Origin of the sequence: Bacillus sp. DC4300-2b2, assembly GCF_049895685.1 — a bacterium.
Lineage (GTDB): Bacteria > Bacillota > Bacilli > Bacillales > Bacillaceae > Bacillus > Bacillus safensis.
Genome location: NZ_JAFCSW010000003.1, coordinates 629148 through 686818, shown reverse-complemented (window position 1 = coordinate 686818; position 57671 = coordinate 629148). Strand labels below are relative to the sequence as shown.

57 protein-coding genes, 1 tRNA gene, 1 pseudogene and 3 other annotated features (1 of these 62 only partly in view) are annotated in these 57671 nt (G+C 41.7%); of the genes and pseudogenes, 53 read left to right on the top strand and 6 right to left on the bottom strand.

Annotation, left to right across the window (positions count from 1 at the left end):
• From ACP69X_RS13535 to ACP69X_RS13515, 5 genes are all read left to right on the top strand, one after another.
• On the top strand, positions 1-333 hold the final stretch of the coding sequence (locus ACP69X_RS13535) for a GerMN domain-containing protein (RefSeq protein WP_426052744.1). 729 nt of this gene lie to the left of the window's left edge; only the last 333 of its 1062 coding nucleotides appear in the window; its start codon lies beyond the left edge, outside the window; it ends in the stop codon at positions 331-333.
• A gap of 149 nt (positions 334-482) precedes the next feature.
• The gene (gene rph / locus ACP69X_RS13530) at positions 483-1211 is read left to right on the top strand and encodes a ribonuclease PH (protein ID WP_024427165.1); all 729 of its coding nucleotides are present in this window, start codon (positions 483-485) and stop codon (positions 1209-1211) included.
• A gap of 10 nt (positions 1212-1221) precedes the next feature.
• Positions 1222-1824, top strand: coding sequence for an XTP/dITP diphosphatase (locus ACP69X_RS13525; RefSeq protein ID WP_162860205.1), 603 nt, complete (start codon positions 1222-1224; stop codon positions 1822-1824).
• A gap of 14 nt (positions 1825-1838) precedes the next feature.
• Positions 1839-2363, top strand: a complete 525-nt coding sequence (locus ACP69X_RS13520; protein ID WP_426052743.1) for a YfcE family phosphodiesterase — start codon at positions 1839-1841, stop codon at positions 2361-2363.
• Positions 2364-2483: 120 nt separating this feature from the next.
• Positions 2484-2557: transfer RNA gene (locus ACP69X_RS13515), tRNA-Arg, on the top strand.
• 274 nt (positions 2558-2831) lie between these two features.
• Here the strand turns inward: ACP69X_RS13515 and ACP69X_RS13510 are convergent.
• On the bottom strand, positions 2832-2996 hold the full coding sequence (locus ACP69X_RS13510; protein ID WP_305960876.1) for a hypothetical protein: 165 nt from the start codon (positions 2994-2996) through the stop codon (positions 2832-2834).
• 18 nt (positions 2997-3014) lie between these two features.
• Positions 3015-3995 carry an SDR family oxidoreductase gene (locus ACP69X_RS13505; RefSeq protein ID WP_047202622.1) on the bottom strand — a complete coding sequence of 327 codons (981 nt, stop codon included), beginning with the start codon at positions 3993-3995 and terminating at the stop codon, positions 3015-3017.
• 179 nt (positions 3996-4174) lie between these two features.
• Here ACP69X_RS13505 and ACP69X_RS13500 point away from each other — a divergent pair.
• The 4 genes and pseudogenes from ACP69X_RS13500 (at position 4175) to ACP69X_RS13485 (ending at position 7257) form a co-directional block, all read left to right on the top strand.
• A pseudogene (locus ACP69X_RS13500) lies at positions 4175-4712 on the top strand (site-specific integrase).
• A 764-nt stretch (positions 4713-5476) separates the two neighbouring features.
• Positions 5477-5938: a hypothetical protein gene (locus ACP69X_RS13495; protein WP_075611730.1), complete on the top strand. Its 462-nt coding sequence runs from the start codon at positions 5477-5479 to the stop codon at positions 5936-5938.
• A 19-nt stretch (positions 5939-5957) separates the two neighbouring features.
• Positions 5958-6359 carry a DUF1878 family protein gene (locus ACP69X_RS13490; protein ID WP_073978769.1) on the top strand — a complete coding sequence of 134 codons (402 nt, stop codon included), beginning with the start codon at positions 5958-5960 and terminating at the stop codon, positions 6357-6359.
• A gap of 133 nt (positions 6360-6492) precedes the next feature.
• The gene (locus ACP69X_RS13485) at positions 6493-7257 is read left to right on the top strand and encodes a DUF4241 domain-containing protein (protein WP_426052764.1); all 765 of its coding nucleotides are present in this window, start codon (positions 6493-6495) and stop codon (positions 7255-7257) included.
• A gap of 11 nt (positions 7258-7268) precedes the next feature.
• On the opposite strand, the gene ACP69X_RS13480 is transcribed toward ACP69X_RS13485, so the two are convergent.
• A complete protein-coding gene (locus ACP69X_RS13480) occupies positions 7269-7664 on the bottom strand; it encodes a VOC family protein (RefSeq protein WP_269103209.1) in 396 nt (131 codons plus the stop codon).
• Positions 7665-7997: 333 nt separating this feature from the next.
• Between ACP69X_RS13480 and ACP69X_RS13475 the strand changes: the two genes are divergently transcribed.
• From ACP69X_RS13475 to ACP69X_RS13450, 6 genes are all read left to right on the top strand, one after another.
• A complete protein-coding gene (locus ACP69X_RS13475) occupies positions 7998-8147 on the top strand; it encodes a teichoic acid D-Ala incorporation-associated protein DltX (protein ID WP_024427820.1) in 150 nt (49 codons plus the stop codon).
• Between the two features lie 14 nt (positions 8148-8161).
• A complete protein-coding gene (gene dltA, locus ACP69X_RS13470) occupies positions 8162-9667 on the top strand; it encodes a D-alanine--poly(phosphoribitol) ligase subunit DltA (RefSeq protein WP_426052742.1) in 1506 nt (501 codons plus the stop codon).
• A complete protein-coding gene (gene dltB, locus ACP69X_RS13465) occupies positions 9664-10848 on the top strand; it encodes a D-alanyl-lipoteichoic acid biosynthesis protein DltB (RefSeq protein ID WP_073980032.1) in 1185 nt (394 codons plus the stop codon). Before dltA ends, dltB begins: the two co-directional genes overlap by 4 nt.
• A gap of 21 nt (positions 10849-10869) precedes the next feature.
• Complete coding sequence (gene dltC / locus ACP69X_RS13460; protein WP_024423191.1) at positions 10870-11106, top strand: D-alanine--poly(phosphoribitol) ligase subunit 2; 237 nt, start codon at positions 10870-10872, stop codon at positions 11104-11106.
• On the top strand, positions 11106-12272 hold the full coding sequence (gene dltD, locus ACP69X_RS13455; RefSeq protein ID WP_039180447.1) for a D-alanyl-lipoteichoic acid biosynthesis protein DltD: 1167 nt from the start codon (positions 11106-11108) through the stop codon (positions 12270-12272). Before dltC ends, dltD begins: the two co-directional genes overlap by 1 nt.
• Positions 12273-12367: 95 nt before the next feature.
• Complete coding sequence (locus ACP69X_RS13450) at positions 12368-12787, top strand: YkvA family protein (protein WP_269103211.1); 420 nt, start codon at positions 12368-12370, stop codon at positions 12785-12787.
• A gap of 34 nt (positions 12788-12821) precedes the next feature.
• Here ACP69X_RS13450 and ACP69X_RS13445 read toward each other — a convergent pair whose 3' ends face one another.
• Complete coding sequence (locus tag ACP69X_RS13445) at positions 12822-13865, bottom strand: lactonase family protein (RefSeq protein ID WP_041086492.1); 1044 nt, start codon at positions 13863-13865, stop codon at positions 12822-12824.
• Positions 13866-14298: 433 nt separating this feature from the next.
• On the opposite strand from ACP69X_RS13445, the gene ilvE reads away from it, so the two are divergent.
• The 14 genes from ilvE (at position 14299) to yihA (ending at position 32646) form a co-directional block, all read left to right on the top strand.
• Positions 14299-15213, top strand: a complete 915-nt coding sequence (ilvE, locus tag ACP69X_RS13440) for a branched-chain-amino-acid transaminase (RefSeq protein WP_024427825.1) — start codon at positions 14299-14301, stop codon at positions 15211-15213.
• A gap of 8 nt (positions 15214-15221) precedes the next feature.
• Positions 15222-15469: a binding site (T-box leader), on the top strand.
• A 122-nt stretch (positions 15470-15591) separates the two neighbouring features.
• Positions 15592-17316 (top strand): acetolactate synthase large subunit, encoded by a 1725-nt coding sequence (ilvB, locus tag ACP69X_RS13435; RefSeq protein WP_426052741.1) that lies wholly within the window; start codon positions 15592-15594, stop codon positions 17314-17316.
• Positions 17313-17831: an acetolactate synthase small subunit gene (ilvN, locus tag ACP69X_RS13430; protein WP_007501584.1), complete on the top strand. Its 519-nt coding sequence runs from the start codon at positions 17313-17315 to the stop codon at positions 17829-17831. The genes ilvB and ilvN overlap by 4 nt, the downstream gene beginning before the upstream one ends.
• A gap of 18 nt (positions 17832-17849) precedes the next feature.
• Positions 17850-18878 (top strand): ketol-acid reductoisomerase, encoded by a 1029-nt coding sequence (gene ilvC, locus ACP69X_RS13425; protein WP_024423187.1) that lies wholly within the window; start codon positions 17850-17852, stop codon positions 18876-18878.
• Complete coding sequence (locus ACP69X_RS13420) at positions 18865-20418, top strand: 2-isopropylmalate synthase (protein ID WP_039180437.1); 1554 nt, start codon at positions 18865-18867, stop codon at positions 20416-20418. The genes ilvC and ACP69X_RS13420 overlap by 14 nt, the downstream gene beginning before the upstream one ends.
• Before the next feature lie 18 nt (positions 20419-20436).
• Positions 20437-21534, top strand: a complete 1098-nt coding sequence (gene leuB, locus ACP69X_RS13415; RefSeq protein ID WP_064497856.1) for a 3-isopropylmalate dehydrogenase — start codon at positions 20437-20439, stop codon at positions 21532-21534.
• 40 nt (positions 21535-21574) lie between these two features.
• The gene (gene leuC, locus ACP69X_RS13410) at positions 21575-22990 is read left to right on the top strand and encodes a 3-isopropylmalate dehydratase large subunit (protein ID WP_039180431.1); all 1416 of its coding nucleotides are present in this window, start codon (positions 21575-21577) and stop codon (positions 22988-22990) included.
• 13 nt (positions 22991-23003) lie between these two features.
• Positions 23004-23603, top strand: a complete 600-nt coding sequence (leuD, locus tag ACP69X_RS13405) for a 3-isopropylmalate dehydratase small subunit (RefSeq protein ID WP_024423183.1) — start codon at positions 23004-23006, stop codon at positions 23601-23603.
• Between the two features lie 125 nt (positions 23604-23728).
• Positions 23729-24736 carry a DNA damage checkpoint antagonist DdcA gene (ddcA, locus tag ACP69X_RS13400; RefSeq protein WP_269103215.1) on the top strand — a complete coding sequence of 336 codons (1008 nt, stop codon included), beginning with the start codon at positions 23729-23731 and terminating at the stop codon, positions 24734-24736.
• A 240-nt stretch (positions 24737-24976) separates the two neighbouring features.
• Positions 24977-26251, top strand: a complete 1275-nt coding sequence (gene tig, locus ACP69X_RS13395; RefSeq protein ID WP_034279803.1) for a trigger factor — start codon at positions 24977-24979, stop codon at positions 26249-26251.
• Positions 26252-26502: 251 nt separating this feature from the next.
• Positions 26503-27768, top strand: a complete 1266-nt coding sequence (gene clpX, locus ACP69X_RS13390; RefSeq protein WP_338527420.1) for an ATP-dependent protease ATP-binding subunit ClpX — start codon at positions 26503-26505, stop codon at positions 27766-27768.
• Positions 27769-27904: 136 nt separating this feature from the next.
• On the top strand, positions 27905-29566 hold the full coding sequence (gene lonB, locus ACP69X_RS13385) for an ATP-dependent protease LonB (RefSeq protein WP_041086484.1): 1662 nt from the start codon (positions 27905-27907) through the stop codon (positions 29564-29566).
• 171 nt (positions 29567-29737) lie between these two features.
• A complete protein-coding gene (gene lon, locus ACP69X_RS13380) occupies positions 29738-32062 on the top strand; it encodes an endopeptidase La (protein WP_039180421.1) in 2325 nt (774 codons plus the stop codon).
• Positions 32059-32646 (top strand): ribosome biogenesis GTP-binding protein YihA/YsxC, encoded by a 588-nt coding sequence (gene yihA / locus ACP69X_RS13375; RefSeq protein ID WP_024423177.1) that lies wholly within the window; start codon positions 32059-32061, stop codon positions 32644-32646. The genes lon and yihA overlap by 4 nt, the downstream gene beginning before the upstream one ends.
• Positions 32647-32855: 209 nt before the next feature.
• Here the strand turns inward: yihA and ACP69X_RS13370 are convergent, their stop codons facing one another.
• Positions 32856-33341: a hypothetical protein gene (locus ACP69X_RS13370; protein ID WP_034279808.1), complete on the bottom strand. Its 486-nt coding sequence runs from the start codon at positions 33339-33341 to the stop codon at positions 32856-32858.
• A 242-nt stretch (positions 33342-33583) separates the two neighbouring features.
• Between ACP69X_RS13370 and hemA the strand changes: the two genes are divergently transcribed.
• The 8 genes from hemA (at position 33584) to ysxE (ending at position 42374) form a co-directional block, all read left to right on the top strand.
• Entirely contained in the window at positions 33584-34951 is a 1368-nt protein-coding gene (gene hemA, locus ACP69X_RS13365) for a glutamyl-tRNA reductase (protein ID WP_039180415.1), read from the top strand.
• Between the two features lie 7 nt (positions 34952-34958).
• Complete coding sequence (locus tag ACP69X_RS13360; protein WP_024423174.1) at positions 34959-35789, top strand: cytochrome c biogenesis protein; 831 nt, start codon at positions 34959-34961, stop codon at positions 35787-35789.
• A 37-nt stretch (positions 35790-35826) separates the two neighbouring features.
• Positions 35827-36759, top strand: coding sequence for a hydroxymethylbilane synthase (gene hemC / locus ACP69X_RS13355; RefSeq protein WP_024423173.1), 933 nt, complete (start codon positions 35827-35829; stop codon positions 36757-36759).
• A complete protein-coding gene (locus ACP69X_RS13350) occupies positions 36756-37547 on the top strand; it encodes a uroporphyrinogen-III synthase (RefSeq protein WP_041086481.1) in 792 nt (263 codons plus the stop codon). Before hemC ends, ACP69X_RS13350 begins: the two co-directional genes overlap by 4 nt.
• A complete protein-coding gene (hemB, locus tag ACP69X_RS13345; RefSeq protein WP_029706177.1) occupies positions 37547-38515 on the top strand; it encodes a porphobilinogen synthase in 969 nt (322 codons plus the stop codon). The genes ACP69X_RS13350 and hemB overlap by 1 nt, the downstream gene beginning before the upstream one ends.
• A 27-nt stretch (positions 38516-38542) precedes the next feature.
• Complete coding sequence (gene hemL, locus ACP69X_RS13340; protein ID WP_039180405.1) at positions 38543-39835, top strand: glutamate-1-semialdehyde 2,1-aminomutase; 1293 nt, start codon at positions 38543-38545, stop codon at positions 39833-39835.
• Between the two features lie 135 nt (positions 39836-39970).
• Complete coding sequence (locus ACP69X_RS13335; protein ID WP_426052740.1) at positions 39971-41305, top strand: LysM peptidoglycan-binding domain-containing protein; 1335 nt, start codon at positions 39971-39973, stop codon at positions 41303-41305.
• A gap of 37 nt (positions 41306-41342) precedes the next feature.
• Positions 41343-42374, top strand: coding sequence for a spore coat protein YsxE (gene ysxE, locus ACP69X_RS13330; RefSeq protein ID WP_075611719.1), 1032 nt, complete (start codon positions 41343-41345; stop codon positions 42372-42374).
• Between the two features lie 53 nt (positions 42375-42427).
• On the opposite strand, the gene ACP69X_RS13325 is transcribed toward ysxE, so the two are convergent.
• Complete coding sequence (locus tag ACP69X_RS13325; protein ID WP_003216497.1) at positions 42428-42616, bottom strand: hypothetical protein; 189 nt, start codon at positions 42614-42616, stop codon at positions 42428-42430.
• 168 nt (positions 42617-42784) lie between these two features.
• Positions 42785-43014: a binding site (T-box leader), on the top strand.
• 59 nt (positions 43015-43073) lie between these two features.
• Between ACP69X_RS13325 and ACP69X_RS13320 the strand changes: the two genes are divergently transcribed.
• From ACP69X_RS13320 to rpmA, 16 genes are all read left to right on the top strand, one after another.
• On the top strand, positions 43074-45716 hold the full coding sequence (locus ACP69X_RS13320) for a valine--tRNA ligase (protein ID WP_426052739.1): 2643 nt from the start codon (positions 43074-43076) through the stop codon (positions 45714-45716).
• Positions 45717-45781: 65 nt separating this feature from the next.
• Positions 45782-47086, top strand: coding sequence for a bifunctional folylpolyglutamate synthase/dihydrofolate synthase (locus ACP69X_RS13315; protein WP_423358283.1), 1305 nt, complete (start codon positions 45782-45784; stop codon positions 47084-47086).
• A 147-nt stretch (positions 47087-47233) separates the two neighbouring features.
• Positions 47234-47965, top strand: coding sequence for a prepilin peptidase (locus tag ACP69X_RS13310; protein ID WP_041086471.1), 732 nt, complete (start codon positions 47234-47236; stop codon positions 47963-47965).
• A 156-nt stretch (positions 47966-48121) separates the two neighbouring features.
• Positions 48122-49138 carry an SPOR domain-containing protein gene (locus ACP69X_RS13305; protein WP_041086874.1) on the top strand — a complete coding sequence of 339 codons (1017 nt, stop codon included), beginning with the start codon at positions 48122-48124 and terminating at the stop codon, positions 49136-49138.
• A 177-nt stretch (positions 49139-49315) separates the two neighbouring features.
• Positions 49316-49885, top strand: coding sequence for a Maf family protein (locus tag ACP69X_RS13300; protein ID WP_426052738.1), 570 nt, complete (start codon positions 49316-49318; stop codon positions 49883-49885).
• Between the two features lie 47 nt (positions 49886-49932).
• Positions 49933-50607, top strand: a complete 675-nt coding sequence (gene radC / locus ACP69X_RS13295) for a RadC family protein (protein WP_029706175.1) — start codon at positions 49933-49935, stop codon at positions 50605-50607.
• Between the two features lie 90 nt (positions 50608-50697).
• Positions 50698-51717: a rod shape-determining protein gene (locus ACP69X_RS13290; RefSeq protein WP_007501538.1), complete on the top strand. Its 1020-nt coding sequence runs from the start codon at positions 50698-50700 to the stop codon at positions 51715-51717.
• A 27-nt stretch (positions 51718-51744) separates the two neighbouring features.
• Positions 51745-52644, top strand: a complete 900-nt coding sequence (gene mreC, locus ACP69X_RS13285; RefSeq protein ID WP_041086466.1) for a rod shape-determining protein MreC — start codon at positions 51745-51747, stop codon at positions 52642-52644.
• A complete protein-coding gene (gene mreD, locus ACP69X_RS13280; protein ID WP_041086464.1) occupies positions 52641-53159 on the top strand; it encodes a rod shape-determining protein MreD in 519 nt (172 codons plus the stop codon). Before mreC ends, mreD begins: the two co-directional genes overlap by 4 nt.
• Before the next feature lie 54 nt (positions 53160-53213).
• Positions 53214-53897 (top strand): septum site-determining protein MinC, encoded by a 684-nt coding sequence (gene minC, locus ACP69X_RS13275; RefSeq protein ID WP_041086462.1) that lies wholly within the window; start codon positions 53214-53216, stop codon positions 53895-53897.
• A gap of 2 nt (positions 53898-53899) precedes the next feature.
• Complete coding sequence (gene minD, locus ACP69X_RS13270; protein WP_017358134.1) at positions 53900-54703, top strand: septum site-determining protein MinD; 804 nt, start codon at positions 53900-53902, stop codon at positions 54701-54703.
• Between the two features lie 180 nt (positions 54704-54883).
• Positions 54884-55675: a M23 family metallopeptidase gene (locus ACP69X_RS13265; protein ID WP_041086457.1), complete on the top strand. Its 792-nt coding sequence runs from the start codon at positions 54884-54886 to the stop codon at positions 55673-55675.
• Positions 55668-56537 carry a M50 family metallopeptidase gene (locus ACP69X_RS13260; protein ID WP_305960353.1) on the top strand — a complete coding sequence of 290 codons (870 nt, stop codon included), beginning with the start codon at positions 55668-55670 and terminating at the stop codon, positions 56535-56537. The genes ACP69X_RS13265 and ACP69X_RS13260 overlap by 8 nt, the downstream gene beginning before the upstream one ends.
• A 66-nt stretch (positions 56538-56603) precedes the next feature.
• Positions 56604-56676: a sequence feature (ribosomal protein L21 leader region), on the top strand.
• Positions 56677-56688: 12 nt separating this feature from the next.
• Positions 56689-56997 (top strand): 50S ribosomal protein L21, encoded by a 309-nt coding sequence (gene rplU / locus ACP69X_RS13255; RefSeq protein ID WP_003216781.1) that lies wholly within the window; start codon positions 56689-56691, stop codon positions 56995-56997.
• 14 nt (positions 56998-57011) lie between these two features.
• Positions 57012-57350: a ribosomal-processing cysteine protease Prp gene (locus ACP69X_RS13250; protein ID WP_034279847.1), complete on the top strand. Its 339-nt coding sequence runs from the start codon at positions 57012-57014 to the stop codon at positions 57348-57350.
• A gap of 12 nt (positions 57351-57362) precedes the next feature.
• A complete protein-coding gene (gene rpmA / locus ACP69X_RS13245) occupies positions 57363-57647 on the top strand; it encodes a 50S ribosomal protein L27 (RefSeq protein ID WP_003216586.1) in 285 nt (94 codons plus the stop codon).
• The last annotated feature ends 24 nt before the right edge of the window (positions 57648-57671 follow it).

Below are 57671 nucleotides of genomic sequence, written 5' to 3'. Positions count from 1 at the left end.
GCAGCAATTGATGAGCTCGTTTCCGGACCAAGCAAAAAAAGCCATCTGCTTACAGACTTTGACCAAGATGTGAAGCTGAATGATGTTCCAAAAGTAAAAGATGGACATGTGACACTTGATTTCAACGAATCTATTTTTGGCAGTGCGGATGAAAAGAAAAAGGTCATTTCACAAAAAGTTCTTGATAGCATTGTGCTCACATTAACAGAGCTGCCGGACGTCAAAAGCGTATCTGTTAAGGTCAACGGCAAGGCTGAGCTTGTGAACGAAAAAGGAGCAGAGCTCACAAAGCCGGTTTCACGACCAGAACAAGTGAATACAGGTAGTTTTTAACGTCACACATTGATATAATGGAGAAAAAGAGGCATGCATATTCGCTGCCTCTTTTTTATTCCGAGCGGTTAGAACAAGCCGAGGTTGTCAAAGTTAGTAGGAGAACCCCGCTGGCACGCGCGGAATGTATATCGTAACGGAGGTAAAACATGAGATTAGATGAAAGACAATATGACGAATTGAGAAAAATTGAAATAGAGGCAGGCTACATCACGCACCCAGAAGGCTCTGTCTTAATCTCAGCGGGAAATACGAAGGTGATTTGTAACGCATCGATCGAAGACCGCGTACCTCCTTTTTTAAGAGGAGAAGGAAAAGGCTGGATTACAGCAGAATATAGCATGCTTCCAAGAGCAACCGCACAAAGAACGATAAGAGAATCATCTAAAGGAAAAGTCACAGGACGTACGATGGAGATTCAGCGTTTAATTGGACGAGCACTCCGCGCAGTCGTTGACTTAGAAAAGCTTGGCGAACGCACGATTTGGATTGATTGTGATGTCATTCAAGCAGACGGCGGTACACGCACAGCGTCCATCACAGGTGCTTTTGTTGCCATGACACTCGCGATTCAAAAGCTGCGAGCTGAAGGAGTCATCAAAGAAAACCCGATTACTGATTATTTAGCGGCGATATCCGTCGGAATTGATTCTCAGCAAGGTCTTCTGTTAGATTTAAACTATGAAGAAGATTCTTCTGCTGAAGTAGATATGAATGTCATCATGACAGGCGCTGGCCGTTTTGTTGAACTTCAAGGCACAGGTGAAGAAGCGACATTCTCAAGAGAACAGCTAAACGGACTGCTTGATTTAGCCGAAAAGGGCATCAAAGAATTAATCGAAAAGCAAAAAGCAGTAACAGGAGAAGTCATCGAATAAAGAGAAGGGTTTGATCAGGATGAAAACAGCCATCATTGCAACGCACAATGCGGGCAAAGCGAAAGAATTCAAAGCCATTCTTGAGCCAAAAGGATTCACGGTCAAAACACTAGCAGACATTGGCTTTACTGAAGAGATTGAAGAAACAGGACAAACCTTCGAAGAAAATGCCATCATCAAAGCGGAGGCCATTCAAGCCAAAGCAGGTGAAATGGTCATTGCAGACGATTCCGGTCTGTCGATTGATTATCTGGGCGGAAAACCTGGCGTGTATTCAGCGAGATACGCAGGTGAGCATAAAGACGATGCGGAGAATGTGGAAAAAGTGCTGAGCGAACTTCAAGGTATTGAAAAAGAAGACCGTACAGCCAGATTCAGATGTGCCCTTGCTGTCAGCATACCGGGAAAAGAAACAAAGACGGTAGAAGGATCAGTAGAAGGCTTCATCGCAGAAAAGCCAATCGGCGAAAATGGCTTCGGATACGACCCAATTTTCATCGTCAAAGACAAAGACCAGACGATGGCCGAGTTATCACCAGAGGAGAAAAACAAGATCAGCCATCGAGCGGTCGCGCTTCAAAAGCTTTCATCACTGCTAGACGCAAATGAATAAGGGGGAATGAAGCCATGAAGATACTCATCATTAGTGACAGTCATGGACTCACAGACGAACTTCAAACCATTGCCAAACGGCATGCGGCTGAAGTCGACATGATGATCCACTGCGGAGATTCAGAACTCGAAGCGAACCACCCAGCACTCGAAGGATACAAAGTCGTCAAAGGAAATTGTGACTTTATGGGCGATTTTGAAGAAGAGCTCCTGCTCCCACTTGATGGAGGCGGAAAACTATTTCTCACTCACGGACATCTGCATGGCATCAAACAATCCTTACTTCAAGTCTACTACCGTGCAGAAGAGCTAGGCGCAGACCTTATCTGCTTTGGTCACTCGCACATCCCGGGCAGTGAACTGCTAAGAGGAAAACTGCTCATTAACCCTGGCAGCGTACACTTGCCAAGAGTGCGAAAAGAGCGCAGCTATGCTATACTGACACTAGATGGAAGCGAAGCAAACGTACAGTTTTTCACGGACGAAGGTCAGGTCATATCAGACCTCGAAAACACTGTCACATTGGAAGGTATTTCATAAGGGTGCAGCATTTGCCCCTTATGAAAAAACTTTCGAAAAACCGTTGACTTTAAAGAACAATAGTAATATAATAAATCTTGTCGCTGAGGTAATACACCACAGCAGACTACATAACAACATGTCCCAGTAGCTCAGCAGGATAGAGCAACGGCCTTCTAAGCCGTCGGTCGGGAGTTCGAATCTCTCCTGGGACGTACTAAGTTAAAAGCCTGAAACCCTTTATTAGCAAGGATTTCAGGCTTTTTTGTTCTTTGGAACTTAAGTTCGTAACTCGCTTCAAAATAGAGTTTTGGGAGCGGGGTGGGAGTGGATTTATTTTTAAGGATTTCCGTTCCCTGTTTTGTATCAAAGAAGCTATCAAAATGGGTGGCTGATTTTTGATCAGCTTCTTCGATGACATGGGCGTAAATTGACATAGTTATATCCATTTTTGTATGTCCTAACCGTTCCTGAATAACTGCGATTTATTTAAATGATTGGATAATTCAGTTCATAATTTGGGTAGCAATAATAAGGCGGCCTACGTCCAATTTCAGACATTGGCCATGAATGCTCCATATAAACCATGGTGACTTTTTCCATTGAATGGTTCACAAGTAATAACTCTACTTCTGGATTAAATTCATATCTCAATCCAATGACCTCCTTATATTAGGAATGTGTGGATTCCCCACCGTCAACATGCAGCACTTGACCTGTAACAAAACGTGAATCATCAGAAGCTAGATAAACAAATGTTGGTGCGAGTTCAAATGGATGGGCAACTCGTTCCATTGGGTTAAACGCTCCATATACAGCCACTTGGTCTGACGAGAAGCTTGCTGCAATGAGTGGCGTCCAGATTCGACCTGGAGCAACGGCGTTTACACGAATTCCTTGTTTTACAACATTTTTAGCCAAAGCACGTGTCCAACCAACAATTGCACCTTTTGTAGCTGTATAATCAATCATTTGTTGCTCACCTACATACGTTACGACTGAAGAAGTACCGATAATAGAACTGCCTGGTTTTAAGTAAGGTAGCGCTGCTCTGGTTGTGTAAAAATGTGAGTATATGTTGACTTTAAAGGTGTCATCGAATTGTTCGTCTGTAATGTCAAGAAGGCTAGGTTGTTGAAATTGGATACCAACGTGGTTACATAGAACATCTAGACGCCCGAAGGTTTTTACTGTTTTCTCTACAATGGTGATACATTGCCTTTTATCTCGCAAGTCTCCTGGCATCAATAAACAACGTTGCCCGAGTTCTTCGATTCTTGCTTTTGTTCTATTAGCATCCTCGTGTTCATCTAAGTATGCAATCGCAACGTCAGCACTTTCCTTTGCGAAGGCAATGGCTACTGCTGCACCAATACCACTATCCCCTCCTGTAATAAGAGCAACTTTTCCCGCTAACTTACCACTCCCTTTGTAATTTGTATTTTCAATAATTGGAAGTGGTACCATTAAACCTTCTACACCAGGATGACGAAGTTGACGTTGTTCAGGTAAATTAATTGGGATTTCTTCATACCGTGTGATTTTTCCGTAATTAGGGTACATGGGATAAGGTTGAGTTTTCATTTTCTCTAAAAACATCTGTTGCATTTGTTTTATTTGTTGTAAATTACGCTCATCAGATTCTTGTGTCATTTAATTCCCTCCAAATGTACTTATTCCCTTTTAATATCTATGTTGTTTACTGCTAATCCAAGTATTAATAATGAATAAACTTGTGAAGGAGTTATTTGAAGGGTTTTAGTAAGCTTTTATGAGTAGGTTGGAATTTCTAGATATTTGAACGCGTTCGAAAACAAGTAATATAACGTATTATGTCAACTATCACACTCTTTTCCTTAATCCTAGATCACTACATTAAAAAATATCTTAAAGAGCGGAACAAACGAAATCTGCTGCTTTTTGTGGCCGGGATCAATCTAGGCTTGAGATATCTGATCTTCTTCAATTACGTGTCAAAGACGTTAAGAAACAATATGTGTCTTTAAGGGAGAAGAAGACAGGCAAAGAAAAAAAATCAAGATAAACAAGACACTTAGGAAAGCACTAGATCAATATATTAAAGATCATGATGATCAAGAGTATGTATTTAGAAGCAGAGAGGGGCTAAACAAGCCTATCAGCCGCAGTAGTGCATACAACATTTTGAGAGAGGCAGCGGAGTATGTCGGGCTTGATAGCATAGGTACACATACATTAAGGAAAACATTTGGATACTGGCATTATAAGAAGTTCAAGGATGTGGCCTTGCTGCAAGAAATATTCAACCACTCAAGCCCAGATATTACATTGAGATATATCGGGATCACACAAGACACAATGGATAAAACAATGGACGACTTTGGCCTATAGGCTCATCTGTTCAAATAGCAGGTGGGTCTGTTTTGCGCTCTTTTTCATCAACTAACCAAAATGAGAAAATGTCCAACTCATTTTAAGGAAATGGCTGAAAAGCAAGAGCGGCAAAGGATTCAGCGATTCCCTGAGTTAGACACAATAATAGATATGGTGAATTGGTGGATAATGTGGATAAAGTGATATATTGGAAGTAGGTTAAAAGAAGAATTAAGAAGAGAAAGGAGGTCAAACATGGACGACAAAATATTTAATCATAGCAACCTAAAAGAAATGAAAAATTTTGTAATAAGAATGGTTCATCAAAGCATGTGTAATAGTTATTGAAACAAAGAGCAGATAAAATAAATCCATGAAAGTTAACGTATCAAAAATATAAGTAATAACAGACATATATCACAGCTACATCTAAAATATACTGATGTGTAACAAAAAAGTCCTTCCATTATGGAAGGACTTTTTGTTGATTTAACATGATCGATTTTAGCACCTTTCTTGTATGTTACAAGGTAAACGAAATGAAACCTGTTGTTGATCACACATAAAACCTTATGAGAGAGATAAAAAGTAGTATGAATAATAGATTATTCAATTTAACAAAAAGAGACATAAAGATTATTTTTTGTTAAATAAATAAGGATTTAAATACCAATTTTATTCAAAAATAAGAAAAAGCGTATAAAAAAATTCCTGTATTTGTTAATGTTCTTTATAGGCCAATAAACTCTTGCGGATGCATCTGCTTTTAAGGAGAATTTTAAATGAAAAAACAAATTATTGCAGGAACACTAGCATTGACTACTTTATTTTCAATTGTAGCCCCAGTTTCTACGTATGCAGCAGAGAACAAAAAAGAAAAAAATCTGGTTAAAGTTGAATTGCAGAGTACCGTTCTACAAAACGCTACAGTTCAAAACGAATTAACGAATAAAATTAATAATACTGTAGTAAATGACCCTACACTAAGTACAAAAGGTTTGAAAAAAGACGCTTTAGTCTATGCATTAAGGAATGGCGGCAAACTTCTAGGAGACCTTCTGGAAATTTTGAGTAAGAAAAATGCAGATTACGTTAAAAAGTACTCCAAACAAATTGCCGATTTTCTTGACAGTGTTACAAACAGTATTGAAGCAAGATTAATTGATTTCCTGATCTTTGAATTGGGGATACCAGCATCTTCTGCAAGAACAATTGCATGGGCAATTATGTTCATTATTGCATAATTAACAAAGGAGTGACACGATGAATTTAGAAAGAGAGATAGAACTCCTCAAGTATCAAAATTATTTACTTAAGACAATCATTGACGGAGATGACCATCCATTTTTCATGTTTGCTTTGGATCATAATTTAAGGAAAGAGCAAGTAGATGCTGTCGTTGAAATTTTGGGAATCTTCTCTAATCGTTTAAATGGAGAAGAAGAGTCTCTAGAAATCAAGAAAGCATCCACAAATGAAAAATTGAAAGCGGTTGGGATTTCTGTTGAAGAAGTGTTGAAAAATGAAGTGCCAACAAGACAAGAATTTGATCATTATAAGGAGAAAATATTTTCTTCTGATATCGAAACCAAATACTTATTAATGAGCCTTCAAAGACAGCATATTCAGCCAACTGTATGTGAGTTCTTATTGAAAAATAATTAACTGCCAGCCCCTTCGCTTGATGAAGGGGCTTTTTTACTGAAATTCTCTCCAGAATTTCAGGATTTTGTTTCATGGAACTTTTTAAGCTTCACAAACTGCCGTTTATAAAAACGGTAGCTCTCTTAAAAGGGGAATCATATCTCTTTTTTTAAATATTCTTCTTCCTCAATTAAAAAAACTAAATATAGTAGAAGGAAATCAGAAAAACAATGAAAGGAATGATCTCTTTTACAATATCAAATCAAAACACCTATTATATGAAAATGGAGAAACAACAAGCAGCCCTGAAGGTGATCAATTATTTGCTAAACAGGTAGGCCATATCGTTGCCTGTGATCCTTTTGTTTTAGAAGGTGATCAATCTTTTACGAGGAAAGTTACTCTAGGAAAATGTCCTATTCTACTTGTAGTAAAGCGATTAGAAAGTGGTGACGAACGCGCCGCCTATGCAATGATCAAGTTTACAAACGAGCAAGCAATAGAATGGGAGCTTGCGACAAGAGCAGGACAGGATATCAAACATTTGAAAGAAGATGAGTTCTTCGGCTACGGTGTGAATACGGGTATGGGCTGCTTTATGGATGCGGAATCAGCTATATATCTTCAAGCTTATGAGGATAAGCGATATAAAGAGGACAATGATTTTTATCTTTACGAGGAATTTGCAGAAGCGCTTGAGCAAAACTACAAGCACACATGGGGCTGGCTTGTCACCCATTTTCATGACAAAGTTGACATTGCTATCTTTACAACAGGCTTCGGTGACGGGATATACCCAAGCTTTTGGGGACTAGATCAAAAAAGAAAACCTGCTTGCCTTGTGACGGATTTCTTATCATGGAATGACGAGAAACCCATGAAATCATGGTTTCTTTTTATAGTTCTTTTATTTCACTAGTCAAACTAAAATCAAGGTGCCACCAATTCGACTTTCATTCTATCAGGATCTTCAAAATAAACAGCGTAATGTTTATCGCCGCCTGCGAAGGGGTGTGTATCGGTATAAAGAATTTTAACACCCATGCTTTTAAACTTTTCAGTCATATCATCTACTTGCTGCCGGGAACTGGCATGAAAAGCCAGGTGGTTTAGACCTGTCCTGCGTCTATGATAGGGTATGTCCATAAATCGTTCCTCCGTTTGTACGAAAACGATATAAGTTTCTCCCAATTTCCAACTTCGACCGCTTTCCCAGGTTTGATACGGCTCGTAGCCTAACTCCTCTAAAAACCACCCCCAAAAAATAATCGAATTCTTTAAATTCGAAACATTTAGTTCAATATGATGAATAAGTCCTTTTGACAATAGATGAGCCCTCCATTTAGAAGATTAATTATTATATGATTTAATGTAACTTAATTCAGATGAATAAGGAACTCTATTTAATGGTTTATCAGTTAATGAATAAACCTAAAGAAGAATATGCTGCTTCTCGACAGCTTTCAGCAATTTTAAGGCAAATTTAAGCTCGGATTTTATTTCAAATGTATTAAATCTTTGTTACAATAAGACAGCTTTGCTCAAAAGAGACGTTCCAAGGTTCGACATTTTTTTAGCATTTCTTAAAAATTTTATGGTTTGATATGAAACTCTTTTGATGATCCATGCGTCTCTATAAGTGTCAAAAGAAAAGAGGTTATCAATATGCTATTCAAAAAGCTATCAGAAAATAAGTCTGTAAAATGGATAGGATATACAAGCTTTTACTTACTTATTTTGCTATTATTGTTCTTTATTTACGGATTCCACACAGCAAATACGGGATCATTCATTTACAACGATTTTTAATTGGAGATTAAACTATGAAACTATTACACACGATTCATGAATACCAGCAAACGAAACCAACACAGCCAGCATTTGTTTCTCAACAGTCGTCGATCACATATGATGAGCTTTGGCATTTATCAGACCAAATGGCTGGTGCGATTGATGCGGTCGCAGCTGGCAGTGAACCTGTCATTGTCTACGGTCATATGGAGCCAGAGATGCTGATTTCTTTCTTAGGCAGTGTGAAATCAGGCAGACCTTATATTCCGGTCGACATCTCAATACCTGTCGAGCGCATCGTCTCAATCATTGAAAGCTCAAAAGCCAGTTTATTGATTTGTGCAAATGAGCAGAATGTATTAGATGTAGAAGAACACATTGAAGTGAAAAGTGCGGCATCACTTTTAGCAATTGAAAAAGAAGCACCGCCAGCCACGCAGTGGGTTCAACAAGATGATGTTTTCTACATTATTTATACGTCTGGCAGTACCGGAAAACCGAAAGGCGTTCAGGTAACCGCCAATAATTTAGAAAGCTTTACAGAGTGGATGTGCCGCGATTTCCCAATTGGTGAGGGACGCACATTCTTAAATCAAGCACCATTTTCTTTTGACTTATCAGTGATGGATATCTATCCAGCGCTTCAATCAGGCGGCACGCTTTACTGTTTAGTAAAAGATCTCGTCAACAAGCCAAAGGATATGTTTGCAGCACTTGGTCAATCTGACGTTGAAGTGTGGACATCAACACCATCCTTTGTGCAAATGTGCTTAATGGACCCTTCCTTTACAGGGGAGCTTTTACCAGAGCTGAAAGTTTTCTTGTTCTGCGGTGAGGCGCTTCCTGTAGCTGTAGCAAGTGCACTTCTGGAGCGTTTTCCAAAGGCGCAGGTCTTTAATACGTATGGTCCAACTGAAGCAACTGTTGCGATCACATCGATTGAAGTCACGCAGGCGATTCTTGATCTCCACGATTCTTTACCAGTCGGCTATGCCAAACCTGATACAGATATCGTCATTTTAGATGAAGAAGGCAAGACACTTCCTGATGGTGAAAAAGGTGAAATTGTCATCGTGGGGCCAAGTGTCACGAGAGGCTACTTAGGTGAACAAGCCTTAACAGATAAAGTGTTCTTTGAATACGAAGGACGCCCTGCTTACCGCACAGGTGACGCAGGTGTAGCGCAGGATGGATTAATTACGTGCCACGGTCGTCTCGACTATCAAATTAAGCTTCATGGATACCGGATGGAGCTTGAAGAAATTGAATATCATGTGAGCGAGACAACCTATGTCAATGCTTGTGTGATTGTGCCATTCCAGCCAAACGGTCATGTCGAGTACTTGATTGCAGCGATTGTTCCAGCAGCTCATTCATTTGAAAAAGAGTATCAGCTGACAAGCGCGATTAAGAAAGAAATGGCGGATTCACTGCCAGCGTACATGATTCCAAGAAAGTTTGTCTATCTTGAGCAGCTGTACATGACGCCAAACGGGAAGGTTGACCGTAAGAGAATCGCGAAAGAGGTTCTTCTATGATTCCGTTTAGTTCATTCTTTTTCTTCATTCTAATTGGTATTCTTCTTTTGCCGACGATCATTCTTGGTCTTCGCGGCAAAAGAATGCAGGGCTACAATATGTTTGCAACAGTTGTGGCACTCGCGCTTATTTTCTCAAAGGATGCACATGGCGCACTGCTGCTCTTCTTGTTCACGGTGTGGCAAGTCTTAATCATCCGCCTGTACCTTGCATACCGGTTAAAGGCGAATCAGGCATCCGTTTTCTATGCAGCAGTGGTGGCATCTATTTTGCCGCTTGTGCTGTCTAAGATTTTACCATTCTTTTTAACTCATCAGCCGCACCAGCCGGCGCCAATGAACTGGCTGAGCTTTTTGGGGATCTCGTACTTAACATTTAAAGGTGTTCAGTTAATTATTGAGACAAGAGACGGCTTAATTAAGAAGAAAATTCCGATTCACCGTTTGGTCTATTTCATTGTCTTTTTCCCTACGATTTCATCAGGTCCGATTGACCGTTACCGCCGATTTGAAAAGGATATGGATACGCCGCCTGAAAAGGAAGCATACAGTGATCTTCTGTATGCCGGTATTCATAAAATTTTCATTGGCTTCTTATATAAGTTCATTATTGGATATTTGATACACACGTATATTCTGATGAATATCCATCATATTAGCAGCAGTCACTTTGTTCAGCAGTTAACGTATATGTATGCTTACAGCATGTATTTGTTCTTTGACTTTGCTGGATATACAGCATTTGCTGTAGGTGTGAGTTATATTATGGGCATTAAGTCGCCAGAGAACTTTAATAAACCGTTTATCAGCCGAAATATTAAAGACTTCTGGAATCGCTGGCACATGTCCCTGTCCTTCTGGTTCAGAGACTACGTGTTTATGAGATTTGTGTTCTTTATGACCAAAAAGAAGTGGATTAAGAACCGTATGGCTGTATCAAATATCGGGTACTTTGTCCTCTTTCTATTGATGGGTGCTTGGCATGGTCTTGCCCTTCAATATATTATTTACGGACTATATCATGCAGTTGTTATGTCCGGTTACAATTTATTTGAGAAATGGAATAAAAAGCACAAGTGGTGGCCGGATAATAAGGTCACAATGGTTGTGTCGATCATTATTACATTCCATGTGATTTGTTTCGGATTTTATATTTTTTCAGGAAAACCATTTCATCATTAATGATTAAGGGAGTAGAAAATTATGGAATTTAAAAATCAAGTATACGGTATTATTGCAGAGGTTTGTCAGGACGACGTTGTGAAAGAAAATCCAGAGATTGCGATTTTTGAAGAAGGTCTTCTTGATTCATTTGGTACAGTAGAACTGCTTATGGCAATTGAAAGTCAACTCGGAATCACTGTTCCGATTACAGAATTCGATCGTGATGTGTGGGATACGCCGAATCATATTGCTGAGCAGCTGGCAGAGATGAAGTAATGAAAAAGCGTTTTTTTGGGCCGCTTATTTTAGCGGCTGTTCTATTCATTGGTGTTCTTCTTGTACCAAATGCATGGCTCTCACACCTGATCCCAAAAGACAAATTACAAAAGTCAGCCACAGAATTAGATCCAGGGATGTTTCAAGGGCTTTATTTACAAGATGAAATGCTAAAAGATCCAACTTATTTGCCGATCTATGGATCTTCTGAACTATCACGTTTTGATCCATATCACCCTTCGAATTTCTTTCATGAGAATCCTCAAGGGTTTACACCTTATCTTATTGGAAAAGGTGGATCGCAATCATTAATTCATGCGATGAACTTTGCAGCGCATATGGATGAATTAAAAGGGAAGAAGCTTGTATTTATCGTGTCCCCGCAGTGGTTTGTGAAATGGGGATCTGACGAGAATCACTTTGCCCCTAACTATTCAGCGCTTCAAGCGCTGAATCTCGCCTATAATAAAGAAATTGATCCAACTGTGAAAAAAGAGCTCATCAAAAGAATCATGAAGTTTAAAGCAGTCAAAAACGACATGGTGATCACAGAGCTTTTTAAAGCAGAGCTATCTGGAAACAAGTTCGCTTATGGCGCTATTTCTCCAATTGCGAAAATGTATTATGGTATGCTTCAAAAGAAAGACATGTACTATACGATTGGATCGGGGCATGAGCGCAAGCTTCAACCGTCTCCTTCAGTCAAAGGAAAAACATGGGCTGAGCTTGAAAAAGAAGCGAGCATTTTTGGTGCGGAAAGAGCAGGGGACAACCCGTTTTATATTAATCAAAAACTGTTTGACCGTAAACTGAAACCGATCATGAAGAAGATGAAGGATTCCCGTGAAGGTCATTCTTATGCCGAATCACCAGAATATAAAGATTTTCAAATCATGCTGGATATTTTAAAACAGGCAGGGGCAAAGCCTTTGTTTGTAACGATTCCTGTCAACGGAAAGTGGTATGATTACACTGGTTTTCCTAAAGAAGGCCGTACAGGTTATTATGAAAAAATCAATCGTCAAATTCGAGATAATGGGTATGAAGTCGCAGATTTGACTAAGCATGAGTACGATCCATACTTCTTTAAAGATACGATTCATGTGTCTTATAAAGGATGGGTTTACATCGATAAGGCAATTGAAAAGTTTTACAAAGAGCAGTAGAATGCAGCAGCTTTCTGCTGCTTTTTGTTTGTCGAATCAGCGGATATCTTGTATAACTGAGGGAAAAGGGCTATGCTGTAGATGGAGGCGATATGATGAATCGTTCTGAGAAAAAAGAACTATTAAAGCGTTCGAAGAAGCATTTTAATGATCATGCCTTTTGGGAAAAGCTAAAAAAAACGGCACAAAAAGCTGGTGTCTCTCTTGTCTATGCTGTGCTATTACTTTACTATACATTGCAAAAACCCGAAGTGCCGGTTAAAGCAAAGACCTTGATTATTGGAGCACTCGGCTATTTTATCCTTCCGCTTGATCTCATTCCGGATACATTAATTGGTGTCGGCTATACAGATGATTTAGGAGCCATTACATTTGCTTTGCTGCAAGTAGCAATGTACATTGATAATGATGTGAAAGGGAAAGCAAAAGACAGGCTGTCAAAATGGTTCGGCGAAAAAACCGATACGTCTTTAATTGATCAAAAGCTTGAGGATGGTGGTATGCCGTCTGCATAAAGAAAAAGCCTCCGTTATAGGAGGCTTTTTTCTTTTATCCTAAAAATTTCACGCAAACTGGATGAGGGACAGTGATGTCTGATTGTAAGACAGTGAGTCGTCCCGTTTCTTTATCGCGTTTGTATAACACAAGGTTGCTAGATTCTTGGTTTGAACCGACGAGGAATTCTTCTGTTGGATCAAGCACAAAATCTCTAGGCCAGTTTCCTTCAGAAGAAGCAATCTCGACTAGGCTTAATTGGCCGTTAGCGTCTGCTTTAAAAATCGCAATGCTGTCATGACCGCGATTTCCTGCATAAACAAATTGTCCGTCTGAAGAGACATGAATGGCACTGCCTTGATTGTTCTCTGTAAAATCGCTTGGAATGGTCGCGATTGTTTGGATTTCTTCAAAATGACCATCTTCAAAGTAACGAAGCACAATGACCTCTGAGCTTAGCTCTGTCATGACATATGCCACAGGTTTCGTTGGGTGGAATGTGATATGACGAGGTCCGCTGCCTGGCTTTGTTTCAAATGTATGAGCAAGCTCAAGTTTGCCGTCTTCTTTCTTATACGTATAAATTCCATCTGTTCCAAGGTCAACAGCCACAGCAAATTGTTCATCTGGCGTGAGACCCATAAAGTGAGTGTGCGGTTTTTCCTGACGATCTTCGTTAGGGCCAGTTCCTTCATGCTGCGCCTGTGAGAGCGTGCGGATCACTGAGCCATTTTCAGCATCGATCTCATACATCTCTGCTGTCCCTTTATGATAGTTTGCTGTATACGCCGTTTTCGTTTGACTGTCCACGCTGACGTGACAAGGAGAAGCTCCATCGGCAAGCTCTTGGTTGATGAAGAGAAGTCTGCCTGTTGTTGAATCAATTTGATACGCAGCAAGGCCGCCCTGTGATCCTTTTTTCACAACAGCATAAACAAACTTTTGATCCTCTGACACGGTTAAATATGTAGGATTTTCAAGCTCAGCAGCGACTTCTACTTGCTCAATCTGCTGCTTGTCCGTATTTAAAGTAAACGTATAAACGCCTTTACTGTCTCCCTTTGTATAAGTACCGATATAACCTCTGATGTTAGCCATGTATTGCCCTCCTTCTATTAGATGCTCTCATTCTATCATAAATTCATAGGAAAACGCTTTAGAAAGGCATGCCAAAAGAAAAAACGAAGTCAATGAAATCTCACAATATTCATCAAAAATCATGTGAAAAAATATCACAAAAGTTTTCTCAAAAGAAAACCGTTCATGTAAAGTAAATAAATTGAAGAAAAAATACAAAAAATTTTAAGTTTTTGCATTCCTTGTCTAGCAAAGGTGTAAGCGTATACATTTAATTTTGATTAGTCTAAATTGTCTAATAATTTTAAAAATGCTGTTGACACTGTATGGAAAGCGGCGTAAGATGAGTTCAACAAAAGCTAAACAAACACGCAGTGCAAGCGATTGACACTTCAACATAAAGTGTCTGAAAATTCAACTACTTTTTGTTTGAAAGAGAGGGTGCTCACTGAAAATGGAAGACCAAAAGGAACAGTGGATCTTTTTAAACGATGAACTCGTGAAAAAAGAGGATGCGAAAATTTCAGTTTACGATCATGGCTTTTTATATGGCGACGGTGTTTTCGAAGGGATTCGCGTGTATAACGGAAATATCTTTCGAATGAAAGAACATTTAGACCGCCTGTATGATTCCGCCAGATCCATTATGCTGAACATTCCATATTCACTTGAGGAACTCACGGAAAAAATGATTCATACAGTTGAAAGGAACGGCCTAAAGGATGCCTATATCCGCCTTGTCGTCTCAAGAGGAGCAGGTGATCTTGGATTAGACCCTAACAACTGCGGGAGAGCCAACACAGTGATCATTGTAGAGCCGCTGGCCATTTTTCCAAAGCACCTATATGAAACGGGTATTGATATTGTGACGGTTCCAACAAGACGAAATCGTCCAGATGTCCTTAGCCCAAAAGTGAAATCATTAAACTATTTGAATAACATTCTTGTCCGAATCGAAGCCCATATGGCCGGTGTAAGTGAAGCGCTGATGCTGAACGATCAAGGGTACGTGGCGGAAGGTTCTGCAGACAACGTGTTTATTTATAAAAAAGGCAAGCTTTATACACCGCCAGGTTATATCGGCGCACTCGAAGGCATCACAAGAAATGCCATCATGGAAATTGCAGAAGACTTAGGCTACGAAGTGAAAGAAGAACCTTTCACAAGACATGATGTGTATACAGCAGAAGAAGTATTTCTAACAGGAACCGCAGCCGAAGTCATCGCCGTTGTAAAAGTTGATGGCCGTACAATCGGTGAAGGGAAACCTGGGTTCCACACAAACAAACTTCTTGAACAATTCCGCAAGCGAGTAGTTGAAGAAGGAGAAAAAGTCGTTTTTGCAGATGAAAACATTCATGCAAGTTAAATAGATATCGATAAACGTTGAAGAGGACTAGTAGCTTTAGAGTCAGTATCTACAGAGAGCCGGTGCTAGCTGGAAACCGGTGTTACTTTCTAAAGTGAACTCACCTCTGAGTGTCTGCTTGAAATGATAGTAGGGCAGGCCGAGTGACATTGCTCACTCGTTACCAAAATGGACGAAAGATGTCCATGAGACGGCAGCAAGGGTTTGCCGTGAACAAGGGTGGTACCGCGAAAAACAAAGCTTTTTCGCCCCTTTGACCTAGTGAAAAGTAGTGTCATTGTGGGGTGAGAAGGCTTTTTTATATGGTCTCATATCTCTATCTTGAATGGAAAAGGGTGAAAGGACTTGACTGAAGCAAGACAAAGAGGAGGAAATCAAATGGGGATAAATGTACAAATGGAGACGGAAAAATCAAAAGCGCCACAAACGATGAACGGTGCACTCATGTTAATTGAAGCACTCAAAAGAGAAAAAGTAGAAGTCATTTTCGGCTATCCGGGCGGAGCAGTTTTGCCAATCTACGATAAAATTTACGACTCTGGTTTATTTCATGTCCTGCCAAGACATGAGCAGGGAGCGATTCACGCAGCAGAAGGATACGCAAGAGTATCTGGTAAACCAGGTGTTGTCATTGCAACATCAGGGCCTGGAGCGACAAACCTTGTGACAGGAATTGCAGATGCAATGATTGATTCACTTCCCCTAGTTGTATTCACAGGGCAGGTGGCAACGTCAGTCATTGGATCGGATGCTTTCCAAGAAGCAGATGTACTCGGCATCACAATGCCAATTACAAAGCACAGCTACCAGGTAAGAAATCCAGAGGAATTACCAGGTGTCATTAAAGAGGCATTCCATATTGCAACAACAGGCAGACCTGGTCCAGTATTGATCGATATTCCAAAAGATGTCGCAGGCATTGAAGGAACCTTTGAATATGACCAGCCAATTGATTTACCTGGTTATCAGCCAAAAGTAGAGCCGAACTATTTGCAAATTCGCAAATTGGTAGAAGCTGTCAGCAGAGCGAAGAAACCAGTTATTCTAGCAGGAGCTGGCGTTCTTCATGGCAAAGCATCTGAAGAATTAAGACAGTATGTAGAGCAGCAGCAAATCCCAGTCGCTCATACATTGCTTGGACTTGGCGGATTCCCGGCAAAGCATCCTCTTTTCCTAGGAATGGCTGGTATGCATGGCACATATGCAGCGAACATGGCTCTTCATCAATGTGACCTGCTCATTTCAATCGGAGCAAGATTTGATGACAGGGTAACAGGCAACCTCAATCATTTTGCGAAACATGCGAAGGTCGCTCATATTGACATCGACCCAGCGGAAATTGGTAAGAACATTCATACCCATATCCCGGTTGTTGGAGACAGTAAGCTCGTTCTTGAAGAGCTGATCAAGCAAGACGGGAAGCAAGGGGAATCAGACGAATGGAAAAATCAATTAGATCAGTGGAAGGAAGAATATCCACTCTGGTACGTTGAAAACGAAGCTGAAGGTTTTAAACCTCAAAAGCTGATTGAATACATTCATCAATTCACAAAAGGTGAAGCCATTGTCGCAACTGATGTCGGACAGCATCAAATGTGGGCGGCACAGTTCTATCCATTTGAAAATGCAGATAAGTGGGTCACATCTGGAGGACTTGGCACAATGGGCTTCGGATTACCAGCAGCCATCGGCGCCCAGCTTGCTGATCAAGAGGCAACCGTTGTAGCGATTTTAGGAGACGGAGGTTTCCAAATGACCCTGCAAGAACTTGCCGTTATCCGTGAGCTGAACCTTCCAGTCAAAGTGATTGTACTCAATAATCACAGCCTTGGAATGGTAAGACAATGGCAAGAAATTTTCTACGAAGAACGCTACTCACATTCTAAATTTTCAGAGCAGCCAGACTTCGTAAAATTATCTGAAGCTTATGGCATTAAAGGGATCAGAATCTCATCAGACGAAGAGGCGAAAGAAAAACTCGAAGAAGCCTTAACCTCTAGAGAGCCTGTTTTCATCGATGTCAATGTAGCGAGAGATGAAAAAGTATTCCCGATGGTAGCACCGGGGAAAGGACTTCATGAGATGGTGGGGGTGAAACCTTGAAAAGAATTATTGTGTTGACTGTATTAAATCGATCAGGCGTACTGAACAGAATCACAGGCCTCTTTACCAAAAGACACTACAACATTGAAAGCATTACGGTCGGCCATTCTGAGATTCAAGATGTATCACGCATCACGTTCGTCGTCCATGTAGACCAGGAGAAAGACATCGAACAGCTGACAAAACAGCTGAACAAACAAATCGATGTTTTGAAAGTAACAGACATTACAAACCAATCAATCGTTCAGCGAGAGCTGGCTTTGATAAAAGTCGTATCTGCACCGGCATCTAGAATGGAGATCACAGGGGTCATTGAACCTTTTAGAGCTTCTATTGTAGATGTGAGCAGAGAAAGTGTCGTCATTCAGGTGACAGGTGAGTCTTCAAAAATTGAAGCACTCATTGAATTACTTAAGCCATACGGCATTAAAGAAGTCGCCAGAACTGGCACTACGGCCTTTGCAAGAGATAATCAGCAAAAGCCGCAAACAAATAAAACAATTTCAATTGTCTAAACAAAAGGAGAGAGTCAAATGGTAAAAGTATATTATAACGGTGATATTCAAGAAAACGTATTAAATGGTCAAAAGGTAGCAATCATTGGTTACGGTTCACAAGGTCATGCACATGCATTGAACTTAAAAGAAAGCGGCGTAGATGTGATCGTCGGCGTAAGAAAAGGCGGATCTTATACAAAAGCACAAGAAGACGGCCATCAAGTATTCACAGTTAAAGAAGCAGCAGCACAAGCAGATGTCGTCATGGTACTACTTCCAGATGAGCAGCAAAAGAAAGTATATGATGAAGAAATCAAAGATCAATTAGAAGCTGGCAACTCACTTGTATTCGCACACGGATTTAACGTCCACTTCCATCAAATTGTTCCTCCAAGTGACGTAGACGTGTATCTAGTAGCTCCAAAAGGTCCAGGACATCTTGTGAGAAGAACGTATGAGCAAGGCGCTGGTGTACCTGCCCTATTTGCTATCTATCAAGATGTATCTGGCCAAGCGAAAGACAAAGCACTTGCTTATGCGAAAGCGATCGGCGGAGCAAGAGCTGGCGTTCTTGAAACAACATTTAAAGAAGAAACAGAAACGGATCTTTTCGGTGAGCAGGCAGTTCTTTGTGGAGGTCTTACTTCACTAGTGAAAGCAGGTTTCGAAACGTTAACAGAAGCTGGTTATCAGCCAGAGCTTGCATACTTCGAGTGTCTGCATGAACTGAAATTAATCGTTGACCTTATGTATGAAGAAGGATTAGAAGGCATGAGATATTCAATCTCTGATACAGCACAATGGGGTGACTTCGTATCAGGACCACGCGTTGTAGATGCAAAAGTAAAAGAATCGATGAAAGCTGTTTTGACTGATATCCAAAACGGAACTTTTGCAAAAGAATGGATCGTTGAAAACCAAGTGAATCGTCCACGTTTCAATGCAATCAATGCAAATGAAAATGAGCACCAAATTGAAATCGTTGGTAGAAAGCTTCGTGAAATGATGCCTTTCGTTAAACAAGGAAAGAAAAAGGAAGCGGTGAGCGTCGGTGCGGAAAATTAATTTTTTTGACACAACACTTCGAGATGGAGAGCAATCACCAGGAGTGAACTTAAATGCACAAGAAAAGCTAATCATTGCAAAGCAGCTTGAGCGCCTTGGGGTTAATATCATTGAAGCGGGTTTTCCCGCTTCATCCCGAGGGGATTTTTTAGGCGTACAAGAAATAGCAAGAACGATTAAAAACTGTTCTGTTGCTGGTCTTGCACGATGTGTGAAAGGTGACATTGATGCTGCATGGGAAGCATTAAAAGATGGAGTGGAGCCAAGGCTTCATGTCTTTATTGCTACTTCTGACATTCACCTGAAGCATAAACTAAAGAAAACACGTGAAGAAGTCGTAGAACAGGCTGTTGCAATGGTGAAATATGCGAAAGAACGTTTTCCAGTTGTCCAGTGGTCAGCAGAAGATGCGTGCCGTACAGATCTTGCTTTCTTGGCAGAAATTGTAGAAAAGGTCATTGACGCTGGGGCGAGTGTCATTAACTTGCCAGATACAGTTGGATACCTAGCGCCAAAAGAGTACGGGAATATCTTTAAATATATGAAGGAACACGTTCCGAATATCGACCGAGTTAACTTGTCCGCTCACTGTCACGATGATCTAGGAATGGCTGTGGCAAACTCACTTGCTGCCATTGAAAATGGAGCAGATCAAATTGAAACGGCTGTCAACGGAATTGGCGAGCGCGCTGGAAATGCCGCGTTAGAAGAAATTGCAGTAGCTCTTCATATTCGAAAAGACTTTTACCAGGTCGAATCAACGATTCAATTGAATGAAATTAAGCGTACAAGTGATGTAGTGAGCAAATACTCAGGAATGATTGTGCCACGTAATAAAGCAGTCGTTGGAAACAACGCTTTTGCACATGAATCAGGTATTCACCAAGATGGTTTCCTCAAAGAAAAAACAACCTATGAAATTATTTCTCCAGAGCTTGTCGGTGTGACAACAGATGTGCTTGTCCTTGGAAAACACTCCGGAAGACACGCGTTTAAAGACCGCATGAAAACACTAGGCTTTAAACTAACGGAAGACGAAATCAATAAATTCTTTGAGACTTTCAAGAACTTGACAGAGAAGAAGAAAGAAATTACAGATGATGATTTGATCTCTATTATATTAGAAGAAAAAGTAGCAGATCGAAAAATTGGCTACGAATTTGAAAGTCTGCAAGTGCATTATGGAACAGAACAAATGCCAACAGCAACAGTTTCTCTGAAAAACCAAGAAACACAGGCAGTCATTCAAGAAGCAGCTACAGGTGCAGGCAGTGTAGAGGCTGTGTACAACACGCTTGAGCGCTGTATGGAAGAAAGAATTCATTTGCTGGACTACCGCATTCAATCAAATGGAAAAGGCAGAGATGCACTAGCAGAAGTATATGTCACTGTTTCAATAGAAGGAAAAGAAACAGCAGGACGCGGTGTAGCGCAAGATGTGCTTGAAGCATCGGCGAAAGCTTACGTCAATGCAGTGAACAGACATTTAATCTTCAAATCAAATCTAATTGAAATTGAGAAACATCACGCGATCTCATAGGAAAGGAGGAAGGTTCTCATGAAAAAGAAAATTGCACTTTTGCCCGGCGATGGAATCGGACCGGAAGTCGTGACATCTGCAGTCGCTGTCCTTCAAGAGACAGCGGCTCAATTTCAGCACGAATTCGAATTTGAAACTGCGCTCATTGGCGGTATCGCAATAGATGAAAAAAACAACCCGCTTCCAAAGGAAACAGTAGATGTATGCAAAAGCGCTGATGCGATCTTATTAGGAGCAGTCGGCGGACCAAAGTGGGATCAAAACCCGCCAGAGCTTCGTCCGGAAAAAGGTTTGCTCGCCATTCGTAAACAGCTGGACTTATTTGCTAACATCCGCCCTGTAAAGGTGTTCGATAGCTTAAGCGAGGCATCTCCATTAAAACAGGATCACATTAACGGAGTCGATTTCGTCATCGTTCGTGAATTAACAGGCGGTCTCTATTTTGGTGAACCAAGCGAACGCTATACAGATGATGAAGGAAAAGAAGCTGCCGTTGATACGCTCCTTTATACAAAGGAAGAAATTGTCCGCGTATTAAAAGAAGCGTTCGATATGGCCTTAACGAGACGGAAAAAAGTGACGTCTGTGGATAAAGCGAATGTTCTTGCTTCTAGTAAACTATGGCGTGAAGCAGTAGAGGAAGTTGCTTCTCAATATCCAGAAGTTGAATTTGAGCATATGCTCGTCGACAATGCAGCCATGCAGCTGATTTACAAGCCCGCTCAATTTGATGTCATTGTGACTGAGAATATGTTCGGCGACATTTTAAGTGACGAAGCTTCGATGATTACTGGATCACTCGGCATGCTGCCATCTGCTAGTTTATCAAGCACAGGCCTTCATTTATATGAGCCAATTCATGGTTCAGCACCCGATATTGCGGGGCAAAACGTTGCAAACCCTCTGGCAACCATTTTATCAGCAGCAAGCTTGCTTAGAACATCCTTTGCATTAGAAGAAGAAGCGGCTGCAATAGAAGACGCTGTGGAAGCTGTTCTTGCCTCTGGCAAACGAACAAAAGATTTAGCAGCAAAAGAGGGAACATATCAAACGACTGAAGAAATCACTAATGCGGTTGTAGACGCACTCAAGCAGCGCGTGCAAACCATTGTATAAATAGAATCTTGTGGAATTAGATAGAGGGAGGAAAAGGGTTATGCCTCGAACAATCATCGAAAAAATATGGGATCAGCATATAGTCAAAAGCGGCGAGGGGAAACCAGACCTTTTATATATTGATCTGCACTTGGTGCATGAAGTGACATCACCTCAAGCATTTGAAGGATTAAGACAAAAAGGGCGCAAGGTGAGAAGACCTCAAAACACGTTTGCGACGATGGATCACAACATCCCAACTGTGAATCGATTTGTGATCAAAGATGAGATAGCTAAAAAGCAAGTGAGTGCCTTAGAGCGCAACTGTGCGGAATTTGGCGTTCGTCTTGCTGATCTCCACAGTGTTGACCAGGGAATCGTCCATGTCGTTGGACCGGAGCTTGGATTGACACTTCCGGGGAAAACAATTGTGTGTGGAGATAGTCATACATCAACTCACGGCGCATTTGGCGCACTTGCCTTTGGGATCGGTACAAGTGAGGTTGAACATGTACTTTCTACACAAACACTTTGGCAGCAGCGTCCGAAAACGCTAGAAATTAGAGTAGACGGAAAGCTGCAAAAAGGGGTAACCGCCAAAGATGTCATTTTAGCCGTCATTGGTGCACACGGCGTGAAGTTCGGTTCAGGTTATGTCATTGAATACACTGGGGAAGTATTCAGAAACATGACGATGGATGAGCGGATGACTGTTTGTAATATGTCGATTGAAGCAGGCGCGAGAGCAGGATTGATTGCACCTGATGAAGTCACCTTCGAATATTGCCGTGGCCGCAAATATGCACCGCAGGGCGAGGATTTCGAAGCAGCTATTAAAGAATGGGAAGAACTTAGAACAGATCCAGGTGCAACCTACGATAAAACCATTGTGTTAGATGGAAATAAGATTTCACCAATGGTTACGTGGGGAATTAACCCAGGAATGGTACTGCCTGTGGATGCATCAATTCCAGGACCTGAGGACTTTGCACAAGAAGATGATCAAAAAGAAGCGATTCGTGCTTACGAATACATGGGAGTCCATCCGCATCAGCGTATAGAAGATATTACGATTGAGCATGTCTTTATCGGCTCATGTACGAACTCAAGAATGACTGATTTACGCCAAGCCGCTTCTATGATTGAAGGACAAAAAGTAGCAGATCATGTCAGAGCGATTGTGGTGCCTGGCTCTCAAAGTGTCAAATTGCAAGCAGAAAAAGAAGGTCTTCATGAAATCTTCCTTGAAGCAGGATTTGAATGGAGAGAATCAGGCTGCAGTATGTGTCTTAGTATGAATAACGATGTGGTACCGGAGGGCGAACGCTGCGCGTCCACATCAAACCGTAACTTTGAAGGGCGTCAAGGGAAGGGTGCGAGAACGCATCTTGTCAGCCCGGCAATGGCTGCAATGGCTGCGATACATGGCCGATTTGTCGATGTCAGGAAGTTTAATCAAGAGAAAACAGTCGTGTAAGGAGTTGTCATAGATGGAGCCTTTAGTCACTCATAAAGGGAAAGCCGCTGTGCTTAACCGTATCAATGTAGATACAGATCAAATTATTCCGAAGCAATTTTTAAAAAGAATCGAACGAACAGGATATGGCCGCTTTGCCTTTTTCGACTGGCGTTATTTAGCCGATGGCAGCCCAAATCCAGATTTCGAACTGAATCAGCCGATCTATGAAGGAGCATCGATTTTGATCGCAGGAGAAAACTTTGGCTGCGGATCATCTAGGGAACATGCTCCTTGGGCGCTTGATGATTATGGCTTTAAAATTGTCATCGCACCATCATTCGCAGATATATTTCATCAAAACTGCTTTAAAAATGGGATGCTTCCGATTCGCCTTGATTATGATGTGTGGAAAACCTTCGCAGCGTCATATGAGAACAAAGGGTATGAGATGACGGTTGATCTTGAAAAACAGCAGATAGAAGATCACGAAGGGAATATCACCCCTTTTCAAGTCGACCCTCACTGGAGAGAAATGCTCCTAAATGGTTATGATGAAATTTCATTAACATTACTACTAGAAGATGACATTCAAGCATTTGAAGAAAAGCGCAGCAGCTGGCTGCGCGCCTAAGCAACGAGAAGCTGTCCGCCCGAGGTGTGACGGCTTCTTTTTTGCATGAAAACCTCTCGTTACTTGTGTTTACTAATCTTCGTTGGTAAACTGATAAAAAATATGCGCCCGAAAGGAACGTAAGCATGAAGCATGACAAGAAGAAAGATAATGTCATTTTGTTTCCTGGTCTGAAAGAAAGACTGATTGAAAAAGGAATGGCAGCATTAAAAGATAAACAGTATCAAGAGGCGCTTCACTTGTTTTCAGAAGCAAAATCGTATGATGACGATGAAGAATCCGATATTCACCTCGGAATGGCAATTTGTTTTCTGGAGCTGGGTGAGCTGCAGGATGCAAAGCGTGTTTGTGAAAAAATGCTGCATGAAGGATATGGCCACTATTTCACTGTACTCCAAGTGTATATGACGATCTTAATTCAGCTGAAAGAATATGAAGAGGTTAAACAAACAATTGAGGCTGTGCTCGAGGAAAATCACCTTCCGGCAGAAAGCGCGGAGCATTTTTACAAACTGCTAGAATTTAGCAGAAAAATGATTGAATCACCTGAAGAGATTTTAGATGAAGATGATGACGCCGGAAGTGAGGTCAATATAGATGACATGCTGAAGCGGCCGGAAGAACAGGTCCAGTTCATCCATTCATTGAAAGACCGGAATATTACACCGCACATGGGTCTATTAAATACAATCTTACAAAATCCTGATGGGAACCCTTTGGTCAAATCAATGATCCTGCAGCTTCTGGCAGATCATGATGTGGCAAAGCCGGTTCATGTGACAAAATTCGGTGATTCTTTAACACTTATTCCTTCTGAGGCTGTAAAGCCAGAGCAGATGCCGCTTCTTCAGCAAGTCCTTCGTATGCTCGACGACACGCTCGGCAATGAGAACCCAACCCTTTACCAAGGCGTGGAAGAGCTATGGCGCCGGCACTTATTTGTGCTATATCCATTTCTTCCTAAGTACACAGATCCGAGTCTTTGGGCAGCGGCACTTCATAAAGTCGGCTATGAAATGCATGGGATTGAGATTGAACTCGAAGAATTGCATCTATTGTATGAATTTAACGAACGAGAGCTGAGAGAAGCTTGCACAATGCTGAAAGATATTGAAGAAATTTCTTATTTGTAATTTGTCGATTTAGTTGAAAGACGGACTTGTTATGTTATAATATAATGGTTGTATTTGTGCATATATAGTGCAGTTGTCAGATTCCAACGGTTGAAAGACGATATGTATAATCAAGTCAAATGTTGTATACATAATGCAAGCTTCTTAGCGGAGTGCGTGGTTTTTGATTGGACGAAGTCTTTATGATGCTTTAGAATGGAGCAACGCACAATCTGAATAGATTTTTGGAGGGAAACACACATGTCAGTAAAATGGGAAAAACAAGAAGGTAACGAAGGCGTTCTAACTGTAGAAGTTGACGCTGAAACATTTAACAAAGCACTTGATGATGCATTTAAGAAAGTGGTTAAGCAAGTATCAATCCCTGGATTCCGTAAAGGGAAAGTACCACGTGGTCTTTTCGAGCAGCGTTTTGGTGTAGAATCTCTTTATCAAGATGCATTAGATATTCTTCTTCCAGTTGAATATCCAAAAGCAATCGACGAAGCTGGTATCGAGCCAGTTGACCGCCCTGAAATCGATGTTGAGAAAATCGAAAAAGGCGAAAGCTTAATCTTCACTGCAAAAGTAACAGTGAAGCCTGAAGTAAAACTTGGTGACTACAAAGGTCTTAACGTAGAAAAAGACGACACAGCTGTTACTGATGAAGATGTACAAGAAGAGCTTAAAGGCATGCAAAACCGTCAAGCTGAGCTTGTTGTCAAAGAAGAAGGCGCCATCGAAAACGGCGATACAGTTGTTCTTGATTTCGAAGGATTCGTTGATGGAGAAGCATTCGAAGGCGGAAAAGCTGAGAACTACTCTCTTGAAGTAGGTTCTGGTTCATTCATCCCTGGTTTCGAAGAGCAATTAGTTGGTCTTGAAGCTGGCGCTGAAAAAGACGTAGAAGTTACATTCCCAGAAGAATACCATGCTGAAGACCTTGCAGGTAAACCAGCTGTATTCAAAGTGAAAATTCATGAAATCAAAGCAAAAGAACTTCCAGCACTTGACGATGAGTTCGCTAAAGATGTTGATGAAGAAGTAGAAACACTTGCTGAGTTAACTGAAAAAACGAAGAAACGTCTTGAAGAAGCAAAAGAAAACGAAGCAGAAGGAAAACTTCGTGAAGAGCTAGTTGCGAAAGCTTCTGAAAATGCGGAAGTTGACATCCCACAAGCGATGGTTGACACAGAGCTAGACCGCATGATGAAAGAATTCGAACAACGTCTTCAAATGCAAGGAATGAACCTTGAGCTTTACTTCCAATTCTCTGGACAAGATGAAGATGCGCTTAAAGAGCAAATGAAAGAAGATGCTGCTAAACGCGTAAAATCTAACCTAACACTTGAAGCAATTGCTGCTGCAGAAAACTTACAAGTGTCTGACGAAGAAGTGGAAGAAGAACTTTCAAAAATGGCTGAAGCATACAACATGCCAATTGAAAATATCAAACAAGCGATCGGATCTACTGAAGCAATGAAAGAAGATCTAAAAGTTCGTAAAGCAATTGATTTTCTTGTAGAAAACCGTTAATATGGTGCATAATAATAAAACAGGGCGCGAGTGACTCGTGCCTTGTTTTGTACAATTTTTGACTTATCATCGCTTCTTTTGGAAACGATAGTGTAAGTCGCATCTTTCTGTCATACATATCTCAATGTGCAGTGTTAGAAACACATCGTTACCGTCTTTTAGGAAAGTATGGTAAAATGCATACATACTGGACCCAGAAAGGTAGCTGACTGTTAGCTACAGGCAAGTGAAGAAGAATAAGGGGTGAAAGAATGTTTAAATTCAACGAGGAAAAAGGTCAATTAAAATGCTCGTTTTGCGGAAAAACGCAAGATCAAGTGCGTAAACTGGTCGCAGGACCTGGCGTATATATATGTGATGAATGTATCGAGCTTTGCACGGAAATAGTTGAAGAAGAGCTCGGCACAGAGGAAGAAGTTGAATTCAAGGATGTTCCGAAGCCTCATGAAATTCGGGAGATTCTTGATGAATATGTCATCGGACAAGACAATGCGAAAAAATCCTTAGCTGTAGCGGTTTATAACCATTACAAACGGATCAATTCCAACAGCAAGATTGATGATGTTGAGCTTTCGAAAAGTAATATTTCTATGATTGGACCAACAGGAAGCGGTAAAACATTACTTGCTCAAACACTTGCTCGTATTTTAAATGTTCCATTTGCGATCGCAGATGCAACATCATTAACTGAAGCGGGTTATGTTGGTGAAGACGTAGAGAATATTTTACTAAAGCTGATCCAGGCAGCGGATTATGATGTAGAAAAAGCAGAAAAAGGCATTATCTACATCGATGAGATCGATAAAGTAGCAAGAAAATCAGAAAACCCTTCTATCACTCGTGATGTATCTGGGGAAGGTGTCCAGCAAGCCCTTTTGAAAATTCTTGAAGGAACAGTTGCTAGTGTACCGCCTCAAGGTGGACGTAAGCATCCTCATCAAGAATTCATTCAAATTGATACAACAAATATCCTCTTTATTTGTGGTGGAGCCTTTGACGGCATTGAGCAAATCATCAAACGCCGCTTAGGTCAAAAAGTAATTGGATTCGGTGCGGAAAATAAAGTCGAAGATTTTGAAAAAGAAGTCCTTCTATCAAAAGTACTGCCAGAAGACCTGCTTCGCTTCGGTTTAATTCCAGAATTCATCGGTCGTCTACCGGTTATTGCAAGCCTAGAGCCGTTAGATGAAAAAGCACTTGTAGAAATCTTGACGAAGCCTAAAAATGCGCTCGTTAAGCAATATACAAAAATGCTTGAGCTTGACGATGTTGAGCTAGAATTTGAAGAAGATGCTCTTAGCGAAATTGCGAAAAAAGCAATTGAGCGTAAAACAGGAGCTCGTGGTCTTCGCTCGATCATTGAAGGCATCATGCTTGATGTGATGTTTGACCTTCCATCTCGTGATGATATTGAAAAATGTGTCATCACTGGTGCAACGGTTGCTGATGGTGAGCCGCCGCGTCTTGTGTTAAAAGATGGCACAGTCGTCAACAAAGATACAAAAACATCTGCATAAGAGAAGTCTCACTCCTGAATCATTTTGATTCAGGAGTTTTTTATTTATCGTGGAAGACGTGTTTATTCCGTCCAGCTCTAGGAAATACTAGCAGACAGAAACCAATACATACGATAGATGAAGGAGGGAGCACCGATTGAGCTGGACAGGAATCGTATTATTTATACAGCTGTTCTTTGGTATCGTCATCGGGCTGTACTTTTGGAACTTACTACGAAATCAGCGCACACAAAAGGTGACGATAGACAAAGAATCAAAGAAAGAAATGGAAGCACTCAGAAAGATGCGGTCAATCAAGCTGAGTGAGCCTTTATCAGAGAGAGTCCGGCCAAAGGGATTTCAAGATATTGTAGGGCAGGAAGACGGGATTCGTGCTCTAAAAGCAGCGCTGTGCGGACCGAATCCTCAGCATGTCATTGTCTACGGCCCACCGGGGGTTGGAAAAACAGCCGCTGCTCGTCTTGTCATGGAAGAAGCGAAACGTCATGCTGATTCACCGTTTAAGAAAGATGCGGTATTTGTGGAGCTCGATGCCACAACCGCAAGATTCGATGAACGGGGCATCGCAGACCCACTCATTGGTTCCGTGCATGACCCGATTTACCAAGGGGCGGGAGCGATGGGACAGGCAGGCATTCCGCAGCCAAAACAAGGAGCCGTTACACATGCTCATGGCGGGGTTCTGTTTATTGATGAGATTGGTGAACTGCATCCGATCCAAATGAACAAAATGCTGAAAGTCCTTGAAGATCGGAAAGTATTTTTAGACAGTGCCTACTACAGTGAGGAAAACACCCAAATTCCGAATCACATCCACGATATATTTCAAAATGGGCTTCCGGCTGATTTCCGGTTGATTGGTGCTACGACAAGAACACCTGAAGAAATTCCACCAGCCATTCGCTCAAGGTGTTTGGAAATTTTCTTTAAGGACCTTGACCAGCATGAACTGAAAATTGTTGCTGCTAAGGCTGTCCAAAAAATCCAAAAGGAATTAAGTGATGAAGGGCTGAACCTGTTAACCTCTTATGTAAAAAATGGCCGTGAAGCAGTCAATATGGTGCAGATCGCCGCTGGAATGGCCGTCACGGAAAACCGAAAAGACATCACGATCGAAGATGTCGAGTGGGTCATTCATTCAAGTCAGCTGACACCAAGATATGAACAAAAAGTACCGGAAAAGCCAAAAGTCGGGGTAGTGAATGGTCTCGCTGTCTACGGTCCAAACAGCGGTGCCCTGCTTGAGATTGAAGTGAACATATGTAAGGCGCTTGAAAAAGGCAGTATCAACATTACAGGCATTGCAGAAGAAGAAAGCATTGGCAGTCAGTCTAAATCCATTAGACGAAAAAGTATGGCCAAAGGGTCTGTTGAAAATGTATTAACAGTGCTGAGAAACTTAGGTATTCGGACAAATGAATATGACATCCATATTAATTTTCCAGGCGGTGCCCCGATTGATGGTCCGTCTGCTGGGATTGCCATGGCGGCGGCGATTTTCTCTGCCATTCATCAAATCCCGATTGATCATCTGACAGCAATGACAGGTGAAATCGGATTGCAGGGTCAGGTGAAGCCGATCGGCGGTGTGATACCGAAGATTAAAGCGGCGAAACAAGCTGGTGCCACAACCGTGATTATTCCTTATGACAACCAGCAGTCGATCTTAAAAGAGATTGAAGGCGTCACCATTGTGCCTGTGAAGCACTTCCAAGAGGTGCTGGATCAGTGTTTGGTCAACCCGCCAGACGAGAAGAAAGATGGACTAGAAGAGGAAATGAAAAGAAAATCTGTTTAATCCCCATCACATATGGGGATTTTTTAGTGAAATAGATCTTTTTTTCTTTTTCAAGATAAAAAGAAAGGGTATACTACGGTAAGATCATCATTTCTCAAGTCTTTTACATTGTACAAGACTGAAACAGGTATATTATAATGATTCATACTAGTGACGGAGGTGTCAATCAACATGGCAGATGAAATCAAAAAGAATGTTCCGCTCCTCCCATTGCGAGGCTTGCTTGTTTATCCAACAATGGTCTTGCATTTGGACGTTGGACGCGAGAAGTCTGTTCAAGCATTAGAACAGGCGATGATGAACGATCATATGATTTTTCTAGCAACACAGCGGGAAATTTCAATAGATGAACCAGGTGAAGAGGAAATTTTCAAAGTCGGCACCTACACAAAAATCAAACAAATGCTGAAGCTGCCGAATGGAACGATTCGTGTGCTCGTAGAAGGCTTAAATCGAGCGCAGATCGAATCATATGTGGAGCTTGAGGACTATACGTCCGTCGATATTAAAGAGTTGGCAGAAGAAGATTTAAAGGACGCAGAAGCAGAAGCACTCATGCGCACTTTGTTAGATCACTTTGATCAGTACATAAAAATTTCAAAAAAAATCTCAGCTGAAACATATGCAACGGTGACGGATATTGAGGAACCGGGGAGAATGGCAGATATCGTGGCTTCTCACCTGCCGCTTAAATTAAAGGACAAACAAGAAGTACTGGAAACAGTGGATGTTAAAAAACGTCTGAATCGTGTCATCAGCTTAATTCACAATGAAAAAGAAGTGCTGGAAATTGAAAAGAAAATTGGTCAGCGTGTCAAACGTTCAATGGAAAGAACGCAAAAAGAATATTATTTGCGTGAACAAATGAAAGCCATTCAAAAGGAGCTTGGAGACAAGGAAGGGAAAACAGGCGAAGTCAGTTCATTAATGTCTAAAATCGAAGAGTCCAGCATGCCGGATTCTGTTCGTGAAACGGCACTAAAAGAATTGAACCGTTATGAAAAAATTCCTTCAAGTTCTGCGGAGAGCTCTGTCATTCGAAATTATATTGATTGGCTGATCAATCTTCCATGGGGCATCTATACAGAAGATCGTCTAGATTTAAAGCTGGCAAGTGAAATTTTAGATGATGAGCATCATGGGCTGGAAAAAGTCAAAGAACGTGTGCTTGAATATCTTGCTGTACAGAAGCTGACCAATTCATTAAAAGGACCGATTCTTTGCTTAGCAGGACCTCCTGGGGTAGGGAAAACGTCACTTGCCAAATCGATTGCTAAATCACTTGACCGAAAGTTTATCCGTATCTCTCTTGGCGGTGTGCGTGATGAATCTGAGATTCGTGGACATAGAAGAACGTATGTAGGCGCGATGCCAGGCCGCATCATTCGCGGGATGAGCAAGGCAGGCACAATGAATCCGGTGTTTCTTTTAGATGAAATTGATAAGATGTCCTCTGATTTTAGAGGTGATCCGTCTTCTGCGATGCTTGAAGTGCTGGATCCAGAGCAAAATCACAACTTTAGCGATCACTATATTGAAGAGACATTTGATTTATCACAAGTGTTATTTATTGCCACTGCCAACAATTTAGCAACCATTCCGGGCCCACTTCGTGATAGAATGGAGATTATCACGATTGCAGGGTATACAGAGGTTGAAAAAGCAGAGATTGTGAAAGATCATCTTCTGCCGAAGCAGCTAAAGGAGCACGGATTAAAGAAAGGGAACTTGCAGCTTCGTGAAGCAGCGATTTATGATATGATTCGCTATTACACAAGAGAAGCAGGAGTTCGCGGGTTAGAGCGTCAGCTTGCGGCCATTTGCCGAAAAGCGGCAAGAGCGATTGTGGCTGAAGACCGAAAACGCATCACAGTGACGGAAAAGAACTTATCTGAATTCCTTGGAAAAAGACTTTACCGTTATGGTCAGGCTGAAACGACAGACCAAGTGGGGGTTGTTACAGGACTTGCATATACGACAGTTGGCGGAGACACCTTATCAATTGAGGTATCACTCTCGCCTGGTAAAGGCAAGCTCTTGTTAACAGGTAAGCTTGGTGATGTCATGAGAGAATCTGCACAGGCGGCATTCAGTTATATTCGTTCTAAAGCAGATGAACTGAACATTGATCCTAATTTTAATGAAAAGCATGATATTCATATCCATGTTCCAGAGGGTGCGGTTCCAAAGGACGGGCCATCAGCTGGTATCACCATTGCGACGGCTCTTGTATCAGCACTCACAGGACGTCCTGTATCAAAAGAGGTTGGTATGACAGGAGAGATAACGTTAAGAGGAAGAGTGCTTCCAATTGGCGGACTAAAAGAAAAAGCATTGGGCGCACATCGTGCAGGATTGAAAACCATTATTCTTCCAAAGGACAATGAGAAGGATATTGATGATATTCCTGAAAGTGTGAGAGAAGGACTAACCTTTATTCCGGTCTCACATTTAGATGAGGTGCTTGAGAAAGCGTTGGTAGGAGAGGGAAGATGAAAGTAACAAAATCAGATATCGTCATTAGTGCGGTGAAACCAGAGCAGTACCCGAGCGGCGGACTGCCTGAAATCGCGCTTGCTGGACGATCAAATGTTGGAAAGTCCTCGTTCATCAACTCATTGATTAATCGTAAAAATTTAGCGCGTACGTCTTCTAAACCAGGTAAGACACAGACGCTTAATTTCTACATTATTAATGATATGCTCCATTTTGTGGATGTTCCGGGCTACGGCTTTGCCAAAGTATCAAAAACAGAGCGCGAGGCCTGGGGTAGAATGATCGAAACGTATATTACAATGCGTGAAGAATTAAAAGCAGTCGTCCAAATTGTGGACCTGCGTCATAAGCCATCAGTAGACGATGTAAACATGTATGAATTCCTTAAATATTACGGAGTTCCCGTGATCGTCATCGCTACAAAAGCGGATAAAATTCCAAAAGGCAAATGGGAAAAACATGCGAAAGTCGTCAAACAGACGCTCGACATTGACCCATCAGATGAACTCATCTTATTCTCTTCTGAAACAAAAAAAGGAAAAGATGAAGCCTGGAATGCGATCCTTGCGAAAGTAAACGGCTAAAAAAAGCATCTGCGATGAGCAGATGCTTTTTTACATTAGTTTTCTTTTCAGCGTGAGATGAAAACCCTTGAAGTCTAGAAAGGACGAGTACTGGCGCGGAGCGAATTTGATATTCGTGAGCACCAGCACGCAGGACTGACACCGAATGCGAGGGTTTGTCTTCTCGCTGAAGGCATCTGCGATGAGCAGATGCTTTTTTATTGTATAAGTTATTTCCTTTTTAAAAATAATAAGAGGAGACTGACAGCAATCAGTACATAAGGCCAGTACAATTCAAAGCCGGAAGTAGGAATCGAAAGGGAACTTAGCTGTTTTGTAATTTGCTGAAAGAAATAAAGGAACAGACCGAGTGCGATCAGCACAACACTTTCAATACGATATTCTTTTTTCTGAGATGATTTCACAAAGAGTGCAAGTCCTACGATGAATACAATCATCGTAAATGTGTCTGGCCAGTGGTCCAATTTAGGCTGAAGAATAAAGTGTAGCGAAAGGCCTGTCATGAGCATACCGATAAACACATGAGCGCTTTCTTGCTCCTTTTTTCCTTGATATAAGAACGCGAGGCCAAAAAGCAGTACAAGTGTATACCATTTCTCTTGATCCTTCCAAATGTCAAATTGACCTCCTGAGAGAATGGCATATAGCGCTACAGCCAATAAAGTGAGCGGCAGCAAAATGGATTTCTTCTTCAAAGATGTCACCTTCTTTTAAGCAGATCATTTGTCCGCACGCGCCAAATCTGATAAATTGCTTGAAGTGATGATATGGCATAATTGGTGTCGAACATTTTTCTACTATATCACAACATTTTTGAAATCTGTTCACAATTTTTATCCAGTTAAAAATGAATATATGTTATAATCATTATAAATAATAAATTCTATATTGTAATTATTATAAATTAGACAGGGCGTTGGGGGTGCAAGCTGAAGTTATGCATATTCTTGTTGTGGGTTTAGATTATAAAACAGCCCCTGTTGAGATACGGGAACAGCTGAGCTTTGAACCGAGTGAGCTCGGAACAGCGATGTCCAAGCTTAAAGAAGAAAAAAGCATTCTAGAGAATATCGTCATCTCAACATGTAATCGAACAGAGATCTACGCAGTGGTAGATCAGCTTCATACTGGACGGTTTTATATAAAAAGATTTTTAGCCGATTGGTTCGGTTTAGAAAAGGAAGATGTCTCTCCATATTTGAAGTTCTATGAAAATGATGGAGCGGTTGAGCATTTATTCCGTGTGGCCTGTGGACTTGATTCCATGGTGATTGGTGAAACGCAAATACTTGGTCAAGTACGTTCCAGCTTTAAAGTAGCTCAAGAGGAGAAGACCATTGGTACCGTTTTCAATTATTTATTTAAACAGGCGGTAACCGTTGCAAAACGCTCTCATGCGGAAACAGATATTGCGTCTAATGCCGTATCTGTCAGCTATGCAGCTGTTGAGCTTGCCAAAAAAATCTTTGGACGTCTTTCTGATAAGCATGTCCTGATTCTTGGTGCGGGCAAAATGGGCGAACTGGCGGCTCAAAACCTTCAAGGGCAAGGAATTGGCCAAGTAACGGTCATCAACCGAACGTTTGAGAAGGCAAAGGAATTGGCGGGTCGTTTTTCAGGAGAGCCTAAGAGCTTAAACCAATTAGAAAAAACATTATCTGAAGCGGACATTTTAATCAGCTCAACGGGAGCGAAACAATTTGTCATTACAAAAGAAATGGTCGAAAGCGCGAATAAAAAGCGGAAGGGCAGACCTCTATTTATGGTAGATATTGCTGTACCACGTGATTTAGATCCAGCCATTTCTGAAGTAGAAGGTGCTTTTTTGTATGACATTGATGACCTTGAAGGCATCGTGGCTGCCAACTTAAAAGAGCGCCGTGCAGTGGCTGAGCAGGTCGAGCTCCTGATTGAAGCAGAAATTGTAGAATTTAAGCAATGGCTGAATACGTTAGGTGTTGTTCCAGTCATTTCTGCACTTAGAGAAAAAGCACTCACAATTCAAGCCGATACGATGCAGAGTATTGAGCGGAAGCTTCCAAACCTCACAAACCGTGAAATGAAGCTGTTAAATAAACATACGAAAAGCATCATCAACCAAATGCTGAAAGATCCTATCTTAAAGGCAAAAGAAATTGCCGCGGAGCCGAATGCAGAGGAAAAGCTTTTACTCTTTAAAGAAATCTTTGATTTACAGGTTGAAGATGAAGAGCAAAAGGTCGAACCTGTACAGGTGGAGCAAGGGGCATTTCAGCTGTTCAAACCAAATATGGCACAAGGCTTTGCTACAGTTGCCAGTGAGTGATTAAGCGATGATGGAATCCATTGTAGCGAGACTCAATGAAGCGACGATCTTAATCTATGCACTAAGTGTCTTGTTCTATTTCATAGATTTTCTTCAACACAACCGGAAGGCTGGAAAAATGGCTTTCTGGTTGCTTTCTATTGTCTGGCTGCTGCAAACAGTCTACATGTTCTATATTATGATGGAAACAGACCGATTCCCTGTGTTGAATGTAGCAGAGGGGTTATATTTTTATACGTGGGTGCTTGTGACACTGTCTCTTGTCCTCACAAAGGTATTGCGCGTTGAATTTATTGTCTTTTTTACAAATGTGATCGGTTTTTCCATGATGGCGATTCACACCTTTACACCATCTGACCTCCATTCAGCAGAACTAACGGGGAAGCTGACGAGTGAACTGCTCGTGATTCATATTACGATGGCAATTTTATCCTACGGTGCCTTTTCACTTTCATTTGCGTTTTCACTGCTTTATCTCTTTCAATATCGTTTGCTGAAAAAGAAAAAATGGGGAAAATGGCTTTTAAGAATTGAAGACTTATCAAAGCTGGATCATATGGCGTACGTATTAAATATTATTGGTGTGCCTATGCTCTTGCTTAGTTTAATTCTTGGCATCATTTGGGCATATATTTCGTATGATACGTTGTACTGGACAGATGCAAAGGTGCTTGGTTCGTTTATTATGCTGTTTTTATACGGCTTTTACTTATATATCAGATTGGTCAGAAATATGCAGGGCAAAATCGTGGCACTGTGGAATGTCGCTTCATTTCTTGTGCTGATGATCAATTATTTTCTGCTTGGTAGCTTATCAACCTTTCATTGGTTTCAATAATGATGAGTCTTAAAGGCATTGTCGGGAGGAAGACGTATTGCGTACAATTAAAGTAGGTTCTAGACGAAGTAAGCTGGCAATTACACAAACAAAATGGGTCATTCAAAAGCTGTCTGAACTAAACCCTTCTTATTCTTTTGAAATAAAAGAAATTGTAACAAAGGGTGATCAAATTCTAGATGTGACCTTATCTAAAGTTGGCGGAAAAGGACTGTTTGTTAAAGAGATTGAGCAGGCGATGTTGAATCATGACATCGATATGGCGGTGCACAGTATGAAGGATATGCCGGCTGCTCTTCCGGAAGGTTTAGTCATTGGCTGTATTCCTGAGCGTGAAGATGTGCGGGATGCACTTATTTCGAAGGATCATCTAAGTCTCAGCGAACTGCCAAAGGGTGCAATTGTGGGAACGAGCAGCTTACGGCGCAGCGCCCAGCTTCTTCAGGAAAGACCAGATCTTGAGATTAAATGGATTCGAGGAAACATTGATACGAGATTGGAAAAGCTGAAAAATGAAGAGTATGATGCCATTATTCTAGCGGCTGCCGGTCTGTCCAGAATGGGATGGAGCAAAGAGGTCGTGTCGGAATTTTTATCTCCTGAGACGTGCCTTCCAGCCGTTGGACAAGGCGCGCTGTCGATTGAGTGCCGCGGGGATGATGAAGAGCTGCTTAAGCTTCTCGCCCAATTTACGAATGAATATACGAAGAAAACGGTCCTCGCAGAAAGAGCCTTCCTCAAACAAATGGATGGAAGCTGTCAGGTGCCGATCGCTGGCTATGCAACGATGAATGAGCATAATGAAATTGAACTAACAGGTCTTGTTGCATCTGCTGATGGGCACACAATTATTCGAGAAACCGTCACAGGCACTGACCCTGAAGCAATTGGAACAGCGTGTGCGAAGCAGATGGCTGATAAGGGAGCAAAGGATTTGATCGACAAGGTGAAAAAGGATTTGTCTCAATGAGCATAGGCAAATCGCTTCACGGACAGACGGTGCTTGTCACTCGAAATGAACGTCAAGCGGGCGTGTTTCAGCAAAAGATTGAAGCGCTGAACGGCCATGCGGTTTTAACCTCTCTTATTCGGTTTGAGCCTACGCTCACCAAAGAAAAAGCGCAGGCCTTTGTAAAGGACTTAGAAAATAGCCACTGGCTTGTTTTCACGAGTGTGAATGGTGCGTCTTTTTTTCTGAACTACATAAAAGACCATCATTTACATAAGAGTTTATCCCATTTGAAAGTGGCTGCTGTAGGAGAGAAAACCTCTGCCTATCTTGAGCAGCACGGCTTGAAGGTGGATGTTGTGCCAGAACGATTTATAGCGGAAGAGCTGGCAGATGCATTACTTGACCATGTACACCCAGGAGAGCGTGTGTTTGTAGCAAAAGGGCATCTATCACGAGATGTGGTGAAAGAGGCCCTCGTTCCGCTCGGCATTGAGGTAAAAGAATGGATTTTATATGAAACAGTCAAGGATGAGGAAGGAATTGCTGCTCTTAAAACGGCAATGACGAAGCAATCATTTGATTTTATTACATTTACGAGCTCATCTACTGTTCATTCTTTTATGCATGTGATGGAAGCAGATGCAGCGATGCTTGCTGCATCTGACACCTGTTTTGTGACGATCGGTCCTCTGACAAAAGAGGCACTGCTTCAATACGGGATTTCTTCTGAAACCCCAGATACTTATACGATAGACGGAATGCTTGATTTGATGTGCCGTTTATCTGAAAGGAAGTTGAACCATTGATGAAATTTAACAGACACCGCAGATTGCGGACAAGCGCAGGAATGAGAGAATTAGTCAGAGAAACCTTTTTAAGACCATCTGATTTCATTTATCCGATCTTTTTTGTAGAGGGAGAAAATGTCCGAAAAGAAGTCTCTTCAATGCCAGGTGTGTATCACATTTCTGTAGATCTTGTGAAAGAAGAAGTCCAAGAGCTTGTTGATCTTGGCATCAAATCGATCATTGTATTTGGTGTGCCAGATCATAAAGATCATGTAGGCAGTGAGGCGTATCACGATCACGGCATTGTTCAAAGAGCAACGCTTGAGATCAAAAAGCATTTCCCAGAGCTCGTGGTTATTGCAGACACTTGCTTATGCCAATATACAGATCACGGACATTGCGGAATCGTTGAAGATGGAGAAATTTTAAATGATGAATCTCTTCAGCTACTAGCGAAAACTGCTGTTAGCCAAGCACGTGCAGGTGCAGATATCATCGCGCCTTCAAATATGATGGACGGATTTGTTGTTGCCATTCGTGAGGCACTTGATGAAGCAGGCTTTATTCATGTACCTGTCATGTCATATGCGGTGAAATATGCAAGTGCTTTTTACGGTCCGTTTCGTGATGCAGCACATAGTACACCGCAGTTTGGAGATCGTAAAACATATCAAATGGACCCTGCAAACCGTTTAGAGGCTCTAAGAGAAGCGCAATCTGATGTAGAAGAGGGAGCTGACTTCTTGATTGTCAAACCATCTCTTTCTTACTTAGACATTATGCGTGATGTGAAAAATGAATTTACACTCCCTGTTGTTGCTTACAATGTGAGCGGAGAGTATGCAATGGTGAAAGCCGCTGCTCAAAACGGCTGGATTTCTGAAAAAGAGCTTGTTCTGGAAATGCTGACAAGCATGAAACGTGCAGGAGCAGAACTCATCATTACGTATCATGCAAAAGATGCAGCAAAATGGCTCTCAGAATAAAGAACGGATAGACAGGAGGACATTGAAATGGGACGTAGCTATGAAAAATCAAAGCAAGCATTTGAAGAAGCACAGCATTTAATGCCTGGTGGTGTCAACAGCCCTGTGCGTGCATTTAAATCAGTCAACACAGACCCGATTTTTATGGAACGAGGCAAAGGTGCCAAGATCTATGATATTGATGGAAATGAATACATCGATTATGTCTTATCATGGGGACCGCTTATTTTAGGACATACGAATGATCGTGTCGTTGAAAGCATTCAGCGAGTAGCGGAAAATGGGACAAGCTTCGGTGCTTCTACGTTAGTTGAAAATGAATTAGCTAAACTTGTATCAGAACGGGTTCCTTCCATCGAAGTTATTCGCATGGTCAGCTCTGGTACAGAGGCGACGATGAGTGCACTTCGTCTAGCTCGAGGTTTTACAGGCAGAAATAAAATTGTGAAATTTGAAGGCTGCTATCATGGCCACGGTGATTCTTTGCTCATTAAAGCGGGTTCTGGAGTGGCAACGCTTGGACTCCCGGATAGTCCTGGTGTTCCTGAAGGGACTGCAAGCAACACGATCACAGTGCCGTACAATGATTTAGAAAGCATTCAAGTTGCTTTTCAAGAATTTGGCGACGATATCGCTGGTGTCATTGTAGAGCCGGTCGCAGGAAATATGGGGGTTGTCCCTCCGCAAGAAGGTTTCTTGCAAGGACTGAGAGACATTACGGAGCAATACGGATCATTACTCATTTTTGATGAGGTCATGACAGGCTTCCGTGTGGATTATCACTGCGCGCAAGGCTATTTTGGCATCACACCTGATCTGACGTGTCTTGGTAAAGTCATTGGAGGCGGTCTTCCGGTCGGAGCTTATGGCGGAAGAGCGGATATTATGAGACAAATTGCGCCAAGTGGTCCAATTTATCAAGCAGGAACGTTATCAGGTAACCCTCTTGCGATGACAGCAGGCTTAGAAACTCTAAAACAGCTCACACCTGAGTCTTATGAAGAGTTTAAACGAAAAGGTGATCGTTTAGAAGAAGGCATTTCAAAAGCAGCGAAAGCATACGGAATTCCATTAACGTTTAACCGTGCTGGCTCCATGATTGGATTCTTCTTTACAAATGAAGAAGTCATCAATTATGACAAAGCGAAAACAGCTGATCTCGCTTTATTTGCTGAATTTTACAAGGAAATGGCCGATCACGGTATCTTCCTCCCGCCTTCTCAATTTGAAGGACTATTCCTATCAACAGCTCATACAGATGAAGACATCGAATATACAATTGAGACAGTGGAAAAGGTTTTTCAAAAACTACGTCGATAAAACAAAAGCCGATATGGAGACATATCGGCTTTTTTGCATTGGAGAAAACCAATCATATTTTCACTTCCTCCCACATACAACTGTATTGACATCTAATTTTATTTTTTAAGGATTAGATGAAAGGAGGACACCGACTTGTCTCAAAACAATCGATTACAGTTTTCGGTAGAAGAATCCATTTATTTCAAAAGCGGACAGGAAGTCAGTGAGCTGCTGTCAATTTCTCTCGACCCTGACATTCTCGTTCAAGAAGTGAATGATTATGTTTCCATTAGAGGTTCACTCGAGCTAACAGGAGAATACAACATAAATCAAGAGGAGCTATTGGGTGAATTGAGTTCCTTTCCAACATACAGGGAAGCAGATGAGGTAAAGGTAAGAGAAGACGGAACGGCGGAGCTTCTGCATCAATTTCCAGTCGATATCACCATTCCGAAGAACAAAATTAGTCATTTAAATGATGTGTTTGTGTTTATTGATGCGTTTGATTACCAGCTGACAGAGAATCGTTTGCTTACCATTCAGGCTGATTTAGCCATTGAGGGCTTGTTAGACGAGGAAACGCCTCAAGCGCCTGTAGTAGAGGAGCCGTATGAATTTGTCCATCGTCCTGAAGAGGATTATGGCGATATGGCTTACGATTATCAGTTGCAGCCGGAACAAGAAGAACAAGAAGAGCTGCAAGGCGAAGAACATGAGGATGATGAGAAGCAGCCTATATTTCAACATGACACACGTGCTGAGCAAGAGGAACAGGAAGTGCAGGAAGTACAAGAAGTACAAGAAGAAGAGGAAGAAGCAATTGAGATAGAATTGGTGAACAGGGAAGTAGAGGAAGCGTCTGAAGAACCTGAAGAACCTGAAGAACCTGAAGAGCCAGAAGAGCCGGAACAGCCGAATAACCAAGAAGAAGCTGTGGCGCTTGGCTATCGATCCATCCCTGAAGCTCACGTGCAGGAACCGCCATTTTTTGAACCACCTAAGCTTTTAGAAGAAGAGGAGAGGGATGATACATTCTTTGAAGTGGAAGTGAGAAAAGATCCGGAAGCTGCCGAAGAGCAGGAAGAAACGGTACAGTCATATCCTGCATTTGAATCACCTGCTTATCAAGTGGAACCTGAGCAAGAGGAGCAGGATGACGAATATCAGCTCGGGCGGTTATATGAACGGGAAGCACCTAAAATATATGAGTCAGCTCAAGAAGAAGAGGTGCTTGAAGAAGACGTGAGAGAAACGTCTGGCAGTGAGAACTCTCTTTATTTAACAAAGCTGTTCGCTAAGCAGGAGGAGGAAGATTTTTCTCGCATGAAAATATGTATAGTTCAGCAAGAAGATACGGTCGATCGTATTTGTGAGAGATATCAATTGAATGTGCAGCAGCTTCTTCGCACAAACTCATTATCGATTGATGCGGAGCTTGAGGAAGGACAGATTCTTTATATTCCTGAATATCAAAAAAGCAATGCATAGCAAGCGATGACTGACCGAGAAAATGTGGTGAGTGAACGTGGATGAAATCCAATCTGTCTTATACGAATACGGACTTGAGGCTGAATATATTGAACCTGTCAGTCCTGTTGTCATCAAGGTATATACAAAGCAGGGTGTATTTGCCCTGAAGCGAGTAAAAGCCAATCGGCATATGCAATTTACAGAACAAATGCTTGAACTAGAATCAAAGGGCTATCGCTCCTTTGTTCCGATTTATCGGACGAAGAGCGGTTCCTTTTTCTCAAGTCATCGGGAAAGCCAGTATGCATACTATCTGATGCCGTGGCTGACGAATGAAAAGAGAGAAGAGCAGGACGATAAGCACGAATATTTATTTCAAGAGATTGCAAGACTTCATAAGCGGACTGAAGTCATGATGGATATCACAGAGCAAGAGATAGAAGCGCATTACACCCAAATCAAGACCAAATGGGAAACAGAGAAAGACATGTATGAACGATTCATAGAGCGGGCAGAACAAACGTGGTATATGTCGCCATTTGAGCTGGCCGCTGCTATGTATTTTTCAGAGGCGATGTCTGCCAGCGAATTTGCGCTTGAGCGTTTAGAAGATTGGCATGAAGAAATGAAAGACAAAGAGACAACGCGTGTTGTGCTAAATCATGGACAGCTATCGATCCATCATTTTTTGTATAATGATGTAGGAACAGGACATTTCACCAATTTCGAGCGGTCTAAAAAAGCCGCCCCCATCTATGATCTTCTGACCTATTACTTTCGGACATTCAAAACCTATCCCACGTCTTGTCCTGAATGCACTTCTTTGTTTTATACGTATCAAAAAGGAAACCCTCTTCGGGAGGAAGAACTGCATTTGTTCCTAAGCTACCTTGCTTATCCGCAAGGGCTGTTTGATACAGTAAAAGCCTATGAAGCAGGCGGGCAGGATGAAATGGAAAGCTGTCAGCAGCTGTTAAGAGCGTATTGGCAGATGAAAAATTCTGAGCCGACCGTCATGAAGATTCATGAGATTGAGCAGGCTAGACGGCTTGAAGAAGAACAAAGTGCCTCGTCATCAGCGGAATGACGAGGTTATGCTGCGTTGGCTTTATATGGGCAGGTACATAAGCATGAGTTTTTTTAAAACCAATCAAGATGAAAGGCACAGGCGAGAAAAATAAGAATACCTAGAATGAGGACGTCAAATGTTGTAGGGAAAATGATCGTACGAAATCCTTGAAATATAGCAATCGGGAGAACGACTTGGGAGGCAACTGCCCGAATTTGTCTCAGCCAGGGGGGGAGTGTGTAAGGATTGATCTTCTTCAAATCAAACGCCCTCCTTCTTCATTTTGTTATTATCATATGGGCAAAAGGGCGAAGGGTGCCTGCCCAATTTGTATAAAGAAGAAGAAAAGCGGAAAAGATGATTGACGAAAACAAAAGGCATTTAGTAATATAAATAAAAGATGAGTATGTGCTGATGAACGTGATATATCGTAAGCGTGGATCAGGAAGAGTACGAGCAAGACCCTAAAGAGAGGGAAGCCAAGAGCTGAGAGGTTTCCTAGGATGTACTTGTTTGGAAGGTCGCCTGTGAGCTTAATTTCTTGAATGAACAAGTAGAGAAATTCGGGAGAACCCCGTTATCCTTTAGAGTGTATGGGACACGTGTATGTGTCTCGTGAAAAAAGGTGGTACCGCGAAAAAGCTTTTTCGTCCTTTTATAAGGATGGAAAGGCTTTTTTTATGTTTCATCAGCCGAAAAAATGTGGAGGTTACACAAATGGGAACAAATAATCAAGAAATGCCAACAAAGTACGATCCTAATGCGATTGAAAAAGACCGCTATACGTACTGGCTTGAAGGGAAATTCTTCGAAGCACAAAATGACAAAACGAAAGATCCATATACAGTCGTCATTCCTCCACCAAACGTGACAGGAAAACTGCATCTTGGGCATGCATGGGATTCTACACTCCAAGACATCGTGACGCGTATGAAACGGATGCAGGGCTATGACGTTCTTTGGCTTCCAGGTATGGACCATGCCGGTATTGCGACTCAGGCAAAAGTCGAGGCAAAGCTTCGCGAAGAAGGCGTAAGCCGGTATGACCTTAGCCGAGAAAAATTTGTAGAAGAAACGTGGAAGTGGAAAGAAGAATATGCAGATTTTATTCGCAGCCAGTGGGCGAAGATGGGCCTTGGTCTCGATTACTCCCGTGAACGTTTTACTTTAGATGAAGGTCTGAATAAAGCCGTTCGCCAAGTATTTGTTCAATTGTATGAAAAAGGGCTTATTTATCGCGGAGAGTACATCATTAACTGGGATCCAGCAACGAAAACGGCACTTTCTGATATTGAAGTGATTTATAAGGATGTTCAAGGTGCGTTTTATCACTTGAGATATCCGCTTTCAGATGGCACGGGTTCAATTGAAATTGCGACAACAAGACCTGAAACAATGCTGGGGGATACAGCCGTAGCCGTACACCCTGATGACGAGCGCTATCAGCATTTGATTGGAAAAACAGTGGTTTTACCAATTACAGGCCGCGAAATCCCAATCGTCGGTGATGACTATGTCGATATGGAGTTTGGTTCAGGTGCTGTGAAAATTACACCTGCTCATGATCCGAATGACTTTGAGCTTGGAAACCGCCACGGGCTAGAGCGTATTCTTGTCATGAATGAAGATGGCACAATGAATGCGAATGCCCTGCAATATAAAGGAATGGACCGCTTCGAATGCCGCAAACAGCTTGTGAAGGATTTACAAGAAGAAGGCATTTTGTTCAAAATTGAGGACCACATGCATTCAGTTGGTCATAGTGAGCGAAGTGGAGCTGTCGTTGAACCGTATTTATCAACACAATGGTTTGTGAAAATGCAGCCGCTGGCAGACGAAGCTATTCATCTGCAAAAAGGTGACGACCAAGTTCAATTTGTTCCAGACCGATTTGAAAAGACATATTTACATTGGATGGAAAATATCCGTGACTGGTGTATTTCTCGTCAGCTATGGTGGGGACACCGCATTCCGGCTTGGTATCATAAAGAAACGAAAGAAGTATACGTTGGACTTGAAGCACCAGAAGATATTGAGAACTGGGAACAGGATAACGATGTACTTGATACATGGTTTAGTTCAGCGCTTTGGCCGTTTTCTACAATGGGCTGGCCGGATGCAGACAGTGAAGACTTCAAGCGCTACTATCCAACAAATCTGCTTGTAACTGGCTATGACATCATTTTCTTCTGGGTATCCCGCATGATCTTTCAAGGTCTTGAATTCACAGGAGAAAAACCGTTCAAAGATGTCCTCATTCATGGGCTTATCCGCGACGAACAAGGGCGTAAAATGAGTAAGTCGCTCGGCAACGGAATTGATCCAATGGAGGTCATCGACAAGTACGGTGCGGATTCATTAAGATATTTCTTAGCGACTGGAAGCTCACCAGGTCAGGATCTTCGTTTTAGCTTTGAAAAGGTTGAATCCACTTGGAACTTTGCGAACAAAATTTGGAACGCATCCCGCTTTGCTTTAATGAATATGGATGGTTTAACGTATGATGAGCTTGATTTAACAGGAGAAAAATCAGTTGCTGATCAATGGATTTTAACACGCTTAAATGAAACAATTGAAAGTGTCACACAGCTTGCTGACAAGTATGAATTCGGTGAAGTGGGCAGACACTTATACAACTTCATTTGGGATGATTTCTGTGATTGGTACATTGAAATGGCGAAGCTTCCGCTTTATGGAGAAGACGAAGCAGCGAAAAAAACGACTCGTTCGATCCTTGCGTATGTATTAGATCAAACGATGAGACTTCTACATCCGTTTATGCCGTTCTTAACAGAAGAAATCTGGCAGCATCTACCGCATGAAGGTGAGTCCATTACTGTTGCGGCATGGCCTGAAGTGAAGCCGGAGCTTTCCAACGAACAAGCTTCTGCTGATATGAAGCTGCTTGTGGAACTCATCCGCTCTGTTCGTAACATTCGCAGTGAAGTGAACACACCAATGAGCAAACAAGTAGAGCTTTACATTAAAGCCTCTACATCTGATGTGCAGGAACGCTTAGAGAAAAACCGTTCATATATTGAGCGCTTCACGAACCCAAGTGTTCTTGAAATTGGCACAGATATCCCAGCTAGTGATAAAGCGATGACGGCTGTTATTTCTGGAGCAGAACTCATTCTGCCGCTTGAAGGCTTAATCAACTTAGATGAAGAAATTGCTCGTCTGCAAAAAGAGCTTGATAAGCTGACAAAAGAAGTGGAACGAGTACAGAAAAAGCTTGGCAACGAAGGCTTTATGAAAAAAGCGCCTGAAAGTGTCGTAGAAGAAGAGCGTGCGAAAGAACGTGATTATGTCGCAAAACGCGAAGCTGTTCAAAAGCGTATTGAAGAGCTGAAAGCATAAGGTTGAAAAGACGGCTCCTAATGAAAGGGAGTCGTCTTTTTTGAAAATTTCGTATGAAATGAGAGATGACATTGTTTACAACCTATCATGAAGCGATTGATTGGATTCACAGCAGACTGGCCTTTGGCGTAAAACCGGGTCTTGAACGAATGAAATGGCTGATGAACAGACTAGGAAATCCAGAACAAAGTATAAAAACAGTACATGTTGCAGGTACAAATGGTAAAGGATCAACCATTGCGTTTACGCGTTCTGTTTTGCAGGCAGCCGGCTATTCGGTCGGAACTTTCACCTCTCCGTTTATACTAACGTTCAATGAAAGAATCAGCGTGAATGGAGTGCCTATAGAAGATGAAGAATGGCTGAGTTTGGTGAATGAAATCAAGCCTTTTATTGACGAATTAGATCAAACAGAGCTTGGCGCAGCGACAGAATTTGAGATTATTACAGCATGTGCATTTGCTTATTTTGCCCATTTGCACGAAGTAGACTTTGTCCTCTTGGAAACAGGGCTTGGCGGAAGGCTTGATTCTACAAATATTGCTGTGCCTATTTTAACAGCGATTACGTCGATTGGTCATGATCATATGGCCATTTTAGGTGACACACTTGAACAAATTGCAGCTGAAAAAGCGGGCATTATCAAAGAGGGTATTCCAATGATCACGGCAGTTCACCAGCCTGAAGCTCTTGCTGTCATTCAAAACACAGCCAAAGAAAAGAATGCTGAATGTATTTCATTACATGATACTTGTAGCTTTGATGAGCAGCAGCCGACAGAAACAGGTGAACGTTTCACGTTACGCACATCAAAAAAGCAGTATCCGCAGCTTGAAACAGGATTAATCGGAACGCATCAAAGGCAAAATGCTTCCCTTGCTGTTTTACTCATTGAATGGCTGGAGCAAGAAGGCTATATTAGTGTGACAAAAGAGCAAATATATGAGGGCATTCGGCAGGCAGCTTGGGCTGGGAGATTTGAAAAAGTCAAAGATCATCCTCCAGTGTATTTAGACGGCGCTCATAATGAAGAAGGGATCGACCGTTTAATTGAAACTGTACAAGCTCATTTTTCTAGTAAACAGGTGCATATATGTTTTAGTGCTTTAAAAGATAAGCCGTACAAGCAAATGATTCAAAAGCTTGAAGCTGTCAGTTCTTCCATCCATTTTGTTTCATTTGATTTTCCAAGAGCCGAATCAGCTGAAAAGCTTTATGTATGCAGTCAGTTAGAGGCAAAGTCGTATGATGATGACCCTCGTACAGTGCTTGAGTTCATCCAGAAAAAAAGTGATGATCCTTTAGCGGTGATCATTGTGACAGGCTCTCTTTATTTTATTTCAGATATACGAAATCGTATGATCGGGTAACACAAAAACGCAAATGGCTTCAATGCCATTTGTGTTTTTTTCTTTTGATATGCAGATGGAAAGTAAAATCATATTTTCGCTATGTGCTCAATGAATACGATCGTGATAAAATCCGGTCTATCTTATTCTCGGAAGGGGTCACGATATATGATAGGCATTTTTGTGTTTCTTGCAGGCATCACCATGGGGTCGTTCTTTCATCTAGTTGGTGAAAGGCTGCCACTTAAGCGGTCTATTCTTTTTCCTCGTTCTCACTGCACAGTGTGTAAACAGCCGCTTTCCCTGCACGAGATGATCCCGCTCGTTTCGTATGTGTTATTGAGGGGAACTTGTAAACATTGCGGCACTCGGCTGTCTTTGCTATATCCACTGGTTGAGCTGCTGTCAGGCAGTCTTTTTTTGCTCATGTATAGAATCGCTGGTATTTCGTTTGAAGGTCTTTTTCTTGTGATTCTTTGTAGTTTATTTGTGATTGCTGTCGTGAGTGATCTTCTTTATATGAGGGTGCCAAACGAGCTGTTTCTCTTCTTTTTCCCTCTTTTCGTCATATACCGCACGCTTGAACCACTTTTTATTTGGTGGGAAGGAGCGGCTTCGCTTCTTTTTTGCTTTCTCATGTTTTATAGTTTAGATCGTTTCAAGCCAAATAGCATGGGCGGTGCTGATATGAAGCTGTTCGGTGTGCTTGCGTTTTGCTTTGGCTTCAAGCCATTCCTTCTCATTCTTTTCCTCTCATGTATCGCTGGAATCGTCTATACGAAGGTTTTTTCTTTCCGGTTAGATGAGCCATTTCCCTTTGTTCCTGCGATCTCTTTTTCTTTTTGGCTGTATCTCTATGGAGCTCATGTCATGCTCCCATTCGCAGGGTCGATCGGTTGAAAAAATTGGCGAACACTTTTTTTCCCTGCCGACAAAAGTCTTGTTCTTTTTTTTATCCGCTATGTTAAAGTGTGAAACAGAAAGAAGGACGGGTACATTCGCGCTGATTCATTGGACAAAAAGGTCTTTCTTACAAACAATGTCAGAAAGCGGGGAATGACAGTGAAAAAAAGGCAGGCAAAAAAACAAGGGTTAAAAGTCAATATTAATGGCAAAGAAGAAATGCTTCATGAAGATGACCACCAGCCGCCAAAACAGCAAGAGGATGATCAAGTGACGTTTTCGAATTGGGAGGAAAAAAGGCAGTCAGAACAGGAGACAGCTGCATCTGAGGAAGAACCGGCTAAACCGAAAGAAGAAGATTTCCAGTGGGATGATGCAGCTGATCATATTTATCATTCTGATCCAAAGGTCGTCACACCTTATCAAAAGAAAAAAGGTTCCTTTGATCAGAAGTTCGGTAAAAGCCGCGGCCCGTTTAAGAGAGTGATGACAACGATTGTGTTTGCAGTGGTTCTTGGGACAGGCCTTGGTGTGTTTGCACTTAGCTTAAGCCAAGATGGTACTCAGAATCCTTCAGGAGGAGATATCAGCGTTTCAGCATCCGGAAATCAATCATCGATGAAAGCAGGCGGTGATGCGCCGCCAGCAGATACTGCTAATGAATCAAAAGAAAATAAGGATGAAAAAAGCGCCTCTGGCCATTTTTCCACATATGTCGTACAGGCTGGAAAGTTTTCCTCTGAAAAAGGAGCAGATGAATTAGTTGGCAGTTTAAAAGAAGCAGGGTATGCGGGGAAAAAGATCTCAATGGATGATGGCTATTATGTCATTGCTGGGCTTGCGACAGAACAGGGCATGACAAGTGCTGTTGGGAAGAAGCTGATTGATCAGCACTTTGAGGCATGGGGAGGCAAGGAGCTCTCATTTCAAGTACCAGATGAGCTGACTAGTTTAATAGAAAAGGCATCTGTATTATCCTCTAAGGTCATTGCAGGAGATGATGTGGATCAAAAGGAGGTTACGCAGCTGATCTCTGAGCTTGAAAGTGCCAAAACAACGGATGCACCAGCTAAAAGCAGTTTGCTGAAAGCGGTGCAGCTGTTAAATGAACCTACTGCTGAAAACGGGTGGAAATCTCAGCAGGCACTGCTTGATCAATTAAATACGTAAAATCATATTTTAAGAAACCAAACTAGTCAAAAAATGACTAGTTTTTTTCTTTTGCATCCAACATAATGATGAAGGAACATGAAAAATGAATTTTCGTAAATTGTCGGTAAGATGTACATTTGATAGGATGAATGGGTATCTTACTTCTTAGGCTAAACCCTGAAAGGATGAACAAACATGAACCGATTGATTCTCGCATCTCAATCACCTAGAAGAAAAGAATTGCTTGATCTAGCAGGGTTTTCTTATGACATTCAAGCAAGTCAATTAAAAGAAGAAATAAATCGAAACCTTTCTCCTGCAGAGAACGTCCAATGGTTGGCAGAACAAAAAGCAAATGATATTCAAACACTATATCCCGAAGCAGTGATCATTGGTGCAGATACGATTGTTGCAATTGACGGCAAATGTCTTGGAAAACCAAAAGACAAGGAAGAAGCGGCCTCAATGCTTCAATTATTGTCAGGAAAGACACATCAAGTCTTGACGGGTGTCACAATTCAATCAGAGAATAGAAAAGAAACATTTTATGAACAGACAGAAGTAACGTTTTGGACACTTACGCAAAATGAAATAGACCGCTATATCGAAACGGGAGAACCGCTTGATAAAGCGGGAAGCTATGGCATTCAAGGAAAAGGCGCACTGTTTGTTCAAAAAATAGATGGTGATTATTTTTCCGTTGTAGGTCTCCCTATTGCCAAAACAGTTAGAGTGCTCGAAACATTTGGAATCACCCCTTTTTGATGACAGGAAGGAATCTAAAAGGAGTGGGCATCATGAACGATTTCCCTATGTTGCTAAAGCATTTTCCTCAAGATGAAAAGCCGAGAGAACGATTGATCAAATATGGTCCTGGCAGTCTGTCAAACCATGAACTTGTTGCGATTCTTTTAAGGACAGGCACAAAAAAGGAATCAGTTCTTCAAATTTCCGCAAGACTTCTGCAAACATTTGGCGGTCTTCGCACTATAAGAGAAGCCTCAATTGAAGAAATGTCGAAGATTCGAGGAGTTGGAAAGGCAAAGGCGGTCTCTCTTTTAGCTGCTTTAGAACTTGGCACTAGATTACACCATCAAACGACGGACAACCGCTATGTGATCCGCACACCAGAGGATGGGGCAAACTTTGTGATGGAAGATATGAGGTTTTTACAACAGGAAAATTTCGTTTGTCTTTATCTCAACACAAAAAATCAAGTTCTTCATAAACATACCGTGTTTATTGGAAGTCTGAACTCATCCATCGTTCACCCGCGTGAAATTTTCAAAGAGGCCTTTAAACGGTCCGCTGCTTCATTTATTTGTGTGCACAACCATCCATCTGGAGATCCGACGCCCAGCAGGGAAGATATTGAAGTCACACAGAGACTATTTGAATGTGGAAAGCTGATTGGAATACAGCTGCTTGATCATCTTGTCATAGGTGATCAAAAATTTGTGAGTTTGAAGGAAAAAGGGTATTTGTAACACTTTTTTTTTCAATGTTTTACGATATAATAGAGTTTATGAGTTTTTCCCTAAAGGGAATTTTGGTTTAAGAAAGGAAGATACATACATATGTTTGGAATTGGTACAAAAGACCTTGGAATAGATCTTGGAACAGCGAATACGCTTGTTTTTATTAAAGGAAAAGGCATTGTTGTGAGAGAACCTTCGGTCGTAGCTTTGGAAACTGATACGAAGTCTATAGTGGCGGTCGGAAATGATGCTAGAAACATGATTGGCCGTACACCTGGTAATGTTGTGGCACTACGCCCAATGAAAGACGGAGTCATTGCAGATTACGAGACGACAGCAACAATGATGAAATATTACATTAATCAAGCATTAAAAGGCAAAGGGCTTTTTGCTCGTAAACCCTACGTCATGGTATGTGTGCCATCTGGCATTACAGCTGTAGAAGAGCGTGCAGTCATTGATGCAACAAGACAAGCTGGTGCACGTGACGCTTACCCGATTGAAGAACCATTTGCTGCGGCAATCGGTGCTAACCTGCCTGTATGGGAGCCAACAGGAAGTATGGTTGTGGATATTGGCGGCGGTACAACAGAAGTAGCGATTATTTCTCTTGGTGGCATTGTGACATCACAATCAATTCGTGTTGCAGGTGATGAAATGGATGATGCGATCAGCAGCTACATCCGTAAAACGTATAACCTGATGATCGGTGATCGTACGTCAGAAGCGATTAAAATGGAAATCGGTTCTGCGCAGCCTGATGTACATGATGAGATGGACATTCGCGGACGTGACCTTTTAACAGGTCTGCCAAAAACAATCTCTATTACGGCAGAAGAGATTGCAAAAGCGCTTCGCGATACGGTGGAAACAATTGTTGATGCAGTGAAAATGACTCTTGAAAAAACCCCGCCTGAGCTGGCAGCAGATATTATGGACCGCGGAATTGTTTTAACAGGAGGCGGTGCATTACTGCGTAATCTTGACAAAGTCATTAGTGATGAAACGAAAATGCCAGTCATTATTGCTGAAGATCCGCTTGACTGTGTGGCGATTGGAACAGGGAAAGCACTAGAACATATTCATTTGTTCAAAGGAAAATCAAAAGATAATCGATAATCGGGCGTAATTAAAGAGGTGTAAGACATGCCGCAGTTTTTTATGAATAAAAGATTAATGTTGCTCCTTGTCTGTGTCATCGTACTGGTGGCCATGATTGGTTTTTCAGTGAAAAGCGGCAGAGGTGCTTCATGGCCGGAAAAATTAGTGGGGGATACGACAGGCTTTTTTCAAGGTGTCTTTCATAAACCATCACAATTTATTGCCGGTATTTATGGGAACGTACAAGATTTAAAGAACACATATGATGAAAACGAACGTCTTCGGAAAAAACTTGATGGACAAACCCAATATGAGGCGAAACTTCAAGAACTAGAAGATGAGAACAAAAAACTTCGCAAACAGCTTGGCTATGTGAACTCTATTCGTGACTACACGCCAATTCTATCAACTGTTATCGCAAGAAACCCATCTCTTTGGGATAGCTTTGTGATGATTGATAAAGGGAAAAAACAAGGCGTTGACAAAGATATGGCGGTCACAAATGAGAGTGGCGCATTAATTGGGAAGATTGAAAGCGATAAGCTCAACAATTTTTCTTCAACTGTAAGGTTGCTAAGCTCTACTGACCAAAATAATAGAATTTCAACGAAAATTTTTGCGAAAAAGGGTAAAGAAGAACTCAATGGAATCATTAACGGTTATGACAGCAAGAAAAAAATGCTGACTATGAATATTCTAAAATCCGATGCAGATGGGGATGTCAAAAAAGGAGATCTTGTTGAAACATCTGGAGCAGGGGGCGTATTCCCGCAAGGCTTGACGATTGGTAAGGTGAGTGAAATCGAGCCAGACCATTACGGTCTGACAAAGATCATTTACGTAGAACCAGCGGCTGAACTCAACAATTTAGACCGTGTGATTGTGGTGAATCGCAGCACAAGTACAGCAGATGCATCTGAATTGACGAAGGGTGAAGGCTCGTGAAACGTGTCCTTCTTGCTTTCGTCATGTTGTTTATCTTCGTATTTGACAGCATTTTTGTCGATTTAGTGAAGCTCCCATTTGTTTCAGAGAATCAAATTTTAGCTCCTCATTTCATTTTACTTGCACTTGTATTTATGACTGCTTTTATGAATCAAAAATATGGTGTGATTTACGGATTTATCTTTGGACTTTTATATGATATTTCATATACAGGCATACTTGGTGTTCATATGTTTGGCTTTGGGGCGCTTTGCTATTTGCTAGCAAAAGCCTTTAAAGTTCTGCAAACGAATATGTTAGTCGTCGTCTTTCTGTCGATTATTGCTGTTTCCGTCATGGAGTTTTATGTATACGGCGTTCAAGCGACAATTCAACCAGGGATTATGCCGTTTAATACGTATGTCATCGAACGCTTTATTCCAACGATTCTTTTAAATACTGCTGCGTCTCTCATACTTGTTGTGCCGCTTAGGCTCTTTTTCATCAATGTGAAACAAGGACTGATCGACGAATAAAAGCAGGAGTTTGTCCAATTACGGCGAAATGAGTATGTTGTTGAGGTGAGCATCTTGAAAACTCAAAAACAGCAATATGTGACGATAAAAGGTACAAAAAACGGATTAACATTACAGTTAAATGATGACTGTTCGTTTGATGATCTTCTTTCTGGCTTGCGAGAGGTTCTTTTACTTGAGCAATATACAGATGGAAGAGAAGGACATAAGGTCAATGTGCATATTAAGCTTGGTTTTCGTTATTTAACGGAGGATCAGGAGAAGCGTTTGACTGAAGCGGTGTCTGAAAATGAACATCTCGTTATCCACTCCATTGAAAGTGACGTCATGTCAACTGAAGAGGCGAGACGATTAAAAGCAGAGGCTGAAATTACTTCTGTAGCAAAAATTGTACGCTCTGGACAGGTGCTGTATGTCGAAGGAGATCTTTTATTAATAGGAGATGTCAATCCTGGCGGAACGATTCGCGCAGGAGGAAATATTTTTGTGCTTGGCGCATTAAAAGGTGTGGCGCATGCTGGATGTAATGGCAACAAACAGGCTGTTATTGCGGCATCTCATATGATTCCAACACAGCTTCGCATCGCACAAGTTTTTAACCGTGCACCAGACCAAAAAGAAGATGGAAATGAAATGGAATGTGCTTATTTAGATATAGATGGCAATATGATCATTGAACGCCTGCAGCAATTGGCTCATATAAGACCTAATCTGACAAGGCTTGAGGGAGGAATGTGAAATTGGGCGAGGCTATTGTGATTACCTCAGGAAAAGGCGGCGTTGGCAAAACAACAACATCTGCAAACTTAGGCACAGCACTAGCAATTCAAGGGAAAAAAGTGTGTCTAGTTGATACCGACATCGGACTTCGGAATCTGGATGTCGTGATGGGGCTTGAAAACCGCATTATTTATGATCTAGTTGATGTAGTAGAAGGAAGATGCAAAATTCACCAAGCGCTTGTAAAAGATAAGCGTTTCGAAGATCTTTTGTATCTTTTACCAGCTGCTCAAACAAGTGATAAAACGGCTGTGGAGCCGGAACAGATCAAAGAATTAATTCAATCATTGAAGCAAGACTTTGATTATGTTGTCATTGACTGCCCTGCTGGAATTGAGCAAGGCTTTAAAAATGCTGTATCCGGTGCAGACAAGGCCATTGTCGTGACGACACCTGAAATCTCAGCTGTGAGAGATGCGGACCGAATCATCGGTTTGTTAGAACAAGAAGATATCGAACCGCCTCGTTTGATTGTCAACCGTATTCGTACACACATGGCGAAAAATGGCGATTCAATGGATGTAGATGAAGTTGTACATCACTTATCGATTGATCTACTCGGCATTGTAGCAGATGATGATGATGTGATTAAGGCTTCAAACAATGGTGAGCCGATTGTCATGGATGCTAAAAACAAAGTATCGATTGCCTATCGCAATATTGCCCGCCGCGTACTAGGCGAATCTGTTCCGCTTCAATCCTTTGAAGAAGAAAACAAGGGAATGTTTGCAAAGCTGAAAGCATTTTTTGGTGTAAGAGCATAATCGATATAGAAAACCTTTGCAATCTAGGAAGGACAAGCACCGGAGCGCAGACCTGACAACGAATGCGAGGGTTTGTCTACACACTGAGACCGATTCGATTTAGAATCGGTCTTTTTGTTGCATATCAGATGAGGTTGTCACATAAAATGTACAAACTGTTTGTATGTAAAGGGTGATCTCATGAAAAGAGTGGACGAGTACCGAAAGAAAATCGCGCAGCGCCGCAAAACGATGCAGCCAGCTGCTCCTCCTAAGAAGACGGCTTTCAAGAAAAAAGAAGATATCCCGCCATGGGTTATGCTGACAGAGGAAGAAAAGCATTCTGGCTCGACCTCCTATGAACCGGCGTCCCATCAGCCAAAGAAATATCGTCATCCCTTATTTAACCCGAATACCTTTGTACTTAAATGCTTATTATCAGCGTCCCTTGTGTTGATTGCTGCCATTTCGTTTAAAGGTCAGGCAGGTCCGTTTCAGCAGCTGAAGCCGATGATTACTCAGACCTTTGAGCAAGATTTTCAATTTGCTGCTGCCAACCGCTGGATTGAAAAAACAGTCGGACATCCGCTGGCATTTTTAACAGAGAAAAAAGAGGGCCAAAAGGACGTACAAGCGAATCAAGAACTAGCTGTGCCTGCCTCTGGTAAAGTACAGGAATCCTTTACGCAAAATGGAGCAGGGGTCAAAGTCGAAACATCCGCTGAAGCCATTGATAGTATGAAGGAAGGCTATGTGGTCGAGGTGAAAAAGAAAAGTGACACAGGGCTTACCGTTGTGGTGCAGCATGCAGATAACAGCTATAGCTGGTACGGTCAATTAAAGAAAGCCGATGTGGCCTTATACGATTTTGTTGATAAAGGTGAAAAAATTGGCCAGATTTCGCTTGATGATCAAGGGAAGGGCACGTATTACTTTGCCATTAAGCAAAATGAACAATTTATCGATCCTATTCAGGTGATGACCTTTGAATAGATGGCTGCTCATGCTGACGAAAATTCACATCCATCCGCTGCTGTGGGTTGTGATGGCGTTTGCGATTCTGTCAGGTCAAATTAAGCCGCTGCTTTGTCTGCTTGTGATCGTCTGTGTCCATGAACTTGGACATGCAGCGGCTGCCTGCTATTATCATTGGCGCATTCGGCGGATTTTTTTACTGCCATTTGGCGGAACGGTGGAAGTAGAGGAACATGGAAACCGTCCGCTAAAAGAAGAGCTGGCGGTCATTTTGAGCGGACCGCTTCAGCATGTACCGCTCCAGCTCATGGCTTGGCTTTTCATGGAGGCTTCTCTTATTTCGCATGACGTCTTTACGATGTTTACCTTTTATAATATGGCGATTTTTCTTGTCAATCTTTTGCCCATTTGGCCGCTTGATGGCGGAAAATTATTCTTTTTGCTCTTATCTATTTTTTACCCTTTCCAACGTGCACATGCTCTAGCCATAAAAGGCTCACTTGTCTTTTTCGGTCTATTGACAGCAGGATTACTATTGTTTGCACCGCTGCAATTCAATGGCTGGGTGCTGCTCACTTTTTTAGCTTATTCACTCGTGATGGAGCACAGGCAGAGGCATTACGTCAGGGTTCGTTTTTTACTAGAACGGTATTACGGTAAAAAAGAGCAAAAGGTAGAAAAACTGATTCCGCTGAGAGCAAGTGCAGAGGAAAAAGTTTACGAAGTGATGGCACGATTTCAAAGGGGCTGCAAGCATCCGATTATTATTGAAAGAGATGGCGTGAAGATGAGTCAGCTTGATGAAAATGAACTGCTCCATGCGTATTTTTCAGATCGCAGAACGACCTCCTCAATGGAAGAGCTTCTTTTACCGTACTAATGGTGAAAATACATTGACATTTTGCGTCTAGTTTGATATATTTTTTAATGTTATGGATATGTAGCACCCGTGCTACAACCGCGCGGAGCAGGTGTAAAGAGCCTATGGCCCCCTGTATTCGGCGAGTCTGAGTTTATTAGGAGGTGCAGAGATGTACGCAATTATCGAAACTGGTGGTAAACAAGTAAAAGTTGAAGAAGGTCAAACTGTTTATGTTGAAAAACTAGCTGCTGAAGCAGGTGAAACAGTAACTTTCGAAAACGTATTGTTTGTCGGCGGAGACACTGTCAAAGTGGGTAACCCTTCAGTTGCTGGAGCAACAGTAACGGCTAAAGTTGAAAAACAAGGTCGCGGTAAGAAAATTACTGTGTTCAAGTACAAACCGAAGAAAAACAACCACAAGAAACAAGGTCATCGTCAACCTTACACTAAAGTTGTTATCGAAAAAATCAACGCTTAAGGCGTGTGAGTGATATGATCAAAGCAACCATTACTCGGTCATCAGCAGATGAAAGCATTACGTCTTTTCAGATGACTGGACATGCCGAGTTTGCTGAAAAAGGTCAGGATCTCGTTTGTGCAGGTGTATCTGCTGTTGTTTTCGGCTCAGTCAATTCAATTATTGCACTGACAGGATTGGACCCACTGCTTGATATTGGTGAAGAAGGCGGCTACTTCTCTTTTGAACTGCCAGCTGATACAGACCCAGTATCCTTTGAAAAAGCCCAGCTGCTTTTAGAAGGCATGGTCGTTTCCTTAGAGACAATTGAACGAGATTATCACGATTATGTGAGAATATCAACAAAAAAATAGGAGGTGAACTTCATGCTTAGATTAGATCTTCAATTTTTCGCATCTAAAAAAGGGGTAGGTTCTACAAAGAACGGACGTGACTCTGAGTCTAAACGTTTAGGCGCTAAACGTGCTGATGGTCAATTCGTAACTGGTGGTTCTATCCTTTATCGTCAACGTGGAACGAAAATCTATCCAGGTGAAAACGTTGGACGCGGAGGCGACGACACTCTTTTCGCTAAAATCGACGGAACGGTTAAATTCGAACGTTTCGGTCGTGACCGTAAAAAAGTGAGCGTATATCCTGCGGCACAATAATTGCTAAAAACTCCGGTCATTGAC

Excerpts from the sequence above, each read along its gene's own strand:
- rph (WP_024427165.1), top strand. The coding sequence starts at position 483 with ATGAGATTAGATGAAAGACAATATGACGAATTGAGAAAAATTGAAATA.
- ACP69X_RS13520 (WP_426052743.1), top strand. The coding sequence starts at position 1,839 with ATGAAGATACTCATCATTAGTGACAGTCATGGACTCACAGACGAACTT.
- ACP69X_RS13505 (WP_047202622.1), bottom strand. The coding sequence starts at position 3,995 with ATGACACAAGAATCTGATGAGCGTAATTTACAACAAATAAAACAAATG.
- ACP69X_RS13495 (WP_075611730.1), top strand. The coding sequence starts at position 5,477 with ATGAAAAAACAAATTATTGCAGGAACACTAGCATTGACTACTTTATTT.
- ACP69X_RS13490 (WP_073978769.1), top strand. The coding sequence starts at position 5,958 with ATGAATTTAGAAAGAGAGATAGAACTCCTCAAGTATCAAAATTATTTA.
- dltA (WP_426052742.1), top strand. The coding sequence starts at position 8,162 with ATGAAACTATTACACACGATTCATGAATACCAGCAAACGAAACCAACA.
- dltB (WP_073980032.1), top strand. The coding sequence starts at position 9,664 with ATGATTCCGTTTAGTTCATTCTTTTTCTTCATTCTAATTGGTATTCTT.
- dltC (WP_024423191.1), top strand. The coding sequence starts at position 10,870 with ATGGAATTTAAAAATCAAGTATACGGTATTATTGCAGAGGTTTGTCAG.
- dltD (WP_039180447.1), top strand. The coding sequence starts at position 11,106 with ATGAAAAAGCGTTTTTTTGGGCCGCTTATTTTAGCGGCTGTTCTATTC.
- ACP69X_RS13450 (WP_269103211.1), top strand. The coding sequence starts at position 12,368 with ATGAATCGTTCTGAGAAAAAAGAACTATTAAAGCGTTCGAAGAAGCAT.
- ACP69X_RS13445 (WP_041086492.1), bottom strand. The coding sequence starts at position 13,865 with ATGGCTAACATCAGAGGTTATATCGGTACTTATACAAAGGGAGACAGT.
- ilvE (WP_024427825.1), top strand. The coding sequence starts at position 14,299 with ATGGAAGACCAAAAGGAACAGTGGATCTTTTTAAACGATGAACTCGTG.
- ilvB (WP_426052741.1), top strand. The coding sequence starts at position 15,592 with ATGGGGATAAATGTACAAATGGAGACGGAAAAATCAAAAGCGCCACAA.
- ilvC (WP_024423187.1), top strand. The coding sequence starts at position 17,850 with ATGGTAAAAGTATATTATAACGGTGATATTCAAGAAAACGTATTAAAT.
- leuB (WP_064497856.1), top strand. The coding sequence starts at position 20,437 with ATGAAAAAGAAAATTGCACTTTTGCCCGGCGATGGAATCGGACCGGAA.
- leuC (WP_039180431.1), top strand. The coding sequence starts at position 21,575 with ATGCCTCGAACAATCATCGAAAAAATATGGGATCAGCATATAGTCAAA.
- leuD (WP_024423183.1), top strand. The coding sequence starts at position 23,004 with ATGGAGCCTTTAGTCACTCATAAAGGGAAAGCCGCTGTGCTTAACCGT.
- ddcA (WP_269103215.1), top strand. The coding sequence starts at position 23,729 with ATGAAGCATGACAAGAAGAAAGATAATGTCATTTTGTTTCCTGGTCTG.
- tig (WP_034279803.1), top strand. The coding sequence starts at position 24,977 with ATGTCAGTAAAATGGGAAAAACAAGAAGGTAACGAAGGCGTTCTAACT.
- clpX (WP_338527420.1), top strand. The coding sequence starts at position 26,503 with ATGTTTAAATTCAACGAGGAAAAAGGTCAATTAAAATGCTCGTTTTGC.
- lon (WP_039180421.1), top strand. The coding sequence starts at position 29,738 with ATGGCAGATGAAATCAAAAAGAATGTTCCGCTCCTCCCATTGCGAGGC.
- yihA (WP_024423177.1), top strand. The coding sequence starts at position 32,059 with ATGAAAGTAACAAAATCAGATATCGTCATTAGTGCGGTGAAACCAGAG.
- hemA (WP_039180415.1), top strand. The coding sequence starts at position 33,584 with ATGCATATTCTTGTTGTGGGTTTAGATTATAAAACAGCCCCTGTTGAG.
- ACP69X_RS13360 (WP_024423174.1), top strand. The coding sequence starts at position 34,959 with ATGATGGAATCCATTGTAGCGAGACTCAATGAAGCGACGATCTTAATC.
- ACP69X_RS13350 (WP_041086481.1), top strand. The coding sequence starts at position 36,756 with ATGAGCATAGGCAAATCGCTTCACGGACAGACGGTGCTTGTCACTCGA.
- hemB (WP_029706177.1), top strand. The coding sequence starts at position 37,547 with ATGAAATTTAACAGACACCGCAGATTGCGGACAAGCGCAGGAATGAGA.
- hemL (WP_039180405.1), top strand. The coding sequence starts at position 38,543 with ATGGGACGTAGCTATGAAAAATCAAAGCAAGCATTTGAAGAAGCACAG.
- ACP69X_RS13320 (WP_426052739.1), top strand. The coding sequence starts at position 43,074 with ATGGGAACAAATAATCAAGAAATGCCAACAAAGTACGATCCTAATGCG.
- ACP69X_RS13315 (WP_423358283.1), top strand. The coding sequence starts at position 45,782 with ATGACATTGTTTACAACCTATCATGAAGCGATTGATTGGATTCACAGC.
- ACP69X_RS13310 (WP_041086471.1), top strand. The coding sequence starts at position 47,234 with ATGATAGGCATTTTTGTGTTTCTTGCAGGCATCACCATGGGGTCGTTC.
- ACP69X_RS13305 (WP_041086874.1), top strand. The coding sequence starts at position 48,122 with ATGACAGTGAAAAAAAGGCAGGCAAAAAAACAAGGGTTAAAAGTCAAT.
- ACP69X_RS13300 (WP_426052738.1), top strand. The coding sequence starts at position 49,316 with ATGAACCGATTGATTCTCGCATCTCAATCACCTAGAAGAAAAGAATTG.
- radC (WP_029706175.1), top strand. The coding sequence starts at position 49,933 with ATGTTGCTAAAGCATTTTCCTCAAGATGAAAAGCCGAGAGAACGATTG.
- ACP69X_RS13290 (WP_007501538.1), top strand. The coding sequence starts at position 50,698 with ATGTTTGGAATTGGTACAAAAGACCTTGGAATAGATCTTGGAACAGCG.
- mreC (WP_041086466.1), top strand. The coding sequence starts at position 51,745 with ATGCCGCAGTTTTTTATGAATAAAAGATTAATGTTGCTCCTTGTCTGT.
- ACP69X_RS13265 (WP_041086457.1), top strand. The coding sequence starts at position 54,884 with ATGAAAAGAGTGGACGAGTACCGAAAGAAAATCGCGCAGCGCCGCAAA.
- rplU (WP_003216781.1), top strand. The coding sequence starts at position 56,689 with ATGTACGCAATTATCGAAACTGGTGGTAAACAAGTAAAAGTTGAAGAA.
- ACP69X_RS13250 (WP_034279847.1), top strand. The coding sequence starts at position 57,012 with ATGATCAAAGCAACCATTACTCGGTCATCAGCAGATGAAAGCATTACG.
- rpmA (WP_003216586.1), top strand. The coding sequence starts at position 57,363 with ATGCTTAGATTAGATCTTCAATTTTTCGCATCTAAAAAAGGGGTAGGT.